The following is a 57671-nucleotide window of genomic DNA, read 5'->3' as shown; positions in this document are numbered from 1 at the left end:
ATCGTCAGACATTCCAGCGATTTCCAAGGAAACAAACACCGTTTGATCCGCATAGATTTCTTTAAAAAAAGAATACCGCTCATGCAAAATTACAGGTCCAATTCCCCATCGGGTCAATTCTTTCAAGCCCATTTTATGCGAATTCATGAACGCCATTCTGGTTTGCGCGCAATACATTACGTAAGAAGAATTTGCAAGGTGCCGGTTCGCGTCGATATCGCCCCAGCGAACTTCGAATTTATAATGATAATCAGACATTTTTTTAATTTTTTGTTTGAGGTCCTGCTCTGAAAGTCCAGAGCTCACAGATTTTGCCTCGAAAGAAGCATTATTTATAATTTTCAAAAATAAGCATTAATGATGGTTTAGAAAAATGGTATTTTTGCAACTCATTAGTAAAAGCCGGTAAAAAACGTTTCTTACTCCCAAATTCAATTGCCTTATTTCTTCCATTATGACAAAAAAGAAAATCATCATTATCGGTGGCGGTGCAGCAGGATTCTTCTGTGCAGCGAATCTCGACGAAACCCAGTTTGATGTAATCATCCTCGAACAAAATTCTGATGTTTTGCAAAAAGTGAAGATTTCCGGTGGCGGAAGATGCAATGTTTCGCATGCCTGTTTTGATCCAAAAGAATTAGTGCAGTTTTACCCGAGAGGAAATAAAGAATTATTAAGTGTTTTTCATAAATTTCAACCGGGAGACACCATGGAATGGTTTGAACAACGAAATGTTTCGTTAAAGATTGAAAATGACAACAGAATTTTTCCTGAAAGCAATTCCTCGCAAACGGTTATCGATACATTAGTGGATGAAGTTTCCCATAAAAATTTTCAGATTCATTCGAAATCGGTTGTTTTGGAAATTGTACAGAAAGAAAATCAATATTTAATTACAACCAGCACCAATAGCTATCTTGCTGATTTTGTTATTTATACAACCGGAAGTTCTCCCAAATCATTGAAAATGATTCAGAATCTCGGTCATAAAATCGTAGAGCCGGTTCCGTCTTTATTTACTTTTAACATTAAAAATGAAACCTTAAAAGATTTAATGGGAACAAGTTTTCTTCATGCAGAAGTCGCTATTCCCCAATTAAAAATGGATGAGTCAGGACCGATGTTAATTACTCATTGGGGACTTTCCGGTCCGGCCATTTTAAAACTTTCGGCATGGAAGGCGCGAGAACTTGCCAATTTAAAATATCAGTTTGAAATCGTCGTTAATTTTTTAGGAGTCGATTTAGAATCTGCTGAGGAAACTTTTAAAAACTTCCGGCAGGATCATCCTAAAAAAACCGTTGGAAGTTCGAAAATATTTGATATTACAACCCGTTTTTGGCATCGGATTCTTTGGTTGTCGAAAGTAGATTTAGATAAAAATATTTCTAATATTTCCGGTCAGGAACTGCAGAAAATCCTGCAACATCTTTGTGAGAATAAAATGAAAGTCAATGGAAAGTCAACGTACAAAGATGAATTCGTGACGGCAGGTGGAATCGATTTAAAAGAAATTGATTTTAAAACCATGAAATCTAAACTGCTTCCTAACTTTTATATAGCCGGAGAAGTTTTAAATATCGATGCAGTTACCGGTGGATTTAACTTTCAGGCGTGCTGGAGTGAGGCTTGGCTGATTGCCCAAGATTTAAACTCCCAGCCGTTTTAAAATCAGATAAAATCAGGCGGCGGTAAACATTAATTTTATTAAATTTGAACAAATTAAAAAATAGAATGAAAAACATATTTGCTTTTGTCTTATTTCTTATCATGTTGACTTCCTGCCAAACCCGCGTGGTAAGTATGCAGAAACCACTGAAAAACAACTCTCTGGAACTGTACCAGAAATATACCGTTCAAACGAATGACGCCAAAGTGATTAAGCTTGAAGTTTTAAAATTAGACGATGAAAATATCTACGGAAAATTAAAATCCGGAGAAGATGTTATTATAAAAAAGATCGATGTTCGCGAAGCTAAAAAATTGGATTTATTTTCTTCGATAGCACTTGCGCTGGCTGCGATTGTGGCAGTTATTATTGTACCGATTTAATCGATAAATTAACAGATAAAAAAGGAGTGAATTTTAAATGTTCACTCCTTTTTTTGTATCTTTAAGCTTTCAGCGCATTGATCTCATCTCTCAATTTGGCCGCTTTGATAAAGTCCAAATTCTTGGCGGCGGCTTCCATGGCTTTTTGTTTTTCAGCCACTAATTTTTCGATGTCATCACTGCCGTATTTGGCTTTCTGTTCGGCAACCTCCTGCAAAATTTGTTTTTGGGTATATTTTTCATCGGGAAAATCTTTACTTCTTCCCACCAAAATCTCGGATATTTTTTTATTCAAAGCAGTCGGAACCTGGCCGTGCTTTTCATTGTATTCAATTTGTTTCCCCCTTCTATAAAGCGTTTCATCAATGGTTGCCTGCATTGATTTCGTCATCTTATCGGCATACAAAATCGCTTTTCCGTTTAGATTCCTGGCGGCTCTTCCCACGGTTTGCGTCATCGATCTTCGGGAACGAAGCATTCCTTCTTTATCGGCATCTAAAATAGCGACCAGAGAAACTTCCGGTAAATCTAAACCTTCTCTCAATAAATTGACACCGACCAAAACATCAAACAAACCAACACGCAGATCCTGCATAATCTGAATACGGTCCAGAGTTTCGACATCCGAGTGAATATACCGCGTTCTGATGCCGAACTTAGTAAAATACTTGGTTAATTCTTCTGCCATTTTTTTGGTCAAGGTCGTCACCAAAGTCCGCTCGTCAACTTCCGCCCGTTTTTGAATTTCTTCCATCAAATCATCAATTTGATTTAAAGAAGGCCGAATTTCAATCACAGGATCCAGCAAGCCTGTCGGACGAATTAGCTGCTCTATATATTCGCCACCACTTTTTTCAAGTTCGTAATCGGCAGGTGTTGCAGAAACGTAAATCACCTGATTCTGAATTGCTTCAAATTCTTCAAATTTCAGCGGACGGTTATCCATCGCAGCTGGAAGACGGAAGCCGTGCTCCACCAAAACTTCTTTTCGGCTTCGGTCGCCGCCATACATCGCGTGAACCTGTGGAATCGTAACGTGGCTTTCATCGATCACCATTAAATAATCTTTAGGAAAATAATCCAGCAGGCAGAATGGTCTGGAACCCGGTAATCTGCCGTCGAAATAGCGCGAATAATTCTCTATTCCGCTGCAGTAACCGAGTTCTTTCATCATTTCTAAATCGAGTTCGGTGCGCTCCTGCAGGCGTTTTGCTTCGTAAGGTTTTTCAATATCATTAAAGAAATCAACCTGTTTTACCATGTCATCCTGAATTTCGCGAATGGCATTTACCTGAGTTTCTTTCGAGGTTACAAAAAGGTTTGCAGGATAAATTTTAATATCATCGAAATTGTCCATTACATTTCCAGACAAAGGATTAAAACTTTGAATAGTCTCGATCTCGTCACCGAAAAACTGAATCCGAATTGCATTATCCGCATACGCCGGAAATACATCGACAACATCACCTTTCACCCGGAATGTTCCGCGTGTAAATTCATTTAAAGTCCTTGCATATAAAGCATTAACTAGAGAATGGAGTAAAGTGGTTCGCGTTATCTTTTGATTTTTTTCAATGGAAATCAGCGATTTTTCAAATTCCACAGGATTTCCGACTCCATAAATACAGGAAACTGAAGCGACGATTAAAATATCTCTTCTCCCGGAAAGCAAACTTGCTATGGCAGAAAGCCGTAGTTTTTCTACTTCTTCATTGATGGATAAATCTTTTTCAATATAAGTATTGGTTGAAGCGATAAATGCTTCCGGCTGATAATAATCGTAATAAGAAACAAAATACTCCACGGCATTATTTGGGAAAAACTCTTTGAATTCCATGAATAATTGTGCGGCCAAAGTTTTATTATGTGCCAGAACCAAAGTTGGTTTCTGCGTATTGTTTACCACATTGGCTACTGTAAAAGTTTTCCCGGAACCGGTCACTCCCAGAAGCGTTTGGTATTTCTCACCGATTCCCAGACCTTCAGTCAGTTTTTTGATGGCAGTTGGCTGATCGCCTGTAGGTTTATATTCCGATTGAAGTTTAAATTCCATGGTGCAAAAATACGGAAAAGAAAGGAAGCAATACTTATTTTACATTTTTAGAATTTCAGTATGTGAGCCAATTCTGATGAGATGAATTTGCTTATTTTCCTCATCGAACTGGAGCCAAATCAAAAGTAAATCTGGCAGAATATGACATTCCCACTGATTTTTATAATTGCCTTTCAACAGATGTGGTTTTTTCGATTGTGGAATTCCGCTAACACCGAAATTCTCCAGCAGAAGCAAAACGATTTCAATTTCGGCAAAAGCATTTTTATCCTGTAGATATTTTTTTAAATCTTTTTTGAATTGCCCCCGGTAAATTAATTCATAGTTCTTCATCCCGCAATTCTTCTAAAAATTGTCGAACATCTGAAATTACTTCAAAATCTTTTGATTTATTCTTAATCATTTCCTGCACTTCTTCTATCGCCGCGACGGTGTCTTCATTGGGTTCGAAATATTCTGAACTTTCAAACAGAAGGGTTTCGATATAATTATTTACACTGCGGTTTTCTTCTTTTGCTTTTTTTTGCAAATGGGCGTATAAATTCTTACTTAGTCTGATCGATGTTAATTTTTTTTCTTTTATCATGATTGTATTTTTATGTATATTATTTGTAATACAAATGTAATACAAATAATATTATTATATCTAATTCTTTTGATTGAAGTGATTATCTTTCTCAAACAAATTTTGGGCTGCACCGAAATCTGTTGGTGAATGTGGTTTTTCCTGAGATTCAAAAAAGAAAATTTATTTTTGGAGAATACAAAATGAGAAACAGATACTGTTGATTTTTTTTAAACATTCTTTCTGATCGGAATATAAAATTTTTAGCGGAATAATCTTTGTACTTTTAAAAGCCTGAATATTAACTAAATCTGCATTATTATGAAATCCTTGATCTTCAAAACCTCTTCCCTTTTGGCTATTTTCATTATAACATCCTGCAATGGAAACTCCACAACTAATTCTATTAAAAATGATACGATTACTCAAAATAAAACGCTTCCCAATCCCGAAACCACAAAAAAGAATTCTCCGGGATACCGACCGGCTTTTGTAGGACAAACCAGAACTGCAGGCATGAAAACTTCAACTCCTTACCGGGTCGAAATCATTAATAAAGATTTAGGAAAACCTTGGGGAATAACCAATCTTCCTGACGGCAGATTCTTAATTACAGAAAAATCAGGTTTTATGAATATTGTTTCCGCAGATGGAAAAACGACTTCTAAAGTTGAAGGTTTCCCTGCTGTTGATGCAAGAGGTCAGGGCGGATTACTGGATGTTGCTCTTGATCCTGATTTTAAAAATAACAGAATGATTTACTGGACGTTTTCTGAACCAGCCGCCGGCGGAAATCACACTGCTGTCGCGAAAGGAAAACTTTCCGCTGATGAAAAATTGATAGAAAAACCACATATTATTTTTAGAGCAACCCCAACTTATGATGGTAAACTGCATTACGGGAGTCGTCTGCTTTTTGACAAGGACGGAAATCTTTTTGTCAGCACCGGCGAACGTTCAGATTTAGCAACAAGACCTTTAGCACAAAACACGATGGCTTATTTAGGTAAAATTTTAAAAATTACTAAAGACGGAAAACCCGCGTCTGGAAATCCATTTATTGGAAATTCAAAATATAAACCTGAAATCTATTCGTACGGTCACCGAAATCCACAAGGTTTAGCGATGGACGAGAAAGGGCAACTTTGGGAATCAGAAATGGGTCCAAAAGGAGGTGATGAAATCAATCTGATTCAACCCGGAAAAAATTACGGCTGGGGAGATGTCACCTACGGAATTGAATACAGTGGCAAAAAAGTTGGGGCGGGAATTCAGCAAAAACCGGGAACGGAACAACCGGTTTATTATTGGGATCCATCGGTTTCCATGAGTGGGATTACCTTCTATACGGGAAATATTGGTGAATGGAAAAACAATCTCTTTTTAGCTTGTTTGAGCGGTGAGAAAGTGATCCGTTTGGTGATTAAAGCCAATAAAGTTGTGGGCGAAGAATGGTTGCTGGAAGATCAGAATGAGCGTTTTCGCGATGTGCATAACGGACAGGATGGAAACCTCTATGCCATTACTGACAGCGGGAAACTGTACAGGATTTCAAAGAAATAAATAAAAACGGAAAAGCTTACCTTTGCACCCGTTAAAATTTAACAGAGAAATTATGAAAAAAATGTTTTTGGCTGTACTGACAGCAGTTTTCGGAATGGCAAATGCACAAACGGATGCGTTCAGAGGAGCAGGTGACACGCGTTACCAAATTGGGATGAATATTCAGGATGGAGGAACAGGGGTGATGACATCGCTGGATTATGGTTTAGGCGAAAGTTTCTCGATTGGAGCACAGGCAGGATATTTATTGGGAGCTAAAGAAGCTGATGGTTTTAGCAAACCTTCTTTTGGCGACCGCTTCGACATTAAAGCCAGATTTAACGCCAATCTTGGCGGCGTTTTAGGATTGCCGCAAAATATAGATGTTTATCCCGGGCTTAATTTAGGTCTGAAAAACTTCGGCGGTCATGTTGGAGCGAGACTATTCTTTGATAAAGGATTTGGCGTTTTTGCAGAGGCACAGTTCCCTTTCGCAAAATATAATGACAAAGACAAAGTATATAAAAATTTGAACAACCAGTTTCAGATGAATGTTGGAGTATCTTTTGATCTTTCAAAAAAATAATATCGGAATACTGATATCGCAAAAAACCTCGGCTTTCGTCGAGGTTTTTCTTTAAAAATAATTTTATTCATCAATTCAATTGGCTCTTTTTACTTTTGTATTGGTTCTTACCTTAGGCTTCTTCCAGTTGTGAATGTTTTTTAATTAAATTCTGCTGAACATTTGGCGGAACCAATTGGTATTCCGAAAATTTCATGGTGAATTTCGCTCTTCCTCCGGTAATGGAGCGCAAAGTAGAACCGTAATCATGAAGTTCTGCCAAAGGTACTTCTGCTAATATTTTCTGATAATGACCTTCCGAATCCATTCCTGAAATAACGGCGCGTCTGGTTTGCAAATCTCCCATAACATCGCCGGTATCTTCGTCCGGACAAAGGATTTCTACGGAATACATGGGTTCCAGAAGTTGAGGATTCGCCTGATGAAACGCCTGTTTAAAAGCACCCGCAGCTGCAAGCTGGAAAGAAATATCATTGGAGTCTACGCTGTGCATTTTTCCGTCATAAATGATTACCCGAATGTTTTGAGAACGGGATCCCGTCAACGGACCTTCGTTCATCTGCTGCATAATTCCTTTTTTAATGGCTCCGATATAGCGGTTATCGATGGTACCGCCGACGATACACCAATAAAAAGCCAGTTTCCCGCCCCAGGGTAAATCTTCAATTTCTTTTTGTCGGATATTAAAGCCGGTTGGTTCATCCATTCCGTCGTAGAAATTTTCAACTCTCATGTGAATTTCACCAAACTGACCGTTACCGCCAGATTGCTTTTTGTGGCGATAGTCGGCATCTGCTTTTCCGGTGATGGTTTCCCGATAGGAAATTTTAGGTTCTGCAAAATTCATCTTCACGCCGAAATCATCCTGTAGCCTTTCTTTCACCAAATCGAGATGCAATTGCCCTTGCCCATGAAGAATCGTTTGTTTCAGTTCAGCGGACTGTTCTACTTTCAAAGTTGGATCTTCTTCCTGAATTTTATGCAAAGCCGTCACCAGTTTTTCCATATCGGCTGCGGCATCGGTATAAATCGCTTTTCTGATCCGGCTTTCCGGAAATTCCATCGGACGGACTTTTCGGTTTACCCCTTTTGTATTTAAAGTATGATTCGAACGCGCGAATTTTAATTTCACGGTCACGCCTAAATCGCCCGCTACCAATTCATCAACAGGAATCCGGTCTTTTCCCTCGGCGACAAATAATTGCGAAATCCGTTCTGTTTCGCCATTTTCAGCATTAACCAATTCATCGCCAGGTTTTAATCTGCCACTTAATACTTTAAAATAAGAAATCATCCCAACTTGTGGTTCAGAAATCGTTTTATAAATAAAAACCGTTGTTTTATCATCAGAGTTATAAGAAACTTCGTCGCCATTTTCCAGTTTTCTGGCAGGTCTTTCAGCGGGTGAAGGAGCGATGTCATCTAAGAATCCCATCAGCCGGCCACTTCCCATATCTTTTAAACCGCTCGTTACAAATACTGGAAAGAACTGCTGTTTTGCTAAAGCCAACGTAATCCCTTTTGCTAATTCTTCTTCGGAAAGATAACCTTCTTCGAAATATTTCTCCATTAAACCTTCTTCGTTTTCAGCGGCGATTTCTACCAAAGCATTGTGCATTTCGTTGACCCGGTCGATTTCACTGTCGGGAATTGGTTTTTTCTCTGGTTTTCCGCCGTCTGCAGGAAATTCGTACATCACCATTCTTAAGGTATCAATAATCGCATTGAAATTTGGACCTGAGTTATAAGGATATTGGATGGGAAGCTGTTTGTTTCCGAACCGTTCTTTTGCCTGTTCTAAGGTTTTCTCGAAATCGGCTTTCGGATGGTCCATTTGGTTGATGACGAAGATGGCGGGAGTCTGATATTTCTCTACATATTCCCAAACGAGTTCGGTTCCCACTTCTACGCCGTTGGCTGCATTCAGCACGATAATCGCGGTGTCTGCAACTTTTAAAGAAGATACTACTTCGCCGATAAAGTCATCGAATCCCGGCGTATCAATCATATTGATTTTATTATTCCGCCAGTTGACGAACATTTGATGAGAAAAAAGTGTTTTTCCTTTTTCATGTTCCAAATCAGTATTGTCGCTCACCGTGTTTTGCCCTTCTACACTACCACGGCGCTTAATCGCCCCGCCTTCGTACAACATGGTTTCAATCAATGTAGTTTTGCCACTGTCGGAATGTCCGAGCAAGACCACATTTCGTAGATTTTTGGTATTAGCACTCATAATATTTGGTTTTAATAATTTAAGGATAATACTAAAAAGGAAATGTCTAGCACTTGATTTTTAGGGAGATAAAGTTACAAAAGATTTAAACTTGTTTTGAAAAATTTAAATTGAAAAACAAATGACATTTAACATTGTTGCAAAAAAAAACAGACAGAAAATTCTGTCTGTTTAAGAAGGTTGTGAGAAATTTTTTAATGTTTAATAAGAGTTTGATTGATAATGACCTGATTGTCTTTCTGAATGTTTACGACATACATTCCTGTTGGGAATGAACTTAAATCGAAAGTATCGCCTGTTTTTAAAATGACGATGATGCCCAAGCTGTTGGCTACCGTTATTTGATATTGATCACCTTGTCTTGAAGTCACCGTTTTGTTGGATAAGCATGGAGGTTCAATTACTCTTAAGACGGAATAGCTATTGGAGGTTTCGCCATCTTTAACAAGATTGTATATTTCGCAAGGCAGTGCAGGAGGAGGCATTATTGTTGTAAAGAATTCAGTTGTTCCGCAGGCGTTGGTTGCTTCTACTTTTATATCCATCGTCCACGAGTTATTATCGCCCATTGCCCATGCTTCCGGATTGTTTTGCATGGCAAATAATCTGACATGTGAAGGGTTTGCGGAAACTTTCGTCCATTTAATATTGGTGATGCCTTGTGATTCTATTGGATGATTTACTCCACCATCTAAATAGAAATGGGATTCGTTATAATAAGTTGGGTCATCTATTTGGGTGACATCAAAGAAAGGTTTTCCTATCCAGATCTTTTTAGTGAACGTTTGCCCGTTTTGAAATGTTGCGGTGAGTATCACAAGCCCATTTGAAATTCCTTGTAGGGTAACTGAACTTGCTGTGGAAGAAATTATTTGGGCGTTTGTGTTGCTTAAAGACCAAGTGGGGGTGCTTGGAAGTTTGCAAGGATCTGGAAAACTATAAGTGCTTGTAGAATTTTCACAAATTATATTCGAGCCATTGAATTGGGTTGATTCTATAGGAAAGTAAGGATCCTGTATGCCCTCTGTTATTGATTTAAGTAGCCAATTAACCATGTTTGGAGTAAAAGAAACATGTTCCATATTAAAGTTTTCACCATAAAAGCTATCGAACCTTGTTTGACCACTACATGATATATTTTTTGTGATAGGTTGATACCAATCCGAGAAACCGCTGGTGTCTAACGCAGAATGCATCGGAATGAAAGTTTGAGGTATAATTATGGCTTCTTTGGTAGACGGAATTACTCTATCAATAATTAAGTTTTTATCTGTGGTTAAAGCGGGAAGAATAAACCAATTACCAAAGGAAATGGGAAAAGAAAAAGCATTAGTCCCTTCCAAACTGGCATTAACTTGCTCCTTTAAATCATTTGCGGAATTTGTATTCCCTCCTGGAACAGCATCCATACTACCATTACTGTCCCAAGCAGAAATTATTGTAGTGGTATAGTCTATGTTGCTAACATTTTTATCAGGATTTCTCCCTTGGTTCTGAACTAATAGTAAACTTTCGCCTTGGTTGGACATATAATAATTATTGACCCTGAAAATTCTTTTTCTACCTACTCTAATTCCTAATAATCTGATTTTGGCACTTGCTTTTATATGTAAAAAATTTTCTTTTGGATTTACATTTTTAACTCCACTTAAAGAGCCGTTTGTAATTGCAATGTTCTTAATACCATACGAAACCGGAAAGCCATCCGAACCAGCCACTCCGTTATTTTTAACATAAGCTAAGAAAGTGGTATTGTTTTGATTCTTGTAAGGGAAGCCATCATTTTTCACAATGTCTATGAGCATCTGTTCTGCTGCAGGTGAATGAAGTGTTTTTGTAAATTGTTCGTCAGCGCTATTTTGTTTTAACATTTTTGCAAAAAACCAAATATCTTCTTGTATTGCCAGTGGAATATTTGCTCCTTGATGAGGACTGTCCATAGAAACCCATACTTTTGTATTGTGATTAATGCCTTGTTTTTCCAAATATGCCAATGCATATCTTGTAATAAGACCACCCATACTCGGACCCACCACTACTAATTTTTCTGAACTACTAACCGTTTGTAAATCTGAATTAATTTTCTGAATAAAAGACGCAACAGTATATGCGTTTCTTACAATATCATCTGCTCCAGCGCAGATTACTTCGGAGTTGGGATTGTTTTGTATTTTGTTATAATAGGGGAGATTAACCAATATAACATCAAAGTTTTTTTCATTTAGTTTGTCGATTAGCGAGCCTTCACTATATTCCATTAATTTTGATAAAGACCCGTAAGTTTCAATTTTCATACCTTCATATTTGCATCTATCATCCTCGTAACAATCATTATAATCAATTCGCCTTTTATCACCCGGATCAAAACCATCTACGATGATAATTGGCTTTCTGATGTTACAAGTGCTGTTTTGATTTCCATACCAAATTTTATATTCAATTTCGCCTTTTACTCCCACTGCATCTGCAATTGTAGAACGATGTTTCAAAAGGGATGAAATACTGCAAGATTCAGTTTTTTTTGATAATAGTACACTATCTGTTTTCTTGCTTAGCAATATTTCTGAATAAGTTGTAATTTGACTGCCATTTTCTAATGTTGTTCTAAAGCTAATTTTTTGTTTTTGTACTCCAGAGGTAGGAATGTTGACAGAAACGGAGGGTTGGATTAAATAATCAGTTATTAGGTTTCGCCATACCCCATCCCCAAAATCAGCATCTAATTTTTTAACATTATTTATATACTGATAAAATTGTGAAGCATCAATTTTAAAATTATAGGAGTTACTTAAACTGCTGAATGCAGGAAATAAGGGAGATATTACAAGTAAATCTTTCTCTATAAAGTTTGGGACGGAACTATTAATAGGATGAAATACATTATTAATAAGTTGGAGATTACCATTGCTATTATCTTCTTCATCATAATTAAGATAAGAAGATTTTACACTTAAAATACCAATAGGTATTTCATTTGCGGTGTTGCAAATTTGGATGAAGTCAGGAAATGAATTCTGATTGGTAAAAATATTGTTCGAAGCCATGTTTAGCTCAGTAAGAGCTTGCTGAAAATGATCCGAATTACTTGTGTTGTATTCTGGATAATTAAAATTGTAGAGATCTGCAAATATCGGTGCTTTGTCTAAAAGCACTTTTTTCGGAGATGTTCCGCTTACAGGAGTGTATATTTGTGATAAAGCAATGTCCCAATTAAAACTTTGACCATAAAGGATTTGAAGACCTAACAAGAGAATTAGCGAATATATTTTTCTCATAATTTTTTATTGATTTTGTGGTTAATTATTTTTATTGAAAGCGGTAATGTTTGCAATTTGTTACTTATGGGAATTTATAGTCATTGATGGTATTTTTATTAAAATCAAATCTTCCTTCCGTAATTTCCAATTTGTCATTTGCGTCGGAAACATTTTGTAATTTACCTGAAAATACGCCGCTGATAACATTATTATCATTTTTAGTGATAATTATTGATCCACTATTGGGAATTGCGTTGTATTGTTTTTTCAACGTTGTAGTTTCATATATAAGATATCCTATTGTTATTCGACCTTGAGGGTTGTTCTGATCCTGTCCGTTCAACATATATTCTTTTGAGGTTATTCCTTTGGGGTCATTTATACGAAGGATTATCCTCGTAAGATTTACGTTATCAAGACTTACTAAAGGTGAAAATGTTTTGTTCTCATCATAGGAAAAATCATCCCAAACCCCATTGTAAGTTGGATATCCAATATTGGATAGATCATTCTTAGAAGATTTTGGAGTATAGGCTTTTCCGTTTATTTTCACACCAAAAGTATTTTTTCCAGATTGTGTGGCTTCGGGAAGAGTATTTGGGTCTGCATCGCGGTCTTTGCAGGAAGAAAAAAGCCCTATACAAGCTAAGGCTAAGAAGAGTAGAGTTTTCATAAAAAGATATTTTTTTTGGTTGATTATAAAGATATATTAATTTTATAATTCCACAATAATTATTTAAACTATAGGTGTTTTCGTAATAAACACAGATAAACAACACAAAATATTGAATAAAATCTTTGTTTTGAAATGATTTTTACTTTTGATGAAACTGCTATTTACTAATGACGGTTATACGAAAGGAAGAGGATAGATTTAGATCAAAAATCTAAAAAAGTAGAATTATTTTTTTCATATTTACAGTGTTTTATAATTAAAATCAAATCTTCCGTCGGTAATTTCAATTTCTTCATTACCATTCTGCTCTTTAAGTTTTCCATAAAAAGTTCCGGAACATCCATTTAGATCAAATCGTGAAATTGTTACTTTACCAGAATTATTAAAACTGCCATAAGTTTTCCATTCCCCTGTTGCGGGACTCTTTGCGATACATCTTAGGTATGAATTAAATGGTTGATTATTGTCGTCGAAGTAATAAGCGTTGTCAAATATATAATCACCAACACCTATTACTGAAAATTTATACATATAAATCTCAACGTTTAAAAGATTTTTTAAATTTGTTTGTCGCAATGCTGATATTTTATTTGAATGATTCGGCGTATCAATATAATATCCGTAAAAATGTATTGGCTTTTCAACTACTGTCGAACCAATGGCTTTGGTTGGGATAAAGACAACGCTATTTAGTTTGCAGCCGAATGTATTGGCGCCAGATTGGGTTATTGGCGGCAGTGTGTTATCTGAAGGAACATCTACGTTGGTGGCTCGGTCGCAACCGAGAGATAAGATTCCTAAAAGTGTGGTGTAAATAATTGTTTTCATTTTTTTGGTTTTAAAACTTAGATAAAGTTAAATGATATTTTTGCGACGAGGATAGATTTAGATCAAAAATCTAAAAAAGTAGAATTATTTTTTCATGTTTATAGTGTTTTATAATTAAAATCAAATCTTCCGTCGGTAATTTCAATTTCTTCATTACCATTCTGTTCTTTAAGTTTTCCATAAAAAGTCCCGGAACATCCATTTATATCAAACCTTGAAATTGTTAGTTTACCTGAATTATTGTAACTGCCATAGGTTTTCCATTCTGCTGTTGCGGGACTTTTTGCAATACATCTTAGGTATGAATTAAAAGGCTGATTATTATCGTTGAAATAATAAGCGTTATCGAATATATAATCGCCAACACCGACTGCTGAAAATCTATACATATAAATCTCAACAGTTAAGAGGTTTTTTAAATTCGTTTGTCGCATTACTGACATCCGACTAGACTGATTCGGAATATCAATATAATATCCATAAAAAATTATTGGCTTTTCAACTACTGTTGAACCAATGGCTTTATTCGGGACAAAGACAACGCCGTTTAGTTTGCATCCAAATGTATTAGCGCCAGATTGGGTAATTGGTGGAAGCGTGTTGTCTGAAGTAACATCTACGTTTGTGGCTCGGTCGCAACCGAGAGATAGGATTCCTAAAAGCGCAGTGTAAATAATTGTTTTCATTTTTTCGGTTTTAAAAAGTAGAATTATTCTTTCATGATTACCGTGCTTTTTTTATTGAATCTAAGATATGTGTTTTTTTAATATTCCGTAATAATAATTTTGAATTATAGATATTTTCGCAATAAAAACAGAAAAACAACACAAAATATTGAGTAAGATCTTTGTTTTGAAATTATTTTTACTTTTAATGAAACTGCTATTTACTAATAATGGTCACACGAAAGGATTGACTTCGTCAAATTTCATTTCGTGTCTTTACTTTGTATTCTATCAATAAATGATTTTTAGTTACACGACAAAGGTAGATTGCGGATGGTTTGAAAAATATTGGCGTTCCGAAATCTTCCGAAATCTTCTCTTTTGGTAGGCGAAATGTTGAATTTGGAGTGGTTGGCTTCTGGCTGGCTTCTGGTTGGCTTCTGGCTGGCTTCTGGTGTTGGGGTGGTGTTGGGTATAGACTGTGGTGGGACTATGGTGGGTTTCAGGTGGTAGAGAGCCGTATTTCCGGCAAATTTCCCGGCCGCATGTACCGTCTAATATTCCAAAACGCTCGCTTTTCCGTAAATAATGTGTTTTAAATTCAGCTCTTTTCCGGCATTTTCCGGCGATAAATCTTTTCAATTAAATAATGGCCGTTTAAAAAAACTGATCGAATTTCCTGTTGATATTACGAATATATCCTGTGGAGATCCCGCAGAAAGCGGACTCTTTTTAAAAATTTTTTCTCAAACAATTCTATCCTTTCTTTTGAATTTCCACAAGAGATAATCGCCCTGTGAATAGGTTTTATAAGGGTCTAAATGATTAGCACCGGTGATTTCTATATCGCCGTTTTTAAGAAAGATAAAGAAAAGTTTTTCTTCTTTTTTGGAAATTTATCAACAACCACAATCCGAATCACAACCCGGTTTTCCTTTGTTTTTGAATTTCCTGGAACTGAAATTTTTAGCAACGATTTTAAACAAAGAATAACCCGCTGCCAAAACAATTACAGCGATAATGACATATTGAAAAACAAGAGAATTGTCCATTATTTAAAAATTTGATAAACAATCAGCGAGGCAATATAAGCCAGACCCGACATGCCGAAAAGTTGCGCCACCGTCCATTTCCAGGATTTGGTTTCTCGATATACCACGGCCAAAGTAGAAACACACTGCATCGCAAAAGCGTAAAAGAAAAGAATCGAAATTCCTGTTGCAAAGCTATAAATTTTCTCTCCGTTTGGTTTTACGTCTGCCCGCATTTTATCGATGATTTTTCCTTCCGGTGCTTCATCGTCTAAACTGTAGAGCGTCGACATAGTTCCTACAAATACTTCTCTCGCCACGAAACTTGTTAAAATCCCGACGCCCATTTTCCAGTCATAACCGAGCGGTGCGATAACCGGTTCTATTGATTTCCCCATTTTGGCGAGATAAGACTGTTCTAATCTTACATCGGTAGCGACAAAATCTTTCTTATTTTGCGTTGGTCCGATATAAGAGAAAAACCAAATTACGATACTGAATAAGAAAATAATCTTTCCTGCACCGGTAATAAATTCCCAAACTTTACCCAGAACGATTTTAAAATCATAACCGAAAAGCGGCATTTTATAGGAAGGCAAATCCATCACTAAAAAAGATTTCGCGTTGCTTTTAATAATTTTCTTTAAAATTAAAGAGGCCATTAATGAGGTGAAAAATCCAAGAAAATACATCGCCATCAAGGCAATAGCTTTATAACTGATTCCGATAAAGAATTTGCTGGGAATAATCAGTCCGATGATGATACTGTACACCGGAAGTCGTGCCGAACACGTCATAAATGGAGTTACCAAAATGGTAATCAACCGTTCTTTCACATTCTCGATATTCCGTGTAGACATAATTGCCGGAATGGCGCAGGCGGTTCCTGAAACCAACGGCACAATACTTTTCCCATTCAAACCAAACGGCCGCAGAAACCGGTCCATCAGGAAAATAACTCTTGCCATATAACCCGAATCTTCCAACAAATAAAGGAAATAAAGCAGAATCCCAATCTGTGGTGCAAAAACCATAATGCCGCCCACTCCCGGAATAATTCCGTTTGCGATGAGCGAATTAATAGGTCCAGCAGGCAGATGTTCATTAGCAAAACCGGACAGCCAAAGGAAAAAATCTGAAATCCAGTTCATCGGATATTCTGCCAAAAAGAAAACGCTTTGAAAAATAACCAATAAAATCAGTCCGAAAATCACATATCCCCAGAATTTATGAACCAAAACCCTGTCTAATTTCTCGGTCAATAATTCTTTGAACTGTGGTTTTTTGGAGAGTACTTTAGAAATGATCTTATCGATTTCCTGATACCGTCTGATGGTTTCCTGCGTTTGTAATCTTTTCGGAATCAAACATTTAACCTCATCATTATTCAGTTGATCATGAACGGTTTCGAGCTTTCCCAAATAGGTGTCGGACGAAAGCAAAGTCCAGACTTTATATTGATTTTCTTCTTTTGTTTCTGCTAATATTTTAAAAACCAATCCTTTATGTTCGGTTGGAATATCGAAAGAAACAGTATCGGATTTGGTAAAATTTCCTTTGTGAATTTCGGTTCTTAATTCTTCAATTCCCTGATTTTCTTTGGCGTTGGCCTGTAAAACAGTAACGTTTAATTCTCTGGAAAGTTGGTCGATATCGATATTGATCCCGCGTCTTTCAGCCTGGTCGATTTGGTTAACCACCAATAAAATGGGAATTCCCAAATCCTGAATCTGCTGGAAAAGAAGCAATCCTCTTTTGATGCTTAAGGCTTCTAAAATATAAACGACGCCCGAATAATTCTTTTGTTCCTCGACCAGAAATTTTGACAAAATGGCTTCATCTTCAGAGCTCGGATAAATGCTGTAGGAACCGGGTAAATCGATGACTTCTACATTTTCGCCCTGATAATCGTAATCTCCAGAATGGCTGGCCACGGTAACTCCAGCATAGTTTCCTGTTTTTTGCTTTTTGTTACAAAGTAAATTAAAAACGGTAGATTTTCCCACATTGGGATTTCCCACCAAAAGGATTTGTTTTTTGTTTGAAGTGTTCATTCTCCGCTCGATCTAATTTGAGATTTACCGTGATTGTTTAAGATAAAGTTTCCACGATGATAAACTGCGCTTCTTCTTCGCGAAGTGCAATTCTGCTTTTTTCGTCACCAAACTCTATATACAGTGGTCCTTTGAACGGCGCCTGATACAGGATTTTGAAAACGGTTTCGGGGAGCAGACCCATTTCAATAATTTTATTGGGCATTCTGAGGTCGTCGTTTTCATAGCCCAGAATTTTCCCCGATTTATTTCTGGGAAAACAGCATAATTTATTTGATTTATCTCCTTTCAACACTAAAATTTTGATGCGCAAATATACGTTATTTAAATTTAATCTAAATAAGGAAATCTTGTAGAATGATTGATGTCATAAAAAAACCGATGTTTATTTTTAAACATCGGTTTTATCGATTTTTGTCAATACAAAATCAAATACCTCCATATGCCATTAAGCATTGCATTATTGAAGGTCCCGCTGGAGGCGGTGCCATATTTGATATCATTATACATAGCTCTAAATCAGATATCATTATTTTTGATTTTATACTGATGACAATCTTTTCAGATTTAGGTTCATATTGGATTGTTTTTTCAGTTTTCAAAACATTCTCCTTAGTTACTTCACTATTATTCGTAACTTTATTATTTGCAAATACAAATGTTGTCACCCCAAATAATAAGACAGATGTCATTAATAATTTTTTCATAATTAATAATTTTAATTTGATTGTTGTATTCATCAAATATAATAATAAATATTGTCTTTTTTATTTAATTATTGGAAAATTATTTTCTATTCTTTGTTTTTGCGCGTATCTTGTTGAATTTCTATCGGATTATTGTTCGCATTAAAAAATTCACGATAAGACTTTTCCTGTTTTTTCACCATATCACCAATTGTTATATCAGTTCCTGGTACTTTTTGCGAAAGCATTTCTTGTGATAGCATCGGACGAATTGAAGAAAAAGGGTCTTTTTTAAATGATGAAAACGTTGATTCAAATTTCTCTCGTGATACTGTAGTCAATTTTCCGCCACTTCCTGGAACTAGCTTTTCTAAATAGGATAACTCTTCGAAATTCTCTACTTTTTTATTTCCTTTCAAAACCCAAGAATAATTATTTTCAGAATCTACAACTTTTACAATTAAGCCAGGCAAACCTTTAAATTTATACGGCCCATCTTGTAATGGAATATCTGAACTAAACCAAGCCGTCCATTTTCTACCACCAAAATCTATGGTTGCTTTCTGAGTATTATAATCACCTATTTTTTCTTTCTCCAATGAAATATTCCAATTAAAATTAGGTTCTTCTAAATATCCTATCGAAACAGGCGAAAACCCATTAATTATTTGATCAACAAAGGTTTCCTTCATTTCAGGATATGACTTTTCAACTTTAAAAGAAAATTTAGGTGTAGTGAAAACACCAGTAGGATCTTTATACACTCCTGATTTTTTCATTTCCTCAACATAAATCTTTGCAATTGAATCTTGTGCTACAGAAGTATAATCGCGGTAAATAGATTTGTCTTTGGTGATGTCCAAAATCGTCATCACTTTATCCAATTTCACTGAATCTTTCTTTGGTTTAAAAGTTAATTCATAAAAGAACCGGTTGGCTGTTTCTTGTGCATTTAAAGCAAAAAATGCCGTGAATGCAAATACTGTGAATATCTTTTTCATGTTTACTATTTAATTAGTTAGTAAACTTTTTAAAAGATTTGTTACAAAATTTTAAGATTAATTTATAATTCATTGTGACTTTCAGGTCGGAATTTCATTTTAACTTTATTGTTTAAAAATTAAAACACATGAACACTTTACCGATTTTAAAAAAAGAACTGCAGCAGGAATACGAAACGACCAAAAAATTTATCGACCGTTTCCCGGAAGGAAAAAATGATTTTGCCCCTCACGAAAAAAGCATGAAAATGATGCCACTGGCCACGCATATTGTAGAAGTTTTTGGCTGGCCGGATTATATCCTGAAAACCGACAAACTTGATTTTGCTGCAGGTGATTATCAACCAACCGTTCTCAACACAAAAGCTGAACTGCAACAAAAACTGAATGACGATTATACTACTTCGAAAAATGCGTTAGAGAATTTAACAGAAGAAGCGCTCGACGGAAGATGGACGATGAATATGGGAGACCAGGTGCTGGCGGATTATAACAAATATGAAGCAATTCGGCATGCACTGAACCAAATCACCCATCACCGTGCGCAATTGGGTGTTTATTACAGGTTGAACGATATTCCGGTGCCGGGAAGTTATGGGCCGACTGCTGACGAAAAAACTTCTTAGTGTTGAAATGATAAATAATAAAACCCGCCTTAGGAATAAAGCGGGTTTTCAATTTTAATTAGGGAATCAGTTCGATTTTATTGTTGTTTCTTTTCATTTCCTCTTTTGCGTTTTTCTCGAGTTCGCGGAGGACTTCTTTCGGCTCCGATATTTCTTTGCCATTCACGTTGATCATCACTTTCGAATTAGGCCTGGAAAGAATTTCCCGCATTCCCTGAACGGGATCATTTTCATGCTGACTCAGCTGTTTCACATATTGTTTGCGATTAACTTCAATCGGCTTTTTCCTGGTAAACGGAATATCTTTTCCCTGGGTATTGAGTTCTTCCGGTGCGATTTCAGGGATTTTTTTAATTCCTTTCAGTTCCATCTGGTGGCTTCCAGTTTGGTCGGACATTTCGACAATTAATCCCGGAAGGCCGGAAAACTTATACGGTCCGTCCTGAACCGGGACATCGGTTGTGAACCATGCCGTCCACTTTCTTCCGGCAAAATCGGTGGTTGCTTTTTGAACGCTGAAGGTTCCCAGCTGTTTTTTCTCGGATAAAATTTTCCAGTTGGGTTTTCGGTCTTCTGCTACTTTATAAGAATCATTTCCAACATTCGCGATCAGAAATGTTTTGTATTCCGGATAGATTTTTTCTACTTCACCACTTACTTCACCGCCAAAACTTTGTCTTGAAACTGAAATACTCTTCATTCCCGAAGCCATTTGTTTCTTGATACTTTCGTTTATGATAGAATCGTTATCAAATGTTTTTTTACTATAATATTTGGACCCATTTTTATTGATATCCAGATACATCCATTCGGTTTTCAAACTGTCGGTTTTGGTAGAATCCGGACGGAATTTATATTCATAAATCACCCGGTTGTTTTGTGCTGAAACCATTAAACCCAATAAAAGAAATAAAGTTGCTAATTTTTTCATGGTTGATTTTATTTAAAATTAAATTTAACGGTAAACATTATCTGTCGCGGTCGCAGTTGCATTCTGGTATAGCTGTCTGAAATAGTACTAGTTGAAAATCTTTCAAAAACTTTTCTATTGCCAATATTCAACCACTTTAATTCAAAATCAATCTTCTTTTTTGCCCAGGTATATTGATAAGATACATCGTAAAACCCGTTATGGTAACTCGTAAGATTATTTCCCGAATTGATCTGATCCCAGTTAAAACCGATGGTATGGTTTTCAACCGGATAGAAATAGGTGCTTAAGTTATGGTTAAATCCAGAATTCTTCGAATCGTTGAATTGATTTTGCTGATGGTTCCAAGAAAAAGACAGGTTATAATCCACACTCATCCAGGAAAAGTAAGTGTTATTAAATTTAAATCCTAAACTTTGTGAGTTGCTTTTGTTTACAAAGAAGTAAGGAACGTCGTTTTGATCGGTGGTTAAAGCATCAGTCTTTGAAAGTGTATTATTAAAACTAAAAGAGGTATTGGTTTTAAACTTGGGAAGGTATTTACCGATTTCGGCACCCATTGAATTAGAATTACTCTGGTTGTCTAATTCTCTAAAACTGGTAAGAACAAATCCTGACCCGTCATTAATAGAATTCCCAATGATATTTCGGTTCGTTTTACTGTACCGGTAATTAACATTAAAGAATAAATTATTCAAAGGATTTCTGTATTCTAATTTCGATCCAACTGATTTTGCTATTGTTTCCGGAATTGGATTATTGGCCGACATTGCAGAAGGAGAAGTCGGTGAAGAAAAAATAAACCCTGCATAATTATCACTGGTGTTTCCGAAATTATAATTCAGATTTGCATTTGCACTTGCTTTCCAGAAAGATGCGAAAGTATATTGTGCAAAAAGCGTCGGTTCAAAAGTCAATTTATTGATGCTTTTCGAAACGTTTCTATCTGGATCCTGAGCCTTAATGCTGTTAAAATTAAAGGGAAACTGCGAATAAAGCATCCAGGCATCGCTTCTATAGTTTATTCCTAAAGTCGCATAAGGAATCGCTTCTGTAAACTTCAAATCATTTCTGTAGTCGTTGCCGTAAGGAGAACGAATGCCATTGGTCACTGTTGAAAGTTCGGTATCAAGCTGATTGGTAGAAAAATTAAATCCAATTTCCGGCGTGAAGGTCCATTTTTTTGCAGAAAATCCTACGCTTGCAGAATGGTTAATATCTAAGGTTTTAATTTTGAGATCCTGGATAACAGTATCCGTATTTTCAAAAAGGAAGTGTCCCGGATTTTTCAAATCTTTGAATTTAAGATAAGAGGAAGGATTAATTTCAAGTGCTTGTCTATCATTTTGATAGTTGATATACGACATGAGGTTTACCAGTTTCTCTTTCCACGGAATAATCGTACTTAATGAATTTTGAAACGATGAAGTTGGGGATTCTAAACTTTCCTGGCCGTTTCTGATTCCATAAATATCATTCTGATTCACATTTGCCCGGTCAGCATTCCAGAATTGTGAAAAAGTGGTGACATTTTTAAAGAAACCTTTTTTTGCATTTTTTGTAAAAATAACTTCTCCTTTTGCCTTATCTGTATAAAAATGATTTAGAATATTGGTAGAATATTTGGTATTACTCAGAAAATTATTGGTTTCAGAATACGATTCCCGAGAAACAGCATTATTGGTATAACTTGCATTGGCTTTAAGCTCCCATTCTTTATTGTCAAAAGGATTGGTCAAAAGATTAGCCGAAAAATAATGTACATTATTCATAAGATATCTCTTTTCCGGAAGATTGGGCGAGGAAGCATTTTCTACATTCAGCCATTTACTTTGGGAAACATTTCCTCTTCTTCCTTCATAGCGGTTTCCAAACGAAAGAATATTCCCTTCCTTCTCCACGCTTTCGCCGTTATTATTCGCTTTGTAATTCACCACCCACTGGTTTTTCTGACCGAAAAACATGGGAGTTAATTTCACATTCCACAACAAAGGATCCAGTCCTGCTCCCACTTCTCCGCGGCCGGTCATGGTTACAGATTTCTTTAATTTTATATTAATGGCAGCGCTTTCAGAAGGTACTTTATCCTGTAGAATTTTTACCGGCTGATGATTTTCCATCACCTCCACTTTTGATACCGCTCCGGTTGGCAAAGAATTGTTAATGGTTCCGTAACCGCCTTCCATCAAATCTTTTCCGTTGACATAGAATTTATTGATCGGTTCGCCCTGATAAAGAACGGTTCCATCTTTATTCACGTCGATTCCCGGGATTTTTTTCAAAACATCGGAAAGCGTACGGTCTGACTTGCTTTCAAAAGCTTTAATATCATAAGAAATAGTATCTCCTCTTTTGGTAATCATTTTCGCCTTCAGCTTCACCTCTTTGATTTCCGTAGCGTCGTCTTGCAAAGTAAAATTCTGCGTTTGATTTTCATTTTTAACCACTTTCTGCAAAGGTTTTTGATTAAAGGCTTTGACCTTCACATCCACATTTTGCTCTGCCGAAGTAAAAGTTACCTTAAACTCCCCTTTAGAATTGGTAATCGAATAAGCGATAATTGCATCTTTCCCCGGTTCTTCTACAGTGACGCTTGCACTGGGAATCGGCTGACCGTCAGTATCTAAAATTTTTCCACTGATGGAAGACTGCGCCCAGGTCAATACAGAAATAAACAAAATAAAAAGAGTCGAAATTTTTTTCATGAAAACATTTATTAATGAGTACTTTAATCACACTGTTTGTTACACACAAGTGATAAGATGCCAGATTCAGCAGAAAGTTAAAGAATGTTCTTATTTACAGTTTTAACATAAATTGATGGCGAAATCTTTTTTTTAGTAATTTTGCCCTCTAACATTGCTCAATATGGGACTTCACTTACAACCGATTGATATTCTGGAATCGATCACCAAAGAAGAATTTCGCGAAAAATATCTGCTGCCAAGAAAACCGGTGGTTATTAAGAATATGGCGAAAAACTGGCCTGCGTACGAAAAATGGACCATGGAATATATGAAAGAAAAGGTGGGAGATGTTGAAGTTCCGCTTTATGATTCTTCGAAAGCTGATCCGGCCGCGCCCATTAATTCATCGGCACAGAAGATGAAGTTTACAGATTATATCGATTTAATTAATGAAAAACCAACCGATCTGCGCATTTTTCTTTTCGATCCCATAAAAGAGGCTCCGAAACTTTTAGAGGATTATATTTCTCCAAAAGATTTAATGGGTGGTTTTCTCGACAAATACCCCAACATGTTTTTCGGCGGCAAGGGATCCGAAACTTTCCTCCACTTCGATATTGATTTGGCGCATATTTTCCACACCCATTTTAATGGCAGAAAACATATTTTGCTTTTCGATTACAAATGGAAAGACCGGCTTTATAAAATTCCGTACGCGACTTACGCATTAGAAGATTACGATATTGCCCATCCGGATTTCGAAAAATTTCCCGCGTTAAACGGCGTAGAAGGAATCGAATGTTTCCTGGAGCACGGCGACACGCTGTTTATGCCGACCGGCTGGTGGCATTATATGAAATACCTCGACGGCAGTTTTTCGATCTCTCAAAGAGCCTGGGACAAATCCTGGGCGGTAAAAGCGCATTCGTTGTGGAATCTTACCATACAAAGGAATTTCGACAATTTTATGAAAAGCAGATTCAAGAAAAAATACATGGACTGGAAAGAGAAAAAAGCCATCGAACGGGCGAATTACGCCTTGAAAAAAGGTTTACCGAAATAAGTAGTTTCTAAGTCACAAAAATATTGATTTTCAATAATCTAAAATTAGCGTTTTAAAGAAAAAATAAGAAGAATGCTTAATCTTATTTTTCCTTTAAGCTGTTATTAAAAATACTTTAATTGTAAACTTTTGTGACTTTTGTGGTTAAGAAATATCGAAAAATGGCTTTTTTGTTTCTATTGAATTCTGTAGATCGGATAAGTTCCAACACTTCCTTCGTAATATTCAGAATGCTTATAAACCCATTCTAATTGGGCTTTTCCATCTTTTGCAAAGTCGGGATTTGCTATTTTTTCCATTTCAAAAGCTGTTCTTAAAACCTGATTGTTTTTCACCAAATCTGCGGCGGTATCTTCGAAAACGTAATCGGAGTAATATTCTTTCTGTCCCAGAATTCCATCAAAGAAATTCCAGTTGAAGAAAGAATCAGTCGCTTCCGGTTCTAAAGTTTCGAGTAAATATTTTACGCCATTTTGCCTGGTAGAAACCAATAAATCGCCTTTTCTGAATTTAAAATTTTTCGTGTCAGATTTCACTTGCGTGTCGTAATGAAGATAATGTCCTTCGTACGGATTTTTCACCGTTTTGAAATCCGAAACCCTGTATTGTTGCGCGAAAATGGTAGAATCTTGCTTCATTTCTTTCATCGCAATATTATTTCTTTTCAAATATTCGACCACTTTTTTCTCCGATTTTGGAATTACGTAATAGTTGGGAACCGCAATTTCTTTTGTCGCGATATATTGGTCGTAAAACTTTACTTTTCTGGTAAATGGTTTGTTTCTGTCATAGAAAAGTCTGGGTTTCCCGGAAACTTCGCTCATTTTTTTTCCGGCTTCAAAACCTTTAAAATCGATCATTTTAAATTTCGTGCTATCCACTTTCCACTGAATGGGATATTTCATTTTTGGCTGATAATTTTTCAAACTTTCAACCATTAATTTTTGAATTTCCCGGGCGTTTTTTGAAGTATAATCAATGGAACTCAACATATTTTCATAAGTCGCACGAACACGATCTTTATAAGGTTTCAACATGTGCGTTTCGGCAACCGTTCCCATCGTGTTAAAAAGCGTGGTATAACCTGTCGCATATCTCGGCGAATCCATAAAAGTTGGAAAACCTTCATCCGGAGAATCGCCATGAATATTGACGTAAGGCGTGGATAAAATCCCTTTTTTTTCTAAAGTCTTTATAATCTCCGGCTGCATTTTTTCATTAAAATAAGTTCCCAAAGTTTTTCCCAAACGTTCTTTATTGGTAGAAATATAGGTGAATAAATACTGATAATCTGCGCCGTTACTTACATGATTATCAATAAAATAAATCGGTTTGAAATATTGAAAAATTTGTTGAAAAGCTTTGGCATTTTCGGTATCATTTTTAATGAAATCACGGTTCAAATCATAATTTCTCGCATTCCCACGAAACCCATATTCTTCAGGCCCGTTTTGGTTGGCGCGGCTGAATTTTCCTCTCCGCAACATCCCCGAAATATTATACGCTTGAATCACGACAATTTTTAAATCTTTGACCGAAATTTTCCCGGTGGCGAAATCCCTCATCATCATCATGGTGGCATCAATTCCGTCGGGTTCGCCGGGATGGATTCCGTTGTTGATAAAGATTGTGGGGACCTCTTTATTTTTTGACGGATTAAATATTACCACTTTTATCGGTTCGCCATTATCATCCGTTCCGAAAGACTCTACGGAAATGGTTTTGAAATTTTGGGCCAAATCATCATAGAATTTCACCATTTCATCATAAGTGGTGGTTTGGTTTCCGTTTCCTTTTTCGTAAGGGGTTTGGAATTGGGATTGGGAGAAAAGAATTGATGAAATAAAAAGGAAAAGAGTTGGTAAAAATTTCATAGAAACAAATTTAAAATAGGTGGTACGAATTTAAATAAAAAATTCCTGAACGGATTCAGGAATTATATATATATTAATCAAAATTTTGATCGAGTGAAAATCTGCGCCCCGACTTGAACGGAGCTCTTTTTCTGACGAAGAATGAGGAAGAAAAAAGCGGGAGTGGAAGGCGGATTAAGGCGCCCAAATAATTTTAATCATTCAGTTTCAAAACCGCCATAAATGCCGATTGTGGAACCTCTACTCTACCGATTTGCTTCATTTTCTTTTTCCCTTCTTTTTGTTTTTCCAACAATTTTCGTTTTCGTGAAATATCTCCACCATAACATTTTGCGGTAACGTCTTTTCTTAATGCTTTGATGGTTTCTCTGGCGATCACTTTCGCTCCCAAAGCTGCCTGAATGGCAATATCAAACTGTTGTCTCGGGATGAGTTCGCGCAATTTTTCGCACATTCTTTTTCCGATATAATATGCATTGCTGTCGTGGATCAAAGAAGAAAGTGCGTCGACCATATCGCCATTGATCAGAATATCCATCTTCACCAATTTGGAAGCGCGGAAACCGATCGGATGATAATCGAAGGAGGCGTACCCTTTGGAAACCGATTTCAAACGGTCATAAAAGTCGAAAACAACTTCTGCCAAAGGCATATTGAAAACCAGCTCTACTCTGTCTGAAGTCAAATAACTTTGGTTCACAATTTCGCCTCTTTTTTCGATACACAAAGTCATTACCGCGCCCACATAATCAGATTTGGTAATGATGGATGCTTTGATAAAAGGCTCCTCCACACGATCCATGGTCATAGGATCCGTCATCTCAGATGGGTTGTTGATCAAGATCATGGTGTCTGGATCTCTTTTGGTATAACCGTGGTAAGAAACGTTGGGAACAGTTGTAATAACATCCATGTTGAACTCCCGATCGAGTCTTTCCTGTACGATCTCCATGTGAAGCATTCCGAGGAATCCACAACGGAAACCAAATCCAAGTGCTGCAGAACTTTCCGGTTCGAAAACCAAGGAGGCATCATTCAAACGGAGTTTTTCTAAAGAGAAACGCAGTTCTTCAAAATCCTCTGATTCTATGGGATAAATTCCGGCGAAAACCATTGGTTTCACTTCTTCAAAACCGTCGATGGGTTCAGCTGCTCCCTTTTCAAAAGTGGTGATGGTATCTCCTACTTTTACTTCACGGGCATCTTTGATCCCAGAAATAATATAACCTACGTCGCCCGTTTTAATTTCAGCTTTCGGTGTTTGTTTTAGTTTTAACGTTCCAACTTCATCGGCTTCGTACATTTTGTTGGTCGCCATGAATTTAATCCGCTGACCTTTTTTAATGCTTCCGTTAACGACTTTGAAATAAGCTTCAATTCCACGGAATGGATTGTAAACAGAGTCAAAAATCAAGGCTTGAAGCGGCCCGTCTTCATTACCGACCGGTGCTGGAATTCTATTGACAATATGTTCTAATAATTCAAGAACGCCTTCGCCTGTTTTTCCGGAAACGCGCAAAACGTCTTCATATTCACAACCGATCAGGTTCATAATTTCATCGGTAACTTCTTCCGGATTTGCAGAGGGCAAATCGATTTTATTCAAAATAGGAATGATCGTTAAATTATTTTCTAACGCCAAATATAAATTGCTTATCGTCTGTGCCTGAATACTTTGTGCGGCATCAACGATTAGAAGCGCACCTTCACAGGCTGCAATCGAACGGGAAACTTCGTAAGAAAAATCTACGTGTCCCGGAGTGTCAATCAAATTAAGAATATATTTTTCACCATTTAATTCATAATCCATTTGAATGGCGTGTGATTTAATGGTAATTCCACGCTCTTTTTCAATATCCATATCATCCAGTGTTTGGGACTGGAGTTCTCTTTGGGTTACCGTATGGGTGTATTCCAAAAGCCGGTCTGCCAAAGTGGATTTACCGTGGTCAATATGTGCAATGATGCAAAAGTTCCTTATGTTCTTCATCTATAATTATCGTAAGGTGCAAATTTAATCTTTTTTGGTGGATTTTATAATAGTTTCGTAAGGTTGCTGTAGCGATAGCGATTGAAACGGAAACCCTGCCGTTCTCAGAGGGAAGTTGATGCATGAGGAGTGGTGCTGAAGACCAGATCTCGAGCATTGGATAGGGATTGGCAAAATAAGAACGACCTCTACAAAAAAAATTATAGAGGTCGCTCAAACATTAAAAAAATAAACTATTATTATCGCCTGCGCTGCGGACTCGGATTGTTGGGTCCGGCTTGTTTTTTATCTAATATTTTGTTGCGCATTTTCCCTTCGGTCTGATACATTTTTAAAACCTGTTGCGGGGAAATTACTTTCATGAATTTTTGCGCGTAATTTTTTCTGTTGTCGAGAAGTTGCTGACCAACCTCAAAACTTTGATTAAGTTGCTTGGTCGCTTCCTCATCAGTCATATTTTCGTAATCTTCACTGGGGGTAAACTTCGATTTTATATCGTTTTGTCTGTCCTGATATTGGGTATAAAGCTGAATAAATTCCGGTTGACTATTTTGCGGAACTGCTAATTCGGCGATAATCATTTTCTCGCGAAACTCTTTCAAAAGAGACATCCTTTCATTTGGATTCATTTTCTGAATCACTTCTTTTCTTTGCTCCGGCTTCATACTTTTCCAGTCATAGCTTAGTTGCTGTGCAAAACTAAACTGAACTGCTAAAATGAGAATTAACGCTGCTGCTATTTTTTTCATGCTGATATTTTAATTGTACAAATCCAGATAAATGTCTTGTTCTGTATTTCTCCCAACAGCTGCCAATTCTGCCGAAGTGAAACCTGCAAGTATCTGATCTACCTGAACTTCAGGATTTGGTGAGATTTTCTGTTTATTTTGATTGGCAAAACCCGCATTTCCTTTTGTTGAAATAGTGACTTGCTGCTCTTTACTTACTTTCTGATCAGAGTGAGCCACAAAAGTTAAATCTTTTTCCAAAATCTGTAATGCAACTGCTTCTTCAGTCTGAGGTTTATTATCTGATAATGTATAAGTTGCAGAACTACTTTCACTGGAAGATTTTTGACTGGTCAACTGAGATTCTACTCCACCTTCTGAATTAATAAAAACAGTTATTCCAAGTAAAAGTGCAACTGCAGCCGCCGCTCCGTATGCCCAATCTAAATTTATAATCCTACCACGTGATAAAGGAACAGTTTCCTGCAGCACTTTGTTTTGCATGTCTTCAAAAAAACCATCAGGCGTTCTGAAAACATTTTCCCGTTTTAATTTTTCGATATCAAATTCTTTCATTTCTAAAGGCTCTTATTCTGTGTAATTCTGTTTTATAAAATCTTCTACTTTCTGCTTGGCATAGTGGTAATTGGTTTTCAATGTACCCACCGACATATCCAAAATCTGAGAGATCTCTTCGTAAGGCAAATCGTCATAATACCTCATATTGAAAACTAATTTCTGTTTCTCGGGCAGGGTATTAATTGCCTTTTGCAGCAAAACCTGAATTTCATCTGCATCAGGCTGTACATTATCTGCTACTAAATTTTGCAAATGATTGGTAGAATCTTCATCGGATTTCTGCATTTTTTTCATTTTGTTCAATTGCTGCAAGGATTCATTCGTTGCAATCCGATAAAGCCAGGTGTATAACTGACTTTCCTGTTTGAACTGGTGAAAATTTTGATAGGCTTTAATAAAAGTGTCCTGCAAAATATCCTGCGCCAAATCGTGATCCACTACAAACCTCCTGATATGCCAATATAACCTGCTCTGATAAGCATCCATCATCAGGCGAACTCCTTTTTCACGGGATTTTTCGCTGGACATCAACTGGATAATTTCGGTTTCATGTATCTTCATGGAGATGCTTACGTGGTTTGGATGGTAAATATATTCAAAAGTTAAATAACACTTCAATTTTTAGTCCAAACCAAAATAAGTATCTTTGTTCATATTCCTTTTTATGAAGATTGTCATCATCGGTTCTGGAAATGTTGCCTCCCATTTGGCCAGGGCATTTCAAGAGAATAAAATTCCGGTTTCCCAGATTTTTGGACGAAACGAAAGCGATTTAAAAACTATTTCCCAACAATTACAAATTCCCTTTTCTACCAACTATTTAGCAGATGCCGATCTATACTTTATCTGCGTAAGTGATAGTGCTATCGGAGAAGTTTCAAAATTAATAACGAATGAAAAGTGCCTGGTAGCGCATACTTCAGGATCTTTACCGATAGAAATTCTAGAAGGAAATTACCGGAAAGCCAATTTCTATCCGCTACAGACTTTCTCCAAATCAAAGAATATCACCTATTCTGAAATTCCTTTTTTTGTTGAAGCGGAAAATAATCAGGATTTAGAATTGTTGAAAAACCTAGCCTTAAATATTTCAGAAAAAGTAATGGTTTCAACTTATGAGAAGAGAAAATATATTCACCTGACTGCGGTTTTTGCCTGTAATTTTGTGAACCATCTTTTTGCAAGAGCCAAAGAAATTTCGGATTCACAGGAAATTCCGTTTGACTATTTTTTACCTTTAATTAAAGAAACTACGGAGAAAATAGAAATCTTAGAACCTAAACTGGCACAAACAGGGCCGGCGGTAAGAAATGACCAACGGGTTTTGAAACTTCATGAAGAACTGATCACCAGTGAAGAGCAGTTGAAAATTTATAAAATAATGAATGAATCGATAAAGAAAATGTATGAGTTATAAATCGAATTTAAAAAAAATAAAAGCCTTTGTATTTGATGTTGACGGCGTTTTTACGGATGGAAGCGTATATCTGATGCCCGATGGAAGCATGTGCCGCGTGATGAATGTACTCGATGGTTACGCCGTAGTAAAAGCCAGAAAGTACAATTATCCGATTTGTGTAATTACCGGTGGCGATGATCCCATGGTGAGAAACAGAATTAACTATTTGGGAATTACCGACTATTATGCGAAAATTGGCGATAAACTGGAAAAATTTGAAGAATTCAAAAAGAAATACGATTTGCAAAACCATGAAATTCTAACCATGGGCGACGATTTACCCGATCTCGGAATGATGAAAATTTCCGGAATTTCAGCGTGTCCCGAAAATTCGGTGGCTGAAATAAAATTGATGTCCCATTATATATCGCCGGTTCAGGGTGGGAAAGGAGCGGTCCGGGATGTCATCGAACAGGTCATGAAAGTTCAGGGAAAATGGCTGGAAGACGATACACGAAGCACTTAATTAATTGATTTTAAACTTTATATGAAAATATTATTAGCCTCAAATTCACCGCGTAGAAAAGAATTATTAAAAGAATTAGGTTTCGGTTTCGAAGTTGTTTCTGTGGATTGTGACGAAATTTATCCTGCCGGTTTAGCAGTCGATAAAATCGCTGCTTATCTTTCAGAATTAAAATCAGATGCATTTCGGTCTTTAAAAGAAGGCGAGTTATTAATCACGGCAGACACCATTGTTGCGCTTGATGAAGAAATTTTGGGAAAGCCGAAAGATGAAGTTCACGCCAAAGAAATGTTGCAGAAGCTTTCCGGGAAAACGCATCAGGTTTATACCGGAATTACGTTGAAAACTTTAACAAAAACAGTTACCAGAACCGATGTTGCTCATGTTGAATTTGATAACATTAATAATGAAGAGTTAGATTTTTATATTGAAAAATACAAACCATTTGACAAGGCAGGAAGTTATGGAATTCAGGAATGGTTGGGGATGACAAAAATCAAAAATATCCAGGGGAGTTTCTACACTATTATGGGACTGCCAACCCATTTGATCTACTCTCTTTTAAAAGATTTCGAACAAGCCTCTTCCTAAAACAAAAAATCATTATTTTTACAAAATTAACGGGTATTTTAATAATAAAATACTGATTTGAAAGTTATTATCTGATAATGAAAAAAACGATACTTTTCCTTTTAACAGTCACGGTTTTTAATTCGTGTTCCACCCGAAAAAAGACGAATGATTCTGTATTGATGAAAGGATTTTTCTCTTATTACAATACGCTCTTTAACAGTAAAGATGCGCTGGAAACGGAATTAAAAAACAGAGACAAAGCCCATAAAGACAATTTCTATGCGCCGTATATTCAGTTATTGACTTATGATGAGCAACCTCTGGGAACCAATTTTCAGTCGAATTCAGGTGGAATGTTTGGGAATGATCCAGCGAGTTCAGAATTATCAGCAGTAAGTAGAAATAGAAATTCAGGTCCACCTTCTCCCCCGGGAGCTTCATCATCATTGGGTTCGCCAGGATCTTACGCCATTAATGGACAGAATTCCGGAGCGAGAAAAGGCGCTTATATCCTGGAAATTTCGGAAGCAAAAGCCCTGAAAGCCATCGCCAACTATTCAGTTATGAAAGGCGGCGAGGAGAAAAACAAAAAAATGTTCGATGCTTATATTCTGTTGGCCCAATCGAGATTATACAGAAATAAACCATTGGAAGCTTTAGACGGGCTGAACTTTGTTTTTGCCAATATGAGAAAAGATAAAAGAATTCCTTTGGCCCGGATTTATCAGGCACAGGCTTATTCTAAAATGGAAGATTATCACCGTGCAGAAGAGGTTTTCTCGGATTTGAAAAAAAGCAAAATCAAAAAAGAATACCGTAAACTTTTAGAAATATACTATTCTGAAATGTTATTGCAATCCGGTAAAAAACAGGATGCCGTAAACGAACTTGATGGCGCGTACGTCATTAATAAAAACCGAAAATTACGAAGCAGAATAGCGTTTTTGCGCGGACAGATTTTATCAGAACTCGGTAGAAATGAAGAAGCCAGAGAAAGTTTCGCGTTGGCTTACAAAAATGCCAATGACTTCGAATTTGAAGTGAAATCGCAAATTGAAACCGCAAAAACCTTTAACAGAAAAGATGACGATTACCAAGGCGCCAAATCTTATTTAGAAAAAATAAGTAAAAAAGGAACCTACGCTTCCCGTAAAAATGAGTTCTATTACGCGTTGGGTTTAATGGCAAAAAAAGCCGGAAAAAATGAAGAAGCAAAAGAGTTTTTTACCCAATCTCTCAAAGAGAAGGTTTCTGATCCACAAGTTCGCGGCTTAACTTATTACGAAATTGGAAAAGCCTATTTTGAAGACAGCGACTATCTTTCTGCCGGTGCCTTTTACGATTCTTCATTAGCCGTAATGACTTATCAGCCTGCAAAAATTCTTTTGGAAGAACAATCGGAAAACATTAAAAAAGTTTCTGCGAATTATTATTTAATTAAAAGGAATGACAGTATTTTAGCTTTAACTAAAATGCCTGAGGAAGAAAGAATTGCATACTTTAACAAATATATTGAAAGTATAAAAACGAAGGAAGCGCGCGAAGAATTGCAGCGAAAGAAAGAGGAAAGAGGCAAAGGTTTTGATACGGGAGATTATTCTGCCACTTCACTTTTCGCAGGAAAGACAGGTGGTTTCGAAGACTTTGGTTCAAACAGAGGTGGTTTTTATTTCGCCAATCTCGGTACGGTTGCAAAAGGAGAATCTTCCTTTAAACAAATCTGGGGAAACCGTTCTCTGAATGATAACTGGCGAACTTCAGCCAGAAGTGCTTCCATAGAAGATCTGAAAAATGAAGCGATGGGAATTACGGCTGCACCGGATCCCAGAAGACTGGAACCAATTTTTTATATCGAGAAAATACCGACAAAAACGGCAGATATTTTAGCCTTGAAAAAAGCCAGAGACACTGCCAGTTTAGGAATAGGAAGAATGTATGAAACTTACTTTTCTGATACGCCGCTTGCGACAAAAACCCTCTATAATCTGGTCGATACCCAGCCGGAAGAAGATCTTAAACTTCAGGCACTGTATCAGATTTTCGCCTTTAATTATGAGAAAAACCCAGCTGCTGCAGAACGGGCAAAGCAGATGATTTTAGATGAATATCCTTATACTTCTTATGCGGAATTTGTTCGAAATCCTAAAAACAATTCGTTCTCACAATCGGCCGAAGAAGTAGAAAAGTTATACGCTCAGGCATTCGATCTTTATGATAAAGAAAAGTATAACGAAAGCAGAACTTTGATTGATGCTGCCTTGGAGAAATATCCGAAAGACGCGCTGGTTCCAAAGTTTTCTTTGTTAAATGCGTTTAACAGCGGAAAAACTGCCGGCAAAGAAATCATGATTTTACAGTTAGAACAAATTGCGTTGAACTACGCCAAAACTCCTGAAGGTGAAAAAGCCAAAGAAATGCTGAAGTATCTGAAAAGTGATTTAGAAGTAGAAGCGACCGATGACTCAGGAAATGTAATTAATTCTAAACAGCCCGCTGCTCCGGTGGAAAGCCAGAAGGGAATACCTTCAATAGAAGGCGATGACCCCCCAAGTGTACCAGGCTCCAACCGTAGAAATGGAAGACCAACATCTCCAAATTCACCTGGAACAAGCGCTGTACAAGCAACTGCAGTGGAAAAACTACAATTAAGATAAACAAAAAGCGAAGATTATCCTTCGCTTTTTTTCTTTTTAACTCCTTGAAAATCTTTCAGATAAAAAGGTTCAAAATAGGCGACATCTTCAAAATCTTTCCGGTTAAATTTATCGACTGCTTTTTTAACTAAATATTTCGCAGACGGATAAACGGTTTCATTAAAATCGGCGTTTGGCAGCTGTCCACCAAAGGAAGAGAGCAGTTCTTTGAGTTTCTTAGCGCCGTCTCCTACAAACAAAATCTTTTTATCCTGATATTCCTGATAAGAGTTTTCATCTAAAACCTTCGCTTCCGTCCCGCCAATCATCTTGCCGGATTTTCCGTCAAAAACAGCTGAATAAACCTCCATTCTTCTGGCGTCGATCAATGGAATGATCACCTCATAATTACTGTTTAAAAACGGTTCTATCATCGTTTCTAAAGAATTGACGGCAATCAAAGGAATATTTAATCCAAAGCAAAAACCTTTTGCGGAAGAAGCGCCAATCCGCAAACCTGTATAAGAACCGGGACCTTTTCCCAGAGAAACCGCATCAATATCTTTCAAAGAAAGTTTGGCTCCTTCTAAAGCCCATTCAACGAAGGTGTGTAAACTTTCGGACTGTTTATAATTTTCAGAAACTTCTTCACACAGACATAGCAACTCTTCGCCGTCAGAAATGGCAACAGAACAGTTTTTGGAGGAAGTTTCAAGGTGGAGAATTTTCATTTTTTAAATCTATAATTTAAGAATATCGCAATTTAAGAAAAAATACAGTTATTTTCGGTGAATGGTTCGTGGCTCACTTTGCGCACTCGGATAAATTGTTAAATCTGAAATCATAACGTGTTTCGGTGCATTGATACAATACGAAATCGCATCGGCAATGTCCCCAGCTTTTAAAGCTTCGTAACCCTGATACACCGTTTTTGCGCGGTTTTCGTCGCCCTTAAATCTTACTTTTGAAAAATCAGTTTCTACAGCGCCTGGCTGAATATTGGTTACTTTGATGCCAAATTCGGTCAGTTCCAAACGCATTCCTTCAGAAATAACATCGACTGCTTTTTTCGAGGCGCAATAAACGACACCATTCGCATACGTCTGTCTCGCGGCAACAGAAGAAATATTCACGATATGTCCGGCATTTCTTTCTTTCATGCCCGGCATCACCATTTTCGACACGTATAGTAATCCTTTAACATTGCCATCGATCATCATGTCCCAGTCATTAATATCGGCCTCAATCAGTGATTCTAAACCATGTGCGTTTCCTGCATTGTTAATGAGAATATCAATATTTTTCCAGTCAACAGGAACAGAATCAAAGGCGGTTTCTACTTCATTATAATTCCGCTGATCAAAGTTTAAACTAAAGATTTCGGTATGAGTTGAAAGTTCTTTTTCCAATTGGTCTAAAACTTCAGTTCTTCGGCCACAAAGAATCAATCTGAATCCCTGCTTTGCCAGAAGTTGCGCGGTAGCTTTTCCGATTCCGGAAGTTGCTCCAGTAATGAGTGCTGTTTTCATAAAAATTAAAATTTTTAAAATGTAACAATCTATCAATAAAACAATGTAACTGTCATTGATAGCTTATTTGATATTCCTTTAAATTGGTACATTAATATTAGTACATTGCTCTTAATTGGCATCGAAACTCTGAAAAGCATCTTCGAGATGCGTAATCTGTAATCTTCCTCTATCGTCGGGCAACACAGCGATGATATCAAACCGCACTTCCTGATCTAGATTTCTGTCTTTCATGAAGAAATCGGCAACCATCACCAATGATTTTATTTTCTTTTTCGTCACGGCCTCCTGCGGTTCCATAAAAATATCGCTTCCTCTGGCTTTCACTTCCACAATTATAATTTGGGTCTGAAACTCTGCAATAATGTCGATTTCTGCTTTTTGATACCGGAAATTTTTAACCAAAATCTTATATCCTTTTTCTTCTAAAAAAGAGGTGGCCAGTTCTTCGGCAAGATTTCCAAATTCGTTGTGTTCGGCCATAATGATTGGCTTTATAATTTAAACTGAACTTTTACCTGATCTTCAATTTCCATTTTGATATCTGCACCGATAATCAAAGGTTTATTGTCAAAAATATGTCCGTTTGGAAAACCAAACAGAGTAGGGAAGTGGTGCTTTTTTAACCGGTCTGAAATGAGCTGATAAGCAAAACCGTCAAAACTTTCTTCGTAGTTTTTATTGTCTTTTTCGTCGCCCATATTGGTCATTCCACCGATAATTAAACCCTTAATTTTCCTGAAAACTCCTGCCAGTTCCAAACTCATCATCATGCGGTCTAAAGCATAATAATTCTCGCCAATATCTTCTATAAAAAGGATCTTATCTTTAAAATTGAAAGAGTAGGGCGTTCCTAAAAGTGCATAAATCAGCGCTAAATTTCCGCCAATTAATTGACCTTCAGCTGTTCCTTTTTTATTTAATGGATTATTTTCTACATTATAATCCGGTTTTTTACCTTTTAAAATATCGAAAATTAAATTATAACTTTCGTCTGTTACTCCAAAACTTGAGGTTTTAATGGTTTGTCCGTGAATAGAGGCAAAATTGTTTTTCAAAAGAAAACTCTGAATCACTGTGTTATCTGAATACCCAATATACCATTTTGGGTTTTTCTTCAATTTTGACAGCTGCAGATGTCCTAATAAGTGCTGGCAACCGTAGCCTCCTCTGGAAGCCCAAACAGCAGAAATTGCGTCATTATTAAACGCCCAGTTCAGCTCAGAAATTCTCTCTTTTTCAGTTCCGCCGTAAGAATAACCGTTCGAAAATTTAGTGTAAAGATGTTTCCCTAAAACCGGTTCAAAGCCTTTTTGCCTGATCATTTCCAAACCTTTTTCCAATTGCTTTTCTTCTACCGCGCCGGCAGGAGAAATAATGGCAATTTGATCACCCTTTTTCAAGGATTTTGGGAATATCATTTCTTTCATTTCTGAATGTGTTTCTGACCTGTTTTTTCAGCCTCCTCTAATTTCTTATCAAATTGATTGAATTTCTTAAAGCTTTGTAAGAAAATAAAAATACTGAAAGCAACCAAAATATACCCAACTCCTTTTCTGATTCTATTGGCCACCGTTTGGGTGAGTTTATCATGAAATATTTTAGCCAAATAAATTTTAAAGAAATCAATCACAAGATAAGTTCCTACGACAAGTCCCATGTACAAGAGAAAATCCTCTGTTTTAGGGTAAGCATTTCTAACTGAAATTACCGTAACCAACCAAAAAAGGACCACACCAATATTTAAAATATTAAAGAAAAAACCATTCAGAAAAGTTTTAAAATAATTCTGATTGATCAGTTTATCTTCCCCTGGTAAATGCATTTTCGTTTTTGAAACGACCATATAAACGGCATAAATAAAGACAATAAAAGCGGTAATTCTATAAAATCCCGGATGTTTATCAATAATTTCTACCAAATCGCCACTGGCAAAATACGCCGCAGTAATACATAAAATATCAGCCAACACGACGCCGCAATCCAAGGTGAACGCATGTTTAGGACCACGTGAAAAACTTGTTTCAATCAGCAGAAAAAAAATCGGCCCGATGAAGACAATACTCAGCATAATTCCTAACCCGACGGCTGAAAGTATAAGTTCTATCATTAATAATGTTTTGAAAAAGAATTAAATTTTACTCAAATTCATTTTACAGTGAGGTGCAAAAATACAATTTACGATTCAATGATTTTGAAATCCAACTGTTTTTGGATTAAATTCGCTTTCATTACTCTAATTGTAACTTCGTCGCCCAGTTGATATTTATTACCTGTACGACTTCCGTAGACGGCGTGATTTTTGGCATCATAAGAATAAGAATCATCCATTAAATCTCTCAATTTAATAAGACCTTCCGCTCCGTTTTCAGGAATTTGCACCCAGAATCCAAAATCGGCAACTCCGGAAATAACACCGGTGAAATCTTCGCCCAAATGTTTTTCCATAAACTTAACCTGCATGAATTTAATGGAATCCCGTTCGGCATCTGATGCCAGTTTTTCCATCGAACTGCAGTGTTTGCATTTATCGTCGTATTCCTGTTTTTGTGGTGATTTACCGCCATCTAAATAATGCTGTAATAACCGGTGCGCAATTAAATCGGGATAACGGCGGATAGGAGAGGTGAAATGGGAATAATAGTCGAACCCAAGACCATAATGTCCGATAGGATCGGTAGAATAAATCGCTTTGCTCATCGAGCGCATCGCCAGGGTTTCGATCATATTTTCTTCGCCTTTTCCCTGTATATCGCTTAACAATTTGTTGAGAGATTCTGCTACTTTTTTGGTATTCGCCAGATTCATGGTATAACCAAAAGTTCCTACAAAATCACGTAACGCTTCTAATTTAGCCGGATCCGGATCTTCGTGAATTCTATAAATAAATGTATTATTGGTCGGGACTCCTTTTTTATTTAAAGAGATAAATTCCGAAACTTTTTTATTGGCAAGCAGCATAAATTCTTCAATCAGATGATTTGAATCTTTGCTCACTTTAAAATAAACCCCAATAGGTTCTCCTTTTTCATCTAAATTAAACCGGACTTCGCTGCGGTCAAAAGTAATGGCACCGTTTTCAATACGCGCTTTTCTCATGATTTTTGCAAGGCGGTCCAAGGTTAAAATTTCTTCTGCTAAATCTCCTTCCTTGGTTTCAATTCTTTCCTGTGCTTCTTCGTAAGCGAATTTACGGTCAGAATAGATGATGGTTCTTCCAAACCATTGGTTTTGGATTTCTGCTTCGTCATTTAATTCAAAGACGGCAGAAAAAGTATACTTTTCTTCATTTGGGCGAAGTGAGCAAACATCGTTACTTAAAACTTCGGGTAACATCGGAACCACACGGTCCACTAAATAAACCGAAGTAGCGCGTTTATACGCTTCTGCATCCAGGATTGTCCCGGGAACCACATAATGCGAAACATCGGCGATATGAACTCCAATTTCCCAGTTTCCGTTATCTAATTTTTGTATAGAAAGTGCGTCATCGAAATCTTTTGCATCTTTGGGGTCGATGGTAAAAGTACAGATTCCACGCATATCACGTCGTTTCGCAACCTCATGATCATGGATTCTACGGTCGATATCCTGGGCTTCTTTTTCAACATCTTCCGGAAATTCGTAAGGCAATCCGTATTCAGCTAAAATAGAGTGAATTTCTGTTTCATGTTCACCGGGTGCACCGAGTACTTTTATAATTTCACCTTCCGGATTTTTTTCTCCGGCTTTCCAGGCAATCATTTTAACAATGACTTTATCACCATCTTTCGCACCGCCAATTTTTCCCTGCGGAACAAAAATATCGGTATTGATATGTTTTTTATCGCCTACTACAAAACCGAAATCCTTATATTTAATAAATTGAAATGTTCCCACGAACTGATCGCGTTTTCTTTCAATGACTTCCAGCACAGAACCTTCTACTTTTTTCCCTTTGAAATGATAGGTGACAATAAGAACGGTATCTCCCTGTAATGCGTCTTTTACGTTTTTGGAATGTACAAAAATATCATCATCTAAACCAGCTACTTTCACATAAGCGTTTCCGGTTTGGTTAAAATCGATGGTACCGGTTAAAGTCCCTTCAATCTTAATATTAATGATGAATTTTCCTTTTTCGACTTCCTTAATTCTTTGATCTGAAAGCAGTTTATGCAACGACTGAATCACCAGTTCGCGCTGTCTGGGATTTTTGTAATCAATACCATCTGCAATTTGCTTGTAGTTATAGATTTTTCCAGATTTTTCATTCATAAAACGCAAAATCAATCGCCCGATTTCCTGCAATTTATTATTATTTTTATCTGAGAAATATTTTCCTTTTGCCATAAAGTATGGGTTGTATTTATATATAATAAAGGTTTAACAGGTCGAAATCTTTTCAACTCTGTTCTGATGTCTGCCTCCTTCGAAAGGAGTATTGAGGAAAGTGTCGACAATATCGACAGCTAATTGGCTTGCAATAAAGCGGGAAGGAAGCGCAATCATGTTCGCGTTATTATGTTGACGGGCAAGAGCGGCAAGTTCAGGCAGCCAACACAAGGCACATCTAATTTTCTGATGTTTATTGGCGGTGATAGAAACACCCTGTCCACTGCCGCAAATAAGAATTCCTAATTCATTTCTTCCCTGCTCGATAGAATCGGCAGCCGGATGCACAAAATCGGGATAATCCACAGAGTCTGGGGAATAAGTGCCGAAATCTTCTACTTCAAATTGGCCTTCCAAATGTTTTTTTATGATTTCTTTGTATTCGAAACCTGCATGATCGCATGCTATTGCTATCTTTTTCATGACTATTTTTTAAACCTCAATTTTCAGTTCATACAAATTTAAGATTATTAATATAAAAAGCATTCGATTAGTGATTAAATCTTTATATTCCATCTCTATTAAGAGAAATAGAAGTTGATTCCTATGGTTTTTAATTAAAAAGGTCAAAGAATAACTTGGGGAGAACCTATAGAATGAGTGTGGATAAGTTCCCTGAACATTGTCTTTCACATTCAGATTTAAATTCATAATGGACTATATTTTCGGATAAGCCCAAATAATCTTTTATAAAATTGTTGGACTTCAATTCCAAAGTTATTAAGATTTGGGTTATAAATATATCTCCTAAATTTTAATTACTCACAAATATGGATAAGTCGTTAAAACACCTATTAATCAACTAATTAAAATGTTAATAAAACCTGATTATTTTAACTAGTAAATGTGGTCAATTAATAAAGTTTATTTCTCCACATACTACCGAACTACAACAACACTACTCAATTTCTTTTTATATAAAAAAAAGATAATGTAGATAAGATGAGTATTTGTGAATTGTGGAATTTTAAATCGAAATTAATTTTTAATCGAGGGAATAAATAGTAAATTTGTGAAACTTAAAACGGAGAAAATTTTATGAAAACAATTAACGATTTTAACTTCAGAGACAAAAAGGTGTTGGTAAGAGTAGACTTCAATGTTCCACAGGACGCTGATTTGAAGGTAACCGACAGCACGAGAATTCAGGCGGTAAAACCTACGGTTGAAAAGATTTTGAATGATGGAGGATCGGTAATTCTGATGACGCATTTGGGGCGCCCAAAAGGTAAAGTATCAGAACAATTTTCTTTAAAAAACATCCTTCCCGAAATTGAAAAAGTTTTAGGAAAGCCGGTGAAATTTTGTTCGGACTGTATTGGTGACGAGGCAAAAAAGATGAGTGCTGACTTGCAATCGGGAGAGATTCTTTTGTTAGAAAATCTTCGTTTTCATAAAGAGGAAGAAGATGGTGATCCGGACTTTGCGAGACAATTATCAGAATTAGGAGATGCTTATGTGAATGATGCTTTTGGAACTGCGCACAGGGCGCATGCTTCGACTGCCGTTATTGCTCAGTTTTTTTCTTCAACTAAGTTTTTCGGTTTATTGATGGCTAAAGAATTAGAAGCTATTGACAGAGTATTGAAAAGTGGTGAAAAACCTATTACTGCGATTTTAGGAGGTTCTAAAGTTTCCAGTAAAATTACTATTATTGAGAATATTTTACCTGCAATTGATAATTTGATTATTGGTGGAGGAATGGCTTTTACGTTCATCAGAGCATTAGGAGGCGAAATTGGGAATTCCCTGGTAGAAGTCGATAAACAGACTTTGGCTTTAGAAATATTAGAGAAAGCCAAAGCGCAGAATGTAGCAGTTTATTTGCCGGTTGATTCCATCATTGCTGATGATTTTAATAATGATGCCGAAAGAAAAGAAGTTGATATTTTTGAAATTCCCAATGGTTGGATGGGCTTGGATGCAGGAGTTAGATCCAGAAAAATATTTCATGATGTCATTATGAATTCCAGAACTATTTTATGGAACGGTCCAATCGGCGTTTTTGAAATGCCTCATTTTGCTGCAGGAACGGTTGCTTTAGGTGACAGTATCGCGCAATCTACCAAGTTAGGAGCTTTCTCGCTTGTGGGTGGAGGTGACAGTGTGGCCTTTGTTAAGCAGTTCGGTTATGATGATAAAGTAAGTTATGTTTCAACCGGAGGAGGAGCGATGCTTGAAAGTTTAGAGGGTATGGAGCTCCCCGGAGTAAAAGCAATCAATAATTAGTTTTCAAATTAAAATTAGTTTAACATAAAAAAGTTTCCTGTAAAAAGGAAACTTTTTTTGTTTGTACTGAATTTTTTTATCGATCGGATTTTGCTGCGGTAATTTTATTTTCTTTTATTTTAAAGAATTTCAAGAAAGGAACATATTTGAATATATTTTCTGGTTGAAAAATTTTTGAAAATTTAATCTTATTAATTTTTAAATGGAAGGTAAAATTACAAAAATTGAGTTTTTTGTTCAAATTAGCCTGAAATTGACTTTCATAAATAGCTTAAAAATCGAATAACTATTTTTTTTCGATAATGTATATCAAACTGGAGTATTCGCCGGTTTTTGAAGCTTCTACGTTAGAAACCAGTCCGTAAATCATTCCTTTTAGCCAATAAAGTGGTGATTTTTTATATTTTTCGCTTAACATTGAAATGTAGAACGAGTCGAGTAGGAGAGGTTTTATTTTTTTGATTTTCCAGTATTCGTTGTTCATTAATTTTTCCATGCCCGATTTTGAAAAATGATAGAGATGTCTGGGTACATCGTAAGCGGCCCAAAATTCTTTATATTTGAGAGCATCATAGGAATTTATATTAGGAACTGCAATAATTAATAATCCATTTTGTTTCAATTTGCTGTAAAACGCGTTTAATATTTCGTCTTGATTTTCGATGTGTTCGAAAACATGCCAAAGGGTAATCGCATCTAATGATCCTTCTTTAATAAAATCAAGATTATTGATAATCTTAGTTTTGTGTACTTTTTGAATCGCGTATTTACTGGCAGATTCGCTGGGTTCAAAGCCAAATGTTTCAAAATCATCTTCAATATATTTGAGGAATTCGCCGGCACCGCAGCCGTAATCCAAAACTTTTTTATGTTTTCCTACAAAGTCAATCATAATGTTACGTTTGTAATTAAGATTGAAATTTTGTAAAAATTTATAAACGGTTTCTTTCAGAGAACCGGAATCTTGGTGGTGGGAAATATATTCTGCGCTATCATAATAGTCAGAAATATTTTGAGGTACTGGTGATGTTTTCAGAACTCCGGGAATGGCAGTTTCTTTAATTTCGAACTGTTCTTGAGTCAGAAAAAGGTCTTTAACTTTCATAGATGAGAGAGCAAGTATAATTTATAAATGTTTCACGTGAAACATTATTTTAAATAGATTAATAAAATATTAATATCAGCAGGGGACACACCGCTAATTCTTGCTGCCTGTGCAATCGTTTTTGGTCGTATTTTATTGAACTTTTGTTTCGCTTCTGCAGAGAGTGATTTTAAATTATCATAATTGAAATCGTCTGCAATCTTGATAGTTTCCAGGCGCGATAATTTGGCAACGTTATCTCTTTCTTTCTCAATATATCCTTTGTATTTAATATTGATTTCAGCCTGTTCCTTTACTTCGGTAGAATACTGTTGGGTCGCTTCTTTAATAAAATCAATTTCTTCTAATTTTGCTAAAGTCATATTTGGTCTGGTTAAAATCTGAGCTGACCTGTAGGCCTGATCGACCGCTGCGGAAGAAATACTTTCAAGGATTGGATTAATAATTCCTGGTTTTAACGAAGTATCTCGTAGAAAGCTCTCTAATTGATTACTTTTTGCAATTTTATCCTGTACTTTTATAAGTCTTTCTTCTCTTGCTAAGCCTAAATGGTAAGATTTTTCGGTGAGGCGGATATCAGCATTATCTTGTCTTAGTAACAGTCTGTATTCAGCTCTCGAAGTGAACATACGGTACGGTTCATCAGTTCCTTTTGTGATGAGATCATCGATTAAAACGCCAATGTAGGCTTCGTCTCGGCTTAAAGTAAAAGCTTCTTTTTCATAGACTTTATTATGTGCGTTGATTCCTGCAATTAATCCTTGTCCTGCTGCTTCTTCATAGCCCGTTGTTCCATTAATCTGACCAGCAAAGTAAAGGTTTTCGATGAGCTTTGTTTCTAAAGTATGATTTAACTGAGTAGGAGGGAAGTAATCATATTCAATAGCATAACCTGGGCGAAATACTTTCGCATTTGCAAAGCCGGGAATGTGTCGCATTGCTTTAATCTGAATATCTTCCGGGAGTGAAGAACTGAAACCGTTTACGTAAATTTCAACCGTTCTCCATCCTTCCGGTTCTACAAATAACTGATGGCGCTCCCGCTCAGCAAAACGATTGATTTTATCTTCAATACTTGGGCAATATCTTGGTCCTATACTTTGAATGGTACCGTTGAACATTGGACTTCTGTCAAATCCTTCACGTAGTATTTCATGTACGGTTTCATTCGTGTAAACGATATGACAGCTCATCTGTTTGGTTAATTTTGGGCTTTCCAGATAAGAGAAGTTTTTAGGATTTTCGTCTCCTTTTTGTTCTTCCATTTTCGAGTAGTCCAGTGACCTTCCGTCCACTCTGGGAGGAGTTCCAGTTTTCATTCGGCCTGATTCAAAACCGAGAGTAACCAATTGTTCTGTGATACCGAAGGCGCGAGGTTCTCCCATTCTGCCGCCACCCAATTGTTTATCACCAACGTGAATTAATCCATTTAGAAATGTTCCGTTGGTTAATACTACAGATTTTCCTCTTATTTGAAGGCCTAAAGAAGTGATCACACCTGCAACTCTGTTATTTTCGATAATCAAGCTTTTCACCATATCTTGGAAAAAATCCAGATTTGGCGTTTTTTCAAGGGCAATTCTCCATTCTTCTGCAAATAGCATTCTATCATTTTGTGTTCTTGGAGACCACATTGCAGGACCTTTAGAAAGATTAAGCATTTTGAATTGGATTGCAGATTTGTCTGCAATGATTCCAGAATAACCACCCATGGCATCTATTTCGCGAACAATCTGTCCTTTTGCAATTCCGCCCATTGCTGGATTACAAGACATTTGTCCGATGGTCTGCATGTTCATTGTTATCAATAAGGTTTTGGAACCAAGGTTGGCTGCAGCAGCTGCTGCTTCTGAACCAGCGTGTCCAGCGCCTACTACAATAACGTCGTATATTTCGTTTATCATTTTGATGTGTTAAATGTTTCACGTGAAACATTAATAAATTTTGGTTAAAATTTCTGCACTTTAGCCCCGATGGAAGCGGCATCCTATTGTGTAGCCTTTCGGCTGGCTCAAGGCAGGCCAAGGCGGAACAATAGATATAGCGGACAGCGGGATTAAGCTTCTAAAAAATATTTAGATAGAAATCTTCTTTATTGCGCATTTCGGATTTTTCTTCGTCTGTTTTATCCTTATATCCACACAGATGAAGAAGTCCGTGGGCTAAAACTCTGTGTAGTTCTGAATTGAAATCTTTTTGATGCGATATCGCATTGTCAGAAATGCGGGGCAAAGATACAAAAATATCTGCCGAAATAGTTTTGCCTTTCACATAGTCGAACGTGATGATGTCGGTGTAATAATCGTGTTGCAGGAAATCCCGGTTTACTTTAAGCAATCCTTCATCCGATAAGAAAATGTAGTTTATTTTGCCAACTTTCTTTTCTTCTAAAGTAATAAGTTTTGTTAACCACTCACTCGTTTTGGTGGTGATTTCTATTGGATCAACGTCTTCAAAGAAATACTGTATCATAATTTAAAACCAATGTCCCAGAATTATGCTGAAAATCCCGTTTCTATTTTTTAATGGTTGACTGTAATTAATTTTTATTTGTCCGAAAGGTGATTTATAACCTGCCGTAAGTCCTGCTGAGGATTCTGATATATGGAAAATATCATCAACATTATGGTTATCAAAAAGGTTAGCAAATGAAATATTGGTATCTATATAATAGTTTTTTGCCACCCTGAACTGAAGTATATTTGATGAACTTAATATGTTTCTGCCAATAACCTCACCGAATTGATACCCTTGAAAACTTACTAAATTACCTAAATTTTGCTCAAATATACCTCCTAAACGATAATTATAATAGGGACTTAAATTATCACCTATTGTAAATCCTCCAACTAAGCCAAGACGGTAAGTAAGCCAGGAATTGATAGGAAAATTTAACTGCGTAGTTATTTTTGCCTGCAATGTTTTGCCATCGTCGTACTTATGCAGGATGTCCAAAACTTTTCCTTCTACACTCAATAAAAAACCTTTGGTAGGAAAACTCCGGTCATCCTGAGTATCACTTTTAATGAAAGCATAGGCATTGATATAATTCTCAGATGCGGTAAAGTCTGAACTTCCAAAGGGTTTAGATTCAAAATAATCATTACTTAAGCCAGCACCGACCGCGTATTTATCGCGCCAAATCGATTGAATAAATATTTCATTTCGAAACCAGTTCCACTTATCATAAATATTACCTGCTTCATCGTTTAGTTCCAATGATAACCCTGATGCATAAACACCCAGGCCCGGAATGTAACCATTGTCGATAAAATAATTAAAATAATACCGCGGTCGGTCGCCTACTACAACATCCAGAGAAACGGTTGAATTTCGGAATAAAAGTCTTTTGGCTGTGGCATTAAGCATTAATCCGGTTTTGAAAATTTCATCATAATGCAATCCAAAACGTAAAAAGAAGCGCGTGTCATCTTCTGTAACATATAATTTCAGATAATTTTTATTATCCTGCTGAACGATATCATAATTGATTAAACGGTAGTTATTTGTCGCATATAATTTATCTATCATTTTGTTGATTCCGCCATAAGTTTGAAGGGAAGGAACCTTTAAATTCATTTTACCTAAGACATAATTCTCTTTAAAAATATAGCCATTAAAAAGAATGAGGCTATCGATTTTATAGATGTTAGAATAGATGGTACTCATGGGTGCGCGCAGCAATTGTTGGTCTTTTTTTGGCAATAATGAAAGGGTCTGCATGTATTTCTGGGCCTCTACGTAACCGGAATCAAGAATGGCTTTTTTAGCATCGTAACTGGTTGCTCCCATCCCTTCTAAATTTGGATGAATATTGATGTCTGTATAATTGTACTGGATTTTTGTTTCTTTTTGAATTCCGAAATCAATCACCTGATTTAATATTGAAATTGCAGATTGTAAATCTTTCCGACTGGCTAATCCCTGGCTCAAATCTACTCCAATGACGATATCGATCCCCTTGTCTTTTAATGGTTGAGATGGATAGTTAATGGTCATTGCTCCATCAATATATAGAGAGTCCCCAATTTTTACCGGATCCATTAAAGACGGAAAAGCAGAACTGGCCATAATAGCAGTTACCAGATCGCCGCTTTCAAAGAGCTTCATATCTCCACTTTCAAGATTCGTAGCCACACACATAAAAGGAATCGGTAACTTAGAGAAATCGGTGATGGTAGAAACGTTTTTAAAGAGTTCTTTCAGCAGATAGATATTCTTTTGACCCGTAGAAATGGCTTTTGGCAAAACGTTTATTTTCCCATTTTTTATAGGGACTGTTAAAATGTAATTATCCACCGATTTATTAAAAAAAGTAGTTTCCTGCCTCGTTTTTTCATTAGCAAGAATCGAATAAAAGTCGGTGTCCATCACTATTTTTTCGATTTCTTTTCCGGTATAACCAGAAGCATATAGTCCCCCAACAATAGCGCCCATACTCGTTCCGGAAATGTAATCGACCTTCACGCCTAAAGAATCCAGAACCTTTAAAACACCAATATGCGCAAATCCTTTTGCTCCGCCACCTGAAAGAGATAAACCAATCTTGGGATTACGAGGGATAGTAAAGCCTTCCTTAATCTGTGCATTTAAAGAAATGTTCAGAAAAAGAAATAATAAATAGATGAGAGATTTTTTCATTTAATCTTTGATATAAATGCGTTTAACGCGTCTTGATATTGAAGTTAGAACTTCATAAGAAATTGTTTTACAATAGGCGGCAAAGTCTTCGAGCGATGGATTGGAGTTAAAGATAATAACTTCTTCACCTTCTTTCGCTACGAAATCTCCTATGTCGATCATCATCATATCCATACAGACATTCCCAACAATTGGGAAAAGTTTGTTTCGAATTCCTACAAAACCGGCATTATTTCCTATTAATCTTGGAATTCCATCTGCATAACCAACGGGAATTGTAGCGATATTAGTATTCTGCAATGCTTTAAACTTTCGGTTATAACCCACTGATTCGCCTTTATTTACAAGCGATATTTGGGAAATAACGGTCTTAAAAGTAACTGCACTTTTCAACTGCTTTTTAATTTCCGCATTGGCAGAAATCCCCACCATTCCAATCCCAATCCGAACCATATCGAATTGATAATCAGAGAAATTGACAATTCCTGAAGTATTAAGAATATGTCTGATTGGCTGATCCTTCAAACCTTGAATAAGTGCCAGCGAATTTTCATTAAAGATATGAATTTGTTCTAAAGTATATTCGTTTTCCTGATCATCATCAGATGAAGATAAATGACTGAAAATAGACTTTACTTTTACGTTCATTGAGTTCAACTTTTCAATGAGCAGACCCAATTCATCTTTCTTAAAACCAAGACGGTGCATTCCCGTCTCTAATTTGATATGGATAGGATATCGATGCTGAATTCCCTTCTGAATCAGCTTTTCATTAAACAGTTCGAGCACCCGAAAACTATAAATTTCCGGTTCCAGATTATAATCGATGATGATATTGTAACTGTGCTGTTCCGGATTCATTACCATAATCGGCGTTGTAATACCGTTTTTTCGTAAATCTACGCCTTCATCTGCATAAGCTACACCTAAATAATCGATGTGATGATGCTGCAAAAATTCCGCAATTTCGTAACCGCCTAAGCCATAAGAATACGCTTTTACCATCGCCATCATTTTGGTTTCAGGTTTCAGTAATGCTTTATGAACATTAATGTTGTGAAGGATCGAATTTAAATTTACTTCTAAGACGGTGTCATGTTTCTGTAACTCCAGATAAGATTTTACTTTATCGATTTCAAACTTCCGTGCACCTTTGAGTAAAATTAAATGATCTTCTATTTGGTTAAGATATACGTTATCAATAAGTTCTGATGTGTTACTAAAAGTAAAAGTTTTCGCATCAAATAACCTTTCCAGTTTAGTGATTTCATTGCCGATTAGAAAGACGGAATTAAAATTTTGCTCATTGGTTAGAGAAGCAACTTCCTGATATAGCTGGTCGGCGTTTTTACCTTCCACAAAATCGGTCAGAATTAAAACTTTATTCGGTTTTTTATATTCATTAATATGTTGAAAGGCAATTTTCAAAGAATCCAGATCAAGATTGAAAGAATCATTGATAATGAGATTATCCCGAATTCCATTCACGCTTTCCAGGCGCATTTCAACTGATTTCAAAGAATTCAACTTCTCTACAATTTTGGAATTATCAAAACCGAAGTCTTTCAAAACTGAAATCACACACAAAACATTGCTTATTGTAGCTTCATCTCTTTGATTGATAGGAACAGAAAATTCTTCTTCAAAATATTGAATTAAAACCTCTTGGGACTTGTCTTTCCAATCATTTTTAATAAAGACGTTATTGCGGTTTTTAAAGCCAAATGAGATTAATTTTTTACTTGAATAACGGTCAGTTATTTTATTATAAACCAATTCATTATCTCCATTAAAAATGATTGTTTCTGAATTTTCAAATAATTTAATTTTTTCGTCGATAAGTTCTTCAACAGAATTAAAATTTGAAGAATGTGCAGAACCGATGTGGGTAAGAATTCCGATTTGTGGCGGGAAAATAGCTTCAAGTATTATCATTTCGCCAGGTTTTGAAATTCCCGCTTCAAAAATTCCTAACTGATGTTTTTTATTAATTTCAAGCAAAGAGAGCGGAAGACCCAACTGAGAATTGAAACTCTTCGGACTTTTCACCGTCGCATAATCATGAAACAACGATTGATAAAGCCATTCTTTAACAATCGTTTTACCGTTACTGCCCGTAATTCCGATTGTTTTTAGGTCAAATTGTTTAAGATGATATTTCGCGATTTTTTGGAGAAATTTTATAGAATTATCAACAATAATCCAGGTGATATTTTGATATTGTGGAAAATGATGTTCAGAAATGATAATGTCAATTCCCTTTTCTATAGCAGACTGAATATACTTTTCACCCGAATTTTTTGAAGTATTGATTGCAAGAAATGCAGTATCAGTAACCGAGAATAAAGTTCTGCTGTCGTACGCTATATTTTTAATATGCAGATTTTCGTCACCAATTAATTGGGATCCTGTAATTTCTGCAATTTGTTTGGTCGTGTAATTCATTTTTTTTCGTTGTTCAGAAACTCTTCATTGAAAACTTTTCTGCTTACGGCTTCATAACTTTCAGTTTCACCCAACTGCACCAAATCTGTATTGGTAGAGGTTCTCATAGAATGGTTGGCGAGATTTCCGGTTCTTTTGCAGATGGCGTGCACTTTCGTCACATATTCTGCGGTCGCCATTAAGTTCGGTATTGGACCAAAAGGTCTGCCCATAAAATCCATATCCAAACCGGCTATAACAACACGTATTCCGCTGTTGGCCAATTTGTTGGCAACTTCTACAATACTTTCGTCGAAAAACTGAGCTTCATCAATTCCCACCACATCGCAGTTAGATCCTAGTAATAAAATTTCGCTTGGACTTTCTACAGGAGTGCTGCGGATTTTATTCTGATTGTGAGAAACCACGTCTTCATCCGCATATCTTGTGTCCAGTTTTGGTTTAAAGATTTCTACGTTTTGTCCTGCCATTTCTGCACGCCGTAACCGCCGGATTAACTCTTCAGTTTTTCCCGAAAACATCGAGCCGCAGATAACTTCCATCCAGCCGCTTTGTTTTGCGTGATTTATTGTATTTTCTAAAAACATTTGTTAATTTAGCCGTAAGATTTAAAAGCCCAAAATTACGGAAATTTAATAAGATTCTGATATGCAAAGTCTCCAAGATATACACGATAAAATTTTTTTTGAAACCAAAACAATTCTCGAAACACTCTGTAAAATTAATTCAAAAGATGAACTTCTGGCGAAACAGGATTTATTTACCGAAGTGACAGACAGAATCGCTTTTTTAAGAATTTTAGAAAAAAATGAGGACAGTTTTGCCCGGATTTTAAGTGATGAAAGTACAGACAACCAATTTATTAATGAAAATAAAGTAATCGGTGAGAAAACTGTACCTGTTGAATTTGACGAAAATGATTTCGCCGATGATACTATTGAAGAAGAAGTAATGTTCACTAATGAACTGAATGATTTCGAAGATGAAATTAAGACCGAAGAGAAAACGGTCAATAATCCATTCCATTCTGAAAGTATCGAAAAGCAAAATGATGAAATTCAAATAGACACCATTTCTGAATCAGATTTATGGAGTGAAGAAGAAATCCCTTTAATTATTGAACATCAGGAAGCTGATTATGCAGAGAGAGTTGCGCAGAAAGAAAGAGATTTAGAGGAAATGGAGGAACGGAGAAGAAAAATCGTTCAATTCAGTAAACACGAATCTTTACCTGAAGATACCACTGAAATTCCCGAAGATAAAGGAGAAAGTCCACACCAACAAGCTGAGAAAAAATTCAAGCTCGCAAATATCAAAGGCCTGAAAATGGTTCAACAATTATTTGATATTGATTCTTTAGAAGAGGAAATTGAAATTAAAGACCACCAAAGTGATGAAGGAAGTTTAGTGAAATCGAATGTTAAAACAGATTTTATGCAGGCCGAAAGAAAAAAAACTGAATTCAAACTCGACCTTAATGATAAAGTAGCATTCGCCAAAAGTTTATTTGCCGGCAATGAGGAAGAATTAAAATCAACCATCGAAAAACTAAACAGTTTCGATACTTTGGACGAAGCAAAACAATATCTAAGCGAAATTTATTACCGGAAAGACTGGAGTAAAGTTGACGAATACGCACAACGACTTTGGAATTTGGTAGAAAATAAATTTATGTAAGCCCTGAAACTTTGAATATGATAAAAAATATAGCAGATTTCCAAAATGTTTTTTTCATCGGCGTTGCGGGAGTCGGGATGAGCGCCATTGCTCAATATCTAAAAGGAAATGGAAAAGAAGTTTCCGGAAGCGACCGCTATTTTCATCCCGGCGAATACAACAAAACCAAGGAACAGTTAGAAGCTGAAGGCATCAATTGTTTTCTGCAAGACGGAAGCGGAATCACTGAAAAAACTGATTTAATAGTTGTTTCTACCGCCATTGAAGACTCTGTTTATGAAGTTCAAAAAGCCAAAGAACTCGGAATCCCAATAATTAAAAGAAGCGAACTGTTATCGATTATTGCTGAAAGTAAAAAAACAATTGCTGTTGCCGGAACTTCAGGAAAATCAACCACTTCGGCGATGTTATATCAAATTTTACTTGATGCTCAATTTGAGCCGAGTATTATTTCTGGCGCAGGTTTAACAAGCATTATCAAAGAAGGGAAAATAGGAAATGCTGCGGTTGGAAAAGGGGAATGGTTAATCATCGAAGCCGATGAAAGTGATGGTTCCGTGGTTCAATATAAACCAGAAATTGGCTTGCTTTTAAACATCGATAAAGATCACCAGGAAATTGATGAACTGATAGAATTATTCACCATTTTTAAAAACAACACAAAGGGTTTATTCGTTGTAAATCAATCGAATACATTAGCGAAAACTTTGTCGGCAAATCCTGGAAATGATTTTGGTTTTGAAGATGAAAACGCAGGATATTCTGCCAAAAATTTCAATCAAGATGGTTTTCATTTAAATTTCCAAGTTTTAAATCAACATTTTGAAATGAATTCCATTGGGAGACATTCCGTGGAAAATGCAACGGCAGCAATTGCAGTCGCGCATCAAATTGGAATTGATTTAAAAACTTGTGCCAAAAGTTTAGCGAAATATGAAGGAATTTACCGTCGCCATCAGATCCTTGGACAGAAAAATGGCGTTTGGGTGATTGATGATTACGCGCACAATCCAGCGAAATGTGCCGCTTCGATTAAAGCTTGTCAACCTTTGGCGGAGAAAGTGATTGCGTGGTTTCAACCACACGGTTATGGACCAACTCGGTTTTTGAAAAATGATTTTATTGAAGAAATTTCGGAAGCATTACGACCGCAGGATGAAATCTGGATGAGCGAAATTTTCTACGCTGGCGGAACCGCGGTCAAAGATATTTCAGCCAATGACTTGATCGAAGGAATTAAAGCAAAAGGTAAAAATGCCCATTTTATAGATGACAGAAATCAATTGCTGGAAGCGCTGAAACCGGAATTAAAACCCGGAACAGTTTTGTTGTTAATGGGTGCGAGAGATCCTGGTTTAGAGCATTTTTGCAAAGAATTGTTTGATAATCTGTAATGTTTACGGGATCAATCAATTACAATTTTGCTCAGTTTTGAGATTAAAATATAAACAGAACCCTGAGATTAAAATCTCAGTCAAAAATATCGGCCGTTGCTCCGCAACTCATCATCCAGTCGCAGCGCGACGGCCGATATTACAGCGTTGGAATTTATTCCAACGTGCATTATCGATATAAACCGATATAAACACGCATCGGAATTTATTCCAACGCGCATAATGCGTAATGCCGTTAATACCATTGGAATTTATTTGATGCAATAAAATTTATTCCATCGCGAAATTATAATTTTAAAATGTTTTCAATATGCCAAACACTTATGTAAAATTATATGTGCAGACGGTTTTTTCTGTAAAATATAGGAAGGCTTTAATTGAGGAGCATTTTAAAAAAGAATTATTTGCGGTAGTAGGTAATCTGATCAATGAAACAGGATGCCAAACAATCATTGTAAATGGAGTAGAAGATCATATTCACTGTTTCTTTTCTTTGAAATCCGCAATTTCGCTTTCTGAGGTGATGAAAAGTGTAAAAGCAAAATCTTCAAAATGGATTAATGAAAGTGGATTTTTAAACGAGCGGTTTGAATGGCAGAGAGGATTCGGTGGATTTAGTTACAGCCAGACTGCCATCAGCAATGTTTATAAATACATTCAGAATCAGGAAGAACATCACAAAAAGGAAAACTTTAAGACTGAATATCACAAACTTATAAAGGAATTTGAAGTTGAATATGATGAAAATTATTGGTTTGAAGATTTAATTTAAAGAATAGATTAATTTTGCCGGAGATTTATAATTAAAGATAAATATCCAAACCCTGAGATTAAAATCTCAGTCAAAATATCGGCCGTTGCTCCACAACTCCTCATCCAGTCGCAGCGCGACGGCCGATATTAAAGCGTTGGAATTTATTCCAACGAATATGAGCATCGGAATTTATCCCAACACAAATTAAGATAAAATGTTGGAATTCATTCCCATAGAAAAAAAATAAAAAATGAGCGGACTCCTATATTTTGTTCCAACACCGATTGGGAATTTAGAAGACATGACTTTCAGAGCGGTAAAAATTCTGAAAGAAGTCGATTATATTTTATGTGAAGATACCCGGACTTCGGGCTTTCTTTTGAAGCATTATGAAATATCTAAACCACTAAAATCGTATCATTTACATAATGAACATCAAACCACGCAGAAAGTAATTGACGATTTAAAAAACGGACAAAATATTGCCATTATTACCGATGCGGGAACACCTGGAATTTCAGATCCAGGTTATTTGTTGGCAAAAGCAGTTTCCGATCAGAAATTAGAAATGCAGTGTTTACCGGGAGCAACAGCTTTTGTTCCGGCTTTGGTGGTTTCGGGATTGCCGAATAATGAGTTTTTATTTGCAGGATTCTTACCCCAAAAAAAAGGAAGACAAACGAAATTAAAACAACTCGCAGAAGAGAAAAAAACCATCGTTTTGTACGAAAGTCCACATAAAATAAATACGACTTTAGAACAGATTAAAGAATTTTTTGGGGAAGAGACGAAAGTAAGTTTAAGCCGTGAAATATCCAAGAAATTTGAAGAAACTAAAAGAGGCAATATCAATGAGTTAATTGAGTTTTCCAAAAGTAAAACTTTAAAAGGGGAAATTGTTTTAGTTATCAATAATGTTGACACGAAAGAAGATGAAGACGAAAAACCTTTGTCTAAAAATAAATACAAAAACCTAGAAAAATAAACGAAAGAATATGGGATTATTAGAAGGAAAAGTTGCCCTCATCACAGGAGCAACACGCGGAATCGGAAAAGGAATCGCAGAAGTTTTTGCGAGAGAAGGAGCGCAAGTTGCTTTTACCTACGCCGGTTCTGTCGATAAAGCAAAAGCTTTGGAGGAAGAATTAGGAAAGATAATCAAGGTAAAATCCTACCAGTCAGATGCTTCCGATTACGATGCTGCTCAGCAGTTAGCTGCGGATGTGCTTGCAGATTTTGGTAAAATCGATATTTTGATCAACAACGCCGGAATTACGCGCGATAATTTAATGCTCAGAATGTCAAAAGACGATTGGGATACCATCATAAAAGTGAATTTGGATTCGGTATTCAACCTGACCAAAGCAGTAATTAAACCGATGATGAAAGCAAGATCAGGCTCAATTATCAATATGACGTCGGTCGTTGGGGTTAAAGGTAATGCTGGTCAGGCAAACTATGCGGCATCAAAAGCCGGAGTGATCGGTTTTTCAAAATCGATTGCGCTCGAGCTGGGTTCCCGGAATATCCGTTGCAATGCAGTTGCCCCAGGATTTATTGAAACTGAAATGACGGCTGCTTTAGACGAAAAAACCGTGCAGGGTTGGAGAGATGCAATTCCTTTGAAACGCGGTGGTCAGCCGGAAGATGTGGCGAATGCCTGTGTTTTCCTGGCGAGCGATATGTCCAATTATATCACAGGACAGGTTTTAAATGTTGATGGTGGAATGTTGACTTAATTCTGTAAATTTCTTTTAAAGGAGCTACAGGATTTTCGCTTCTTATAAAATGCAGTCCAGCTCTCCGCTATATCTTTTTCTTTTTCGGAAAAAAAGAAAAAGGATGCCGCTTCGATCTGGGCTAGATTACAATGATGTTTTTCTTACTAAAAATTTATCGTTCGCCACTTTAGATTTTTAGTAAGAATTTTTTTTGTTAATTATTAGTAATCAGTTGGTTATTTTTCGTTGCGGAATATTTTTTGTATTTCATACACTTATAATTTTTAGCCAAAATTTATGAGTGCTCTATTCCAAATATTTCAAAACACGCGTGCACACACCGTTTCCCTTTGTGAGCCTCTTGAAATTGAGGATTACATTCCTCAGCCTGTCGATTTTGCAAGTCCTCCAAAGTGGCACCTCAGTCACACCACGTGGTTTTTTGAGGAGATGATTCTTAAAAAATTTCTAGCCGGTTACAGGGTTTTCAATCCTCATTTTGGTTTTTTGTTCAACAGTTATTACCAGACCTTGGGTGATCGCGCCATTCGCACCGAACGCGGAACAATCACCCGCCCGACGGTTAAAGAAGTCTATGAATACCGAAAATATGTCGACGGTCATATCGAAAAATTATTACAGACCAATTCCAGTTCCGAATTAGAAGAACTTCTTATTTTAGGAATTAATCATGAGCAGCAACATCAGGAACTCCTGATTACGGATCTGAAACATACCTTTTCTTACAATCCTGTTTTTCCTGTTTATAAAGAGAAGTTCAACCTTACCGCTCAGGAAAATAGCGATGCCGGTTGGATCAAAATTCCCGAAGGAATCTACGAAATTGGGTATGAAGGAGCAGGTTTTCATTTCGATAATGAAAAAGGAAGACACAAAGTCTTTTTACATGAATTTCAAATTTCAAAAGCTTTCGTTACCAATGCAGAATTTATTGAATTCA

51 protein-coding genes (2 of these 51 cut by a window edge) are annotated in these 57671 nt (G+C 36.5%); 17 read left to right on the top strand and 34 right to left on the bottom strand.

Going from position 1 to position 57671, the window contains the following annotated elements; all coding sequences use genetic code 11:
• Positions 1–258: the 5' end (the start) of an acyl-CoA thioesterase gene (locus QGN23_RS10250; protein WP_282904215.1), read on the bottom strand. It extends 282 nt beyond the left edge of the window; 258 of the gene's 540 nt are visible here — the first part of the coding sequence; the start codon lies at positions 256–258; its stop codon lies beyond the left edge, outside the window.
• Between the two features lie 196 nt (positions 259–454).
• Here QGN23_RS10250 and QGN23_RS10245 point away from each other — a divergent pair, with 196 nt between their 5' ends.
• Both QGN23_RS10245 and QGN23_RS10240 read left to right on the top strand, forming a co-directional pair.
• Entirely contained in the window at positions 455–1669 is a 1215-nt protein-coding gene (locus QGN23_RS10245; RefSeq protein WP_282904214.1) for a BaiN/RdsA family NAD(P)/FAD-dependent oxidoreductase, read from the top strand.
• 65 nt (positions 1670–1734) lie between these two features.
• The gene (locus QGN23_RS10240; RefSeq protein WP_282904213.1) at positions 1735–2052 is read left to right on the top strand and encodes a bacteriophage spanin2 family protein; all 318 of its coding nucleotides are present in this window, start codon (positions 1735–1737) and stop codon (positions 2050–2052) included.
• A 61-nt stretch (positions 2053–2113) separates the two neighbouring features.
• Here the strand turns inward: QGN23_RS10240 and uvrB are convergent, their stop codons facing one another.
• Genes uvrB through QGN23_RS10225 form a run of 3 tightly spaced genes read right to left on the bottom strand, consistent with a single transcriptional unit; the run spans position 2114 to position 4691 of the window.
• A complete protein-coding gene (gene uvrB, locus QGN23_RS10235) occupies positions 2114–4105 on the bottom strand; it encodes an excinuclease ABC subunit UvrB (protein WP_282904212.1) in 1992 nt (663 codons plus the stop codon).
• Between the two features lie 39 nt (positions 4106–4144).
• The gene (locus QGN23_RS10230) at positions 4145–4438 is read right to left on the bottom strand and encodes a type II toxin-antitoxin system YafQ family toxin (RefSeq protein ID WP_282904211.1); all 294 of its coding nucleotides are present in this window, start codon (positions 4436–4438) and stop codon (positions 4145–4147) included.
• Positions 4425–4691 (bottom strand): hypothetical protein, encoded by a 267-nt coding sequence (locus tag QGN23_RS10225; RefSeq protein ID WP_282904210.1) that lies wholly within the window; start codon positions 4689–4691, stop codon positions 4425–4427. Before QGN23_RS10225 ends, QGN23_RS10230 begins: the two co-directional genes overlap by 14 nt.
• Positions 4692–4991: 300 nt before the next feature.
• Between QGN23_RS10225 and QGN23_RS10220 the strand changes: the two genes are divergently transcribed.
• Both QGN23_RS10220 and QGN23_RS10215 read left to right on the top strand, forming a co-directional pair.
• The gene (locus QGN23_RS10220) at positions 4992–6233 is read left to right on the top strand and encodes a PQQ-dependent sugar dehydrogenase (protein WP_282904209.1); all 1242 of its coding nucleotides are present in this window, start codon (positions 4992–4994) and stop codon (positions 6231–6233) included.
• Positions 6234–6285: 52 nt separating this feature from the next.
• Positions 6286–6798 (top strand): DUF6646 family protein, encoded by a 513-nt coding sequence (locus QGN23_RS10215; protein WP_282904208.1) that lies wholly within the window; start codon positions 6286–6288, stop codon positions 6796–6798.
• Between the two features lie 112 nt (positions 6799–6910).
• On the opposite strand, the gene QGN23_RS10210 is transcribed toward QGN23_RS10215, so the two are convergent.
• The 10 genes from QGN23_RS10210 to QGN23_RS10165 form a co-directional block, all read right to left on the bottom strand.
• Positions 6911–9034, bottom strand: coding sequence for an elongation factor G (locus tag QGN23_RS10210; RefSeq protein WP_282904207.1), 2124 nt, complete (start codon positions 9032–9034; stop codon positions 6911–6913).
• Between the two features lie 194 nt (positions 9035–9228).
• Positions 9229–12309 (bottom strand): T9SS type A sorting domain-containing protein, encoded by a 3081-nt coding sequence (locus QGN23_RS10205; RefSeq protein ID WP_282904206.1) that lies wholly within the window; start codon positions 12307–12309, stop codon positions 9229–9231.
• A gap of 64 nt (positions 12310–12373) precedes the next feature.
• The gene (locus QGN23_RS10200) at positions 12374–12964 is read right to left on the bottom strand and encodes a hypothetical protein (protein ID WP_282904205.1); all 591 of its coding nucleotides are present in this window, start codon (positions 12962–12964) and stop codon (positions 12374–12376) included.
• A 243-nt stretch (positions 12965–13207) separates the two neighbouring features.
• Positions 13208–13795, bottom strand: coding sequence for a hypothetical protein (locus QGN23_RS10195; RefSeq protein ID WP_282904204.1), 588 nt, complete (start codon positions 13793–13795; stop codon positions 13208–13210).
• Between the two features lie 98 nt (positions 13796–13893).
• A complete protein-coding gene (locus tag QGN23_RS10190; RefSeq protein ID WP_282904203.1) occupies positions 13894–14481 on the bottom strand; it encodes a hypothetical protein in 588 nt (195 codons plus the stop codon).
• A gap of 878 nt (positions 14482–15359) precedes the next feature.
• Positions 15360–15512 (bottom strand): hypothetical protein, encoded by a 153-nt coding sequence (locus tag QGN23_RS10185; protein ID WP_165983194.1) that lies wholly within the window; start codon positions 15510–15512, stop codon positions 15360–15362.
• Positions 15512–17545 (bottom strand): ferrous iron transport protein B, encoded by a 2034-nt coding sequence (feoB, locus tag QGN23_RS10180; protein ID WP_282904202.1) that lies wholly within the window; start codon positions 17543–17545, stop codon positions 15512–15514. The genes QGN23_RS10185 and feoB overlap by 1 nt, the downstream gene beginning before the upstream one ends.
• Before the next feature lie 37 nt (positions 17546–17582).
• Positions 17583–17837, bottom strand: a complete 255-nt coding sequence (locus QGN23_RS10175) for a FeoA family protein (RefSeq protein ID WP_133441057.1) — start codon at positions 17835–17837, stop codon at positions 17583–17585.
• Positions 17838–17973: 136 nt separating this feature from the next.
• A complete protein-coding gene (locus QGN23_RS10170) occupies positions 17974–18252 on the bottom strand; it encodes a hypothetical protein (protein ID WP_282904201.1) in 279 nt (92 codons plus the stop codon).
• Between the two features lie 86 nt (positions 18253–18338).
• On the bottom strand, positions 18339–19232 hold the full coding sequence (locus tag QGN23_RS10165; RefSeq protein ID WP_282904200.1) for a GLPGLI family protein: 894 nt from the start codon (positions 19230–19232) through the stop codon (positions 18339–18341).
• Between the two features lie 128 nt (positions 19233–19360).
• On the opposite strand from QGN23_RS10165, the gene QGN23_RS10160 reads away from it, so the two are divergent.
• A complete protein-coding gene (locus tag QGN23_RS10160) occupies positions 19361–19858 on the top strand; it encodes a DinB family protein (protein ID WP_282904199.1) in 498 nt (165 codons plus the stop codon).
• A gap of 58 nt (positions 19859–19916) precedes the next feature.
• Here QGN23_RS10160 and QGN23_RS10155 read toward each other — a convergent pair whose 3' ends face one another.
• Together QGN23_RS10155 and QGN23_RS10150 are read right to left on the bottom strand one after the other, a co-directional pair.
• Entirely contained in the window at positions 19917–20789 is an 873-nt protein-coding gene (locus tag QGN23_RS10155) for a GLPGLI family protein (protein ID WP_282904198.1), read from the bottom strand.
• An 8-nt stretch (positions 20790–20797) separates the two neighbouring features.
• Positions 20798–23494: a TonB-dependent receptor gene (locus QGN23_RS10150; RefSeq protein ID WP_282904197.1), complete on the bottom strand. Its 2697-nt coding sequence runs from the start codon at positions 23492–23494 to the stop codon at positions 20798–20800.
• A 163-nt stretch (positions 23495–23657) separates the two neighbouring features.
• Between QGN23_RS10150 and QGN23_RS10145 the strand changes: the two genes are divergently transcribed.
• On the top strand, positions 23658–24539 hold the full coding sequence (locus tag QGN23_RS10145; protein ID WP_133439225.1) for a cupin-like domain-containing protein: 882 nt from the start codon (positions 23658–23660) through the stop codon (positions 24537–24539).
• Between the two features lie 176 nt (positions 24540–24715).
• On the opposite strand, the gene QGN23_RS10140 is transcribed toward QGN23_RS10145, so the two are convergent.
• The 5 genes from QGN23_RS10140 to QGN23_RS10120 form a co-directional block, all read right to left on the bottom strand.
• On the bottom strand, positions 24716–26413 hold the full coding sequence (locus QGN23_RS10140) for a M14 family zinc carboxypeptidase (RefSeq protein WP_282904196.1): 1698 nt from the start codon (positions 26411–26413) through the stop codon (positions 24716–24718).
• A 193-nt stretch (positions 26414–26606) separates the two neighbouring features.
• Positions 26607–28403 (bottom strand): translation elongation factor 4, encoded by a 1797-nt coding sequence (lepA, locus tag QGN23_RS10135; RefSeq protein WP_282904195.1) that lies wholly within the window; start codon positions 28401–28403, stop codon positions 26607–26609.
• 239 nt (positions 28404–28642) lie between these two features.
• Positions 28643–29152, bottom strand: coding sequence for a hypothetical protein (locus tag QGN23_RS10130; RefSeq protein WP_282904194.1), 510 nt, complete (start codon positions 29150–29152; stop codon positions 28643–28645).
• Between the two features lie 9 nt (positions 29153–29161).
• Positions 29162–29707: a hypothetical protein gene (locus tag QGN23_RS10125; RefSeq protein WP_282904193.1), complete on the bottom strand. Its 546-nt coding sequence runs from the start codon at positions 29705–29707 to the stop codon at positions 29162–29164.
• 12 nt (positions 29708–29719) lie between these two features.
• On the bottom strand, positions 29720–30271 hold the full coding sequence (locus QGN23_RS10120) for an RNA polymerase sigma factor (protein WP_282906389.1): 552 nt from the start codon (positions 30269–30271) through the stop codon (positions 29720–29722).
• Between the two features lie 103 nt (positions 30272–30374).
• On the opposite strand from QGN23_RS10120, the gene QGN23_RS10115 reads away from it, so the two are divergent.
• From QGN23_RS10115 to porW, 4 genes are all read left to right on the top strand, one after another.
• A complete protein-coding gene (locus tag QGN23_RS10115) occupies positions 30375–31127 on the top strand; it encodes a Rossmann-like and DUF2520 domain-containing protein (RefSeq protein ID WP_282906388.1) in 753 nt (250 codons plus the stop codon).
• Positions 31117–31635 carry a KdsC family phosphatase gene (locus QGN23_RS10110; RefSeq protein WP_282904192.1) on the top strand — a complete coding sequence of 173 codons (519 nt, stop codon included), beginning with the start codon at positions 31117–31119 and terminating at the stop codon, positions 31633–31635. The genes QGN23_RS10115 and QGN23_RS10110 overlap by 11 nt, the downstream gene beginning before the upstream one ends.
• 21 nt (positions 31636–31656) lie before the next feature.
• On the top strand, positions 31657–32226 hold the full coding sequence (locus tag QGN23_RS10105; RefSeq protein ID WP_282904191.1) for a Maf family protein: 570 nt from the start codon (positions 31657–31659) through the stop codon (positions 32224–32226).
• 77 nt (positions 32227–32303) lie between these two features.
• On the top strand, positions 32304–34862 hold the full coding sequence (gene porW, locus QGN23_RS10100) for a type IX secretion system periplasmic lipoprotein PorW/SprE (RefSeq protein WP_282904190.1): 2559 nt from the start codon (positions 32304–32306) through the stop codon (positions 34860–34862).
• 14 nt (positions 34863–34876) lie between these two features.
• On the opposite strand, the gene tsaB is transcribed toward porW, so the two are convergent.
• The 7 genes from tsaB to rpiB all read right to left on the bottom strand — a co-directional run bounded on the left by tsaB (position 34877) and on the right by rpiB (position 41167).
• Positions 34877–35572 (bottom strand): tRNA (adenosine(37)-N6)-threonylcarbamoyltransferase complex dimerization subunit type 1 TsaB, encoded by a 696-nt coding sequence (gene tsaB / locus QGN23_RS10095; protein ID WP_282904189.1) that lies wholly within the window; start codon positions 35570–35572, stop codon positions 34877–34879.
• Positions 35573–35620: 48 nt separating this feature from the next.
• On the bottom strand, positions 35621–36370 hold the full coding sequence (locus tag QGN23_RS10090) for an SDR family NAD(P)-dependent oxidoreductase (RefSeq protein ID WP_282904188.1): 750 nt from the start codon (positions 36368–36370) through the stop codon (positions 35621–35623).
• A 111-nt stretch (positions 36371–36481) separates the two neighbouring features.
• Positions 36482–36853, bottom strand: coding sequence for a YraN family protein (locus QGN23_RS10085; RefSeq protein WP_282904187.1), 372 nt, complete (start codon positions 36851–36853; stop codon positions 36482–36484).
• An 11-nt stretch (positions 36854–36864) separates the two neighbouring features.
• Entirely contained in the window at positions 36865–37800 is a 936-nt protein-coding gene (locus tag QGN23_RS10080) for a S66 peptidase family protein (RefSeq protein WP_282904186.1), read from the bottom strand.
• On the bottom strand, positions 37797–38480 hold the full coding sequence (locus QGN23_RS10075; protein ID WP_282904185.1) for a LysE family translocator: 684 nt from the start codon (positions 38478–38480) through the stop codon (positions 37797–37799). The genes QGN23_RS10080 and QGN23_RS10075 overlap by 4 nt, the downstream gene beginning before the upstream one ends.
• Positions 38481–38548: 68 nt before the next feature.
• Entirely contained in the window at positions 38549–40702 is a 2154-nt protein-coding gene (gene rnr / locus QGN23_RS10070) for a ribonuclease R (protein WP_282904184.1), read from the bottom strand.
• Positions 40703–40735: 33 nt separating this feature from the next.
• Positions 40736–41167, bottom strand: a complete 432-nt coding sequence (gene rpiB / locus QGN23_RS10065; RefSeq protein ID WP_282904183.1) for a ribose 5-phosphate isomerase B — start codon at positions 41165–41167, stop codon at positions 40736–40738.
• Between the two features lie 615 nt (positions 41168–41782).
• On the opposite strand from rpiB, the gene QGN23_RS10060 reads away from it, so the two are divergent.
• The gene (locus QGN23_RS10060; RefSeq protein ID WP_282904182.1) at positions 41783–42973 is read left to right on the top strand and encodes a phosphoglycerate kinase; all 1191 of its coding nucleotides are present in this window, start codon (positions 41783–41785) and stop codon (positions 42971–42973) included.
• Between the two features lie 286 nt (positions 42974–43259).
• Here QGN23_RS10060 and QGN23_RS10055 read toward each other — a convergent pair whose 3' ends face one another.
• From QGN23_RS10055 to QGN23_RS10030, 6 genes are all read right to left on the bottom strand, one after another.
• Positions 43260–44078: a class I SAM-dependent methyltransferase gene (locus QGN23_RS10055; RefSeq protein ID WP_282904181.1), complete on the bottom strand. Its 819-nt coding sequence runs from the start codon at positions 44076–44078 to the stop codon at positions 43260–43262.
• Positions 44079–44122: 44 nt separating this feature from the next.
• The gene (mnmG, locus tag QGN23_RS10050; protein ID WP_282904180.1) at positions 44123–45982 is read right to left on the bottom strand and encodes a tRNA uridine-5-carboxymethylaminomethyl(34) synthesis enzyme MnmG; all 1860 of its coding nucleotides are present in this window, start codon (positions 45980–45982) and stop codon (positions 44123–44125) included.
• Between the two features lie 160 nt (positions 45983–46142).
• Entirely contained in the window at positions 46143–46550 is a 408-nt protein-coding gene (gene ybeY, locus QGN23_RS10045; RefSeq protein WP_282904179.1) for an rRNA maturation RNase YbeY, read from the bottom strand.
• A 3-nt stretch (positions 46551–46553) separates the two neighbouring features.
• Complete coding sequence (locus tag QGN23_RS10040) at positions 46554–48719, bottom strand: patatin-like phospholipase family protein (protein WP_282904178.1); 2166 nt, start codon at positions 48717–48719, stop codon at positions 46554–46556.
• Complete coding sequence (locus tag QGN23_RS10035; RefSeq protein ID WP_282904177.1) at positions 48720–51164, bottom strand: bifunctional UDP-N-acetylmuramoyl-tripeptide:D-alanyl-D-alanine ligase/alanine racemase; 2445 nt, start codon at positions 51162–51164, stop codon at positions 48720–48722.
• On the bottom strand, positions 51161–51751 hold the full coding sequence (locus QGN23_RS10030; protein ID WP_133439246.1) for a thymidine kinase: 591 nt from the start codon (positions 51749–51751) through the stop codon (positions 51161–51163). Before QGN23_RS10030 ends, QGN23_RS10035 begins: the two co-directional genes overlap by 4 nt.
• Before the next feature lie 61 nt (positions 51752–51812).
• Between QGN23_RS10030 and QGN23_RS10025 the strand changes: the two genes are divergently transcribed.
• The 6 genes from QGN23_RS10025 to egtB form a co-directional block, all read left to right on the top strand.
• On the top strand, positions 51813–52841 hold the full coding sequence (locus QGN23_RS10025; RefSeq protein ID WP_282904176.1) for a hypothetical protein: 1029 nt from the start codon (positions 51813–51815) through the stop codon (positions 52839–52841).
• 17 nt (positions 52842–52858) lie between these two features.
• Positions 52859–54235, top strand: coding sequence for a UDP-N-acetylmuramate--L-alanine ligase (locus QGN23_RS10020; RefSeq protein ID WP_282904175.1), 1377 nt, complete (start codon positions 52859–52861; stop codon positions 54233–54235).
• A gap of 310 nt (positions 54236–54545) precedes the next feature.
• Positions 54546–55007: an IS200/IS605 family transposase gene (tnpA, locus tag QGN23_RS10015; protein WP_282904174.1), complete on the top strand. Its 462-nt coding sequence runs from the start codon at positions 54546–54548 to the stop codon at positions 55005–55007.
• 232 nt (positions 55008–55239) lie between these two features.
• Positions 55240–55974 carry a 16S rRNA (cytidine(1402)-2'-O)-methyltransferase gene (gene rsmI, locus QGN23_RS10010; RefSeq protein ID WP_282904173.1) on the top strand — a complete coding sequence of 245 codons (735 nt, stop codon included), beginning with the start codon at positions 55240–55242 and terminating at the stop codon, positions 55972–55974.
• Positions 55975–55984: 10 nt separating this feature from the next.
• On the top strand, positions 55985–56728 hold the full coding sequence (gene fabG, locus QGN23_RS10005; protein ID WP_282904172.1) for a 3-oxoacyl-[acyl-carrier-protein] reductase: 744 nt from the start codon (positions 55985–55987) through the stop codon (positions 56726–56728).
• 279 nt (positions 56729–57007) lie between these two features.
• Positions 57008–57671, top strand: the 5' portion of a protein-coding gene (egtB, locus tag QGN23_RS10000) for an ergothioneine biosynthesis protein EgtB (protein WP_282904171.1). 488 nt of this gene lie beyond the right edge of the window; 664 of the gene's 1152 nt are visible here — the first part of the coding sequence; its start codon is at positions 57008–57010; the stop codon falls past the right edge of the window.

The sequence above is a fragment of the Chryseobacterium gotjawalense genome (genome assembly GCF_030012525.1).
Lineage (GTDB): Bacteria > Bacteroidota > Bacteroidia > Flavobacteriales > Weeksellaceae > Kaistella > Kaistella gotjawalense.
Note: the sequence above shows the minus strand (reverse complement) of the source record. Positions and strands in the feature narration are given on the sequence as shown.

What these genes read in the sequence shown, in the direction of transcription:
- QGN23_RS10165 (WP_282904200.1), bottom strand. Translation starts at nt 19,232, where the DNA reads ATGAAAAAGATATTCACAGTATTTGCATTCACGGCATTTTTTGCTTTA.
- QGN23_RS10225 (WP_282904210.1), bottom strand. Translation starts at nt 4,691, where the DNA reads ATGATAAAAGAAAAAAAATTAACATCGATCAGACTAAGTAAGAATTTA.
- uvrB (WP_282904212.1), bottom strand. Translation starts at nt 4,105, where the DNA reads ATGGAATTTAAACTTCAATCGGAATATAAACCTACAGGCGATCAGCCA.
- rsmI (WP_282904173.1), top strand. Translation starts at nt 55,240, where the DNA reads ATGAGCGGACTCCTATATTTTGTTCCAACACCGATTGGGAATTTAGAA.
- QGN23_RS10200 (WP_282904205.1), bottom strand. Translation starts at nt 12,964, where the DNA reads ATGAAAACTCTACTCTTCTTAGCCTTAGCTTGTATAGGGCTTTTTTCT.
- QGN23_RS10185 (WP_165983194.1), bottom strand. Translation starts at nt 15,512, where the DNA reads ATGGACAATTCTCTTGTTTTTCAATATGTCATTATCGCTGTAATTGTT.
- QGN23_RS10245 (WP_282904214.1), top strand. Translation starts at nt 455, where the DNA reads ATGACAAAAAAGAAAATCATCATTATCGGTGGCGGTGCAGCAGGATTC.
- QGN23_RS10205 (WP_282904206.1), bottom strand. Translation starts at nt 12,309, where the DNA reads ATGAGAAAAATATATTCGCTAATTCTCTTGTTAGGTCTTCAAATCCTT.
- QGN23_RS10075 (WP_282904185.1), bottom strand. Translation starts at nt 38,480, where the DNA reads ATGATAGAACTTATACTTTCAGCCGTCGGGTTAGGAATTATGCTGAGT.
- QGN23_RS10155 (WP_282904198.1), bottom strand. Translation starts at nt 20,789, where the DNA reads ATGAAAAAATTAGCAACTTTATTTCTTTTATTGGGTTTAATGGTTTCA.
- QGN23_RS10230 (WP_282904211.1), bottom strand. Translation starts at nt 4,438, where the DNA reads ATGAAGAACTATGAATTAATTTACCGGGGGCAATTCAAAAAAGATTTA.
- QGN23_RS10195 (WP_282904204.1), bottom strand. Translation starts at nt 13,795, where the DNA reads ATGAAAACAATTATTTACACCACACTTTTAGGAATCTTATCTCTCGGT.
- QGN23_RS10125 (WP_282904193.1), bottom strand. Translation starts at nt 29,707, where the DNA reads ATGAAAGAATTTGATATCGAAAAATTAAAACGGGAAAATGTTTTCAGA.
- QGN23_RS10120 (WP_282906389.1), bottom strand. Translation starts at nt 30,271, where the DNA reads ATGAAGATACATGAAACCGAAATTATCCAGTTGATGTCCAGCGAAAAA.
- QGN23_RS10035 (WP_282904177.1), bottom strand. Translation starts at nt 51,164, where the DNA reads ATGAATTACACGACCAAACAAATTGCAGAAATTACAGGATCCCAATTA.
- QGN23_RS10040 (WP_282904178.1), bottom strand. Translation starts at nt 48,719, where the DNA reads ATGAAAAAATCTCTCATCTATTTATTATTTCTTTTTCTGAACATTTCT.
- QGN23_RS10140 (WP_282904196.1), bottom strand. Translation starts at nt 26,413, where the DNA reads ATGAAATTTTTACCAACTCTTTTCCTTTTTATTTCATCAATTCTTTTC.
- QGN23_RS10080 (WP_282904186.1), bottom strand. Translation starts at nt 37,800, where the DNA reads ATGAAAGAAATGATATTCCCAAAATCCTTGAAAAAGGGTGATCAAATT.
- QGN23_RS10150 (WP_282904197.1), bottom strand. Translation starts at nt 23,494, where the DNA reads ATGAAAAAAATTTCGACTCTTTTTATTTTGTTTATTTCTGTATTGACC.
- QGN23_RS10145 (WP_133439225.1), top strand. Translation starts at nt 23,658, where the DNA reads ATGGGACTTCACTTACAACCGATTGATATTCTGGAATCGATCACCAAA.
- QGN23_RS10130 (WP_282904194.1), bottom strand. Translation starts at nt 29,152, where the DNA reads ATGAAAAAAATAGCAGCAGCGTTAATTCTCATTTTAGCAGTTCAGTTT.
- QGN23_RS10160 (WP_282904199.1), top strand. Translation starts at nt 19,361, where the DNA reads ATGAACACTTTACCGATTTTAAAAAAAGAACTGCAGCAGGAATACGAA.
- rnr (WP_282904184.1), bottom strand. Translation starts at nt 40,702, where the DNA reads ATGGCAAAAGGAAAATATTTCTCAGATAAAAATAATAATAAATTGCAG.
- QGN23_RS10110 (WP_282904192.1), top strand. Translation starts at nt 31,117, where the DNA reads ATGAGTTATAAATCGAATTTAAAAAAAATAAAAGCCTTTGTATTTGAT.
- lepA (WP_282904195.1), bottom strand. Translation starts at nt 28,403, where the DNA reads ATGAAGAACATAAGGAACTTTTGCATCATTGCACATATTGACCACGGT.
- mnmG (WP_282904180.1), bottom strand. Translation starts at nt 45,982, where the DNA reads ATGATAAACGAAATATACGACGTTATTGTAGTAGGCGCTGGACACGCT.
- QGN23_RS10220 (WP_282904209.1), top strand. Translation starts at nt 4,992, where the DNA reads ATGAAATCCTTGATCTTCAAAACCTCTTCCCTTTTGGCTATTTTCATT.
- QGN23_RS10170 (WP_282904201.1), bottom strand. Translation starts at nt 18,252, where the DNA reads ATGAAAAAATTATTAATGACATCTGTCTTATTATTTGGGGTGACAACA.
- QGN23_RS10055 (WP_282904181.1), bottom strand. Translation starts at nt 44,078, where the DNA reads ATGAAAGTTAAAGACCTTTTTCTGACTCAAGAACAGTTCGAAATTAAA.
- QGN23_RS10240 (WP_282904213.1), top strand. Translation starts at nt 1,735, where the DNA reads ATGAAAAACATATTTGCTTTTGTCTTATTTCTTATCATGTTGACTTCC.
- QGN23_RS10215 (WP_282904208.1), top strand. Translation starts at nt 6,286, where the DNA reads ATGAAAAAAATGTTTTTGGCTGTACTGACAGCAGTTTTCGGAATGGCA.
- QGN23_RS10090 (WP_282904188.1), bottom strand. Translation starts at nt 36,370, where the DNA reads ATGAAAACAGCACTCATTACTGGAGCAACTTCCGGAATCGGAAAAGCT.
- QGN23_RS10020 (WP_282904175.1), top strand. Translation starts at nt 52,859, where the DNA reads ATGATAAAAAATATAGCAGATTTCCAAAATGTTTTTTTCATCGGCGTT.
- ybeY (WP_282904179.1), bottom strand. Translation starts at nt 46,550, where the DNA reads ATGATACAGTATTTCTTTGAAGACGTTGATCCAATAGAAATCACCACC.
- QGN23_RS10105 (WP_282904191.1), top strand. Translation starts at nt 31,657, where the DNA reads ATGAAAATATTATTAGCCTCAAATTCACCGCGTAGAAAAGAATTATTA.
- QGN23_RS10115 (WP_282906388.1), top strand. Translation starts at nt 30,375, where the DNA reads ATGAAGATTGTCATCATCGGTTCTGGAAATGTTGCCTCCCATTTGGCC.
- QGN23_RS10060 (WP_282904182.1), top strand. Translation starts at nt 41,783, where the DNA reads ATGAAAACAATTAACGATTTTAACTTCAGAGACAAAAAGGTGTTGGTA.
- porW (WP_282904190.1), top strand. Translation starts at nt 32,304, where the DNA reads ATGAAAAAAACGATACTTTTCCTTTTAACAGTCACGGTTTTTAATTCG.
- QGN23_RS10210 (WP_282904207.1), bottom strand. Translation starts at nt 9,034, where the DNA reads ATGAGTGCTAATACCAAAAATCTACGAAATGTGGTCTTGCTCGGACAT.
- QGN23_RS10025 (WP_282904176.1), top strand. Translation starts at nt 51,813, where the DNA reads ATGCAAAGTCTCCAAGATATACACGATAAAATTTTTTTTGAAACCAAA.
- rpiB (WP_282904183.1), bottom strand. Translation starts at nt 41,167, where the DNA reads ATGAAAAAGATAGCAATAGCATGCGATCATGCAGGTTTCGAATACAAA.
- feoB (WP_282904202.1), bottom strand. Translation starts at nt 17,545, where the DNA reads ATGAACACTTCAAACAAAAAACAAATCCTTTTGGTGGGAAATCCCAAT.
- tnpA (WP_282904174.1), top strand. Translation starts at nt 54,546, where the DNA reads ATGCCAAACACTTATGTAAAATTATATGTGCAGACGGTTTTTTCTGTA.
- QGN23_RS10085 (WP_282904187.1), bottom strand. Translation starts at nt 36,853, where the DNA reads ATGGCCGAACACAACGAATTTGGAAATCTTGCCGAAGAACTGGCCACC.
- fabG (WP_282904172.1), top strand. Translation starts at nt 55,985, where the DNA reads ATGGGATTATTAGAAGGAAAAGTTGCCCTCATCACAGGAGCAACACGC.
- QGN23_RS10190 (WP_282904203.1), bottom strand. Translation starts at nt 14,481, where the DNA reads ATGAAAACAATTATTTACACTGCGCTTTTAGGAATCCTATCTCTCGGT.
- tsaB (WP_282904189.1), bottom strand. Translation starts at nt 35,572, where the DNA reads ATGAAAATTCTCCACCTTGAAACTTCCTCCAAAAACTGTTCTGTTGCC.
- QGN23_RS10030 (WP_133439246.1), bottom strand. Translation starts at nt 51,751, where the DNA reads ATGTTTTTAGAAAATACAATAAATCACGCAAAACAAAGCGGCTGGATG.